Genomic DNA, 48,196 nt, shown 5'->3' with positions numbered 1-48,196 from the left:
GGAACGCGAAAGGAAGTGGATAATATCGAGGTCATTAATTGGATTTCAAGCCAGGCTTCAAAAGCGAAGTATATTGCCTCGGTATGTACTGGTAGTGCTTTACTTGCAAGAGCAGGGGTGCTGGATGGAAAAAAGGCAACCACGAACAAATTTGCATTTTCTTGGGTATCTTCACAGGGGTTAGATACTAAATGGATTGGTAAAGCTCGTTGGGTTCAGGATGGCAATATCTTTTCTTCAGCAGGCGTGTCAGCCGGAATTGATATGTCTTTAGCTTTAATTGAAGAAATTTGGGGTAAACGTCGAGCTGAGTCAATTGCTGATTGGGCAGAATATCAATGGAACTCTAATCCAGACAACGATATTTTTGCAGTGAAGCATGGTCTATAGCAGCCATAACAAGTCAATGGTGTGGGACTGCCTACACGCCGCTTCGCTTTGTTACGGCCGCCCCACATTGAGGCGTTATGAGCCATTATGGAGATATTTAATTTGTACGATCCAAATCCAAATAATAAAGAGCCAATGGAAGGATTTCCTCAAATCGGCTACCTAAAAAACTATATTAAGTCTCCAAATATTGAAGTTGGTGACTATACATACTATGACGATCCTGACGGGCCTGAAAATTTTGAACGGAATGTGCTTTATCACTTCCCTTTTATTGGTGATAAGTTAAGGATTGGAAAGTTTTGTGCTATTGCTAAAGACGTTAAGTTCATTATGAATGGTGCAAACCACAATATGTCAGGTTTTTCAACTTATCCTTTCTTCATTTTTGGTAACGGTTGGGAAGTCTCAATCCCACAAGCTGGAGAGCTTCCTTATAAAGGCGACACAGTAATTGGTAATGATGTTTGGCTGGGTTATGAATCAACCATTATGCCTGGAATAACGATTGGTGATGGTGCCATTGTCGCGAGTAAGTCTGTTGTGACACAAGATGTTCCTGCTTATTACGTTGTTGGTGGTAACCCCGCTAAGATTTTAAAGTATCGTTTTGAGCCAAATGTTGTCGATAAATTGTTAGAAATTGCGTGGTGGAATTGGAGCTCAGAGAAAATAACACTCAACCTGAAAGCAATAACAAACAATGAGTTAGAACTTCTTTTGATGGGAAATGGCTCATAACAAACGCTTCAAGAGGGACAGCCAACGCGTGGCATTTTTAGTATGCGGTGATTTTTGGTGGTGAAGTGGTCTGCGGAAGGTTGGTTTATGCGGCATTCACCCCTTAACGCAGCGTTAGCACTCAAATTTCTTGAGCATTTCAATACATTTAGATGTGATTTCTTTTCCATTTCCAGACAAGTGGGCTGTTACGATGGCACCTTCTTTCATTATGCAAATAGCATCAAGCAACGAACTATCTCCACTTTTGAGATGAGAGCTAATAATTTGTCTAACATGCTCTTTGTGGAGGTTACAGAAACGGAAAATTTCGCTGTTGATATCGCTGAATTCAGCAGATGTATTAATGAAAAAACAACCTCGAAAATCACCTAACATACTTTCTTTGTTTTGAAACCAATTGGCTAGTGCTGAAAATAGTCGATGAATAACCTCTTGGTTTGACTGGGAGCCAGATAGTTTTTGCTCTAACCAAAAAGTGAATATTTCGTGCCGTTTTTGTAAAGCAGCAAGAATTAAGGCTTCTTTACTTTCAAAATGAGAATAGAGAGTTCGTTTTGCAATACCAGAAACACTGATGACCTCATTTATTCCAATAGAATTAATTCCATTTTTATAAAAAAGGTTTAGTGCAGTATCTATCAAAAATTGACGTTTTAGGTTCATTTCATATCTCCTTTAAAGTCATATTGACAATGGTAGACCATTTTGTCTACTCTGATTCTGTAGACAGAGTGGTCTACTTCATGGAGATGTTTATATGCACAGTTTGTTCATGTCGATTTTGGCGGGCATTGGGGCCTGTTTAGCAATAGGGATGCTTTCCTTTCTTGATTCAACAATGGGTAATGTTGTTTTACTTATGGCTCCCTTTGGTGCTACTGCAGTTCTTGTGTTTGGTGTTCCGAATAGTCCTCTTGCTCAGCCTAAAAATGTGATATTCGGACATTTGATAACCGCTTTCATAGGGGTGATTTTTACTCAATATATTGGTGTGTCAGCGATATCATTAGCTGTAGCAACCGGGCTTGCTGTTAGTGCAATGCTGATTACGAAAACGACACACCCACCTGCTGGAGCTAACCCACTATTGATTATGCTTTCTGGGCAAGGTTGGAGTTTTCTTTTCACACCTGTTTTATTAGGTGCAGTTGTTATTGTGTTAGTCGGGAAAAGTATGCAGATGTTAACTCGACAATGGGTTAAAAATTAGAGTGCTAACAAACGCCTCAAGAGGGACTGTCAACGCGTGGCGTTTCCAGTCCCAATGAGCCGCGGTGGTTACAGTTGGTGTGTTTGAGTTTAGTGGTAATGCGTTGTCAGCCCCTTAGGCGGGCGTTAGAAACCAAAGAAACAATGGAGTAATCATCAAGTGCCGATTTTCGACATTACAGGAGATATGCTATCTGCTGTAGAGCAGAAAAACTTTGTGCTAGAAAAAGATTTGCAGTCCCTGATTGAGAAAAATCTCGAAACGGTCTTCAATTGCAGATTCGTTGCTAGTGAGTTTTCAACTGGCGCACAGCATGCAGGTCGTATTGATAGCCTTGCTCTATCAGAAGAAGATAATCCAGTGATTATCGAGTACAAAAAAGTTGAATCATCGGAACTTATTAACCAAAGTCTTTTCTACTTGCACTGGATTCAAGATCACAAAGGTGATTTTGAAATCGCAGTACAAAAGAGGCTGGGAAGTGGCGTAAATGTTGATTGGTCTGACGTAAGAGTTATTTGCCTTGCTCCAAACTATAAGAAATATGATTTGCACGCAGTGCAGGTAATGGGTGCAAATATTGAACTATGGAAATACCGTTTATTTTCCAACAATTCACTTTATCTGGAAGAGGTTTTTCATACTGCCAAATCAGCGGCAGTGTCAACGTCTTCGAACACCGTTGAAAATGGATACAAAAATCCCGTTATGGTTGAGGCTGGCAAAAAAGCTGCGCTAACACGTGCCACAGCAACCTATACATTTGATGAAAGACTTGAAGGAAAAAGCGACGATATCCAAGAGTTAACAGTACTCATACGAGAGTTCATCATTGGTTTAGATGAATCAATTGAAGAAGTGCCCAAAAAATTCTATGTTGCTTACAAAATATCGCAGAACATCGCTTGCATGGAAGTCAAAGGTAAGAACGTCAAGCTGTTCTTAAAGCTCAATCCGTCGGATGTTCCAGAAGGCACCAAAAACTATCGAGATGTAACATCAATAGGTCATTACGGTACTGGTGATGTTGAGTTTACCGTATCTTCGGAAGCGGAGTTTGAACCAGTTAAAGAATTTGTGGCAATCGCATACAACAAGGTCGGTGGCTAATGGTTTCTAACAATCGCAGGCACAGCGAATTACAGGCTTTCGATTTTACATAGTAACCAAAAGATCCATGATTAATTAATGAGGTAGAAATGAAAAGAAGACCAGAAATAGTGCTATCTTCGCTTGATTCAGAAAGATTGTACTCTCTCATAGATTCTTTACCAAAGAATAGTGTGTCCGGTATCGAAGAGTTGGAAGAGGAGCTTAGTCGGGCGAAGATCGTAGAGCCTAAAGAAATACCAGCAAACATCGTTACAATGAATTCTACTGTACGTTTTTTTGTTGAATCCAGTCAGAAAGAATTTGAGTTAACTTTGGTGTATCCGAAAAATGCAGATTCAAATGGAAAAACAATATCCATTTTGGCACCTGTAGGTAGCGCATTATTGGGGCTTTCCGTCGGCGATCAAATTGAGTGGCCTAAGCCCGGAGGTGGTTTTCTAAAAGTGAAGATCACAGAAATTACTTATCAACCAGAAAGAGCTGGCGACTATCAACTGTAAGCCTAACAAGTGGCTCAAGCGGGACGCTTCGTGCTAACGCGCTTGCGCCCCTTTGCCAGTCGTTCAGGCTGTAGAAATACCTCCCGTACTATGCTCTGATCGGGTCTTCAAACGCAGGAAGCGGTGATGACTCGATTCAAGCACTTCTCTCGCTACGCCCCCCTCAATTAACCCTCTGAATAATAAAATCTTACACGACAACTAAAGGTTTCTGTCTGCGAACCTGCTACTATCGTATAAGCTTATTCCTTCTCATAATTTCATTTAAGATCAAACTATTATGCAAACTCGCACCCTTCGCTCTGACCTGATGTTGCTGCTGACTGCTGCTATTTGGGGCTTGGCTTTTGTGGCTCAACGTCTGGGTATGGAGCACGTTGGCCCGTTCACTTTTAACGCTTCGCGCTTTTTCTTAGGGGCGTTGTCTTTATTACCTTTATTGCTGTTTTTTAAGCCTGAAGTGAAAACCATTGATACCACGGCCAAAAAGCCGATTAGCCTTTGGTTAGGCGGTGCAATGGCGGGTATGTTGCTGTTTATGGGCGCAGCACTGCAACAGGTAGGTTTGCAGTACACCACGGCGGGTAAAGCGGGTTTTATTACGGGGCTGTATATTATTTTGGTGCCGATGTTGGCGCTGTTTTGGGGACAAAGAACAGGCCGTAATACTTGGCTAGGGGCGTTACTGGCGGTAGTTGGGCTGTATCTGCTGAGTATTAATGATGATTTCAGTTTGTCTTATGGCGATTTATTACAGCTGATTGGTGCCTTTTTCTGGGCGGGACATGTGTTGATGATTGGTTGGTTGTCACCACAGTTGGATGCGATTCGCTTGTCGATTGTGCAGTTTTTTACCTGTGGTGTGATCAGTTTGATTGCGGCTTTTATCGCGGAAACCCCACAGATTGCCGATATTGCCGCAGGTTGGCAGCCGATTGCTTATGCAGGTTTATTATCGGTTGGTGTCGCTTATACCTTGCAGGTGGTGGCGCAAAAAAGTACACCTGCGTCTCACGCGGCTATTATTTTGAGCTTAGAGGCGGTGTTTGCGGTGATTGGCGGTTATTTGATGTTAAACGAGCTGCTAAGCCTAAAAGCGATGATTGGCTGTGGTTTGATGTTGGCGGGTATGCTGATTTCGCAGATCAATCCCAAACAAAAGCCGATGGTGGAAACCGCACACTGAGCCACTCACCGGCCAGTAGGTGACTTGAGTATCTGTGGCAAACCAGCGGTTACAAAGATCACTTGATCAGCAACCGCTGCGATGCGCTGATGTAAACGTCCAGCTTCATCGACAAAACGACGCGCTAGGGCATTGTCGGGTACGATGCCTTGGCCAACTTCGTTGCTGACCAAGATAAGGTGCCCTGAAACGCCTTGCTGTAGTTGATCAAGAAAGGTCTGTTGATAGGTGATCAAGGCTTGCTCATCTTCCAGCAATAAGAGGTTGGTCAACCAGAGTGTGAGGCAATCCAGTAGCAGGCAGTTTTCAGCTTGTGCTTGGATCACTGGCACAATCTTTAGCGGTTCTTCAATTGTTGGCCATTCGGCAGGGCGAGACTGCTGGTGATGCGCCACACGCTGTCGCATCTCGTCATCCCAAGTCTGTGCGGTGGCTAAGTAATGCACGGCCAATCCTGACTTGCTGGCGATTTTTTCTGCCAGAGCGCTTTTGCCCGAACGTGCGCCCCCTAAGATTAGACTGATCACATTTTGCCTCTTTGTTGATCGAATATTAGCCCTGTGTAACAAAAAAACCGTTTATCAGACTGAGCCAATAAACGGTTTTTGCATACCTGTTGATCACACTTCACGTTTAGATTTTAGCTAATCCACGCGCCAGATCAGCTTTTAGGTCTTCTAATGTTTCAAGCCCCACCGCTATACGGATTAAGCCGTCACGAATGCCTGCTGCATCTCGCTCATCTTGTGTGATACGGGCATGAGTGGTTGTCGCAGGATGCGTGATGGTGCTTTTAACATCGCCCAGATTGGCGGTAATGGAGATCATCTGGGTGCTATCAATCACTGTCCAAGCACTCTCTTTGCCGCCGCGCACTTCAATTGACAGTACCGCACCAAAGGCTTTTTGCTGTGTTTTTGCCAGTTCGTGATCAGGGTGAGAGGCCAATCCTGAGTAGTTGACCTTTTCCACCTGAGGCTGCTGGGCTAACCATTCCGCCAAGGCTAATGCGTTTTCGCTGTGGGCTTTCATACGCAGGTTCAGCGTTTCCAATCCCTTCAGGAATACCCACGCATTAAATGGACTTAAGCTTGGGCCGCAAGTACGCACAAAGCCGACCACTTGCTCCATGTCTTGGTGGTTGCCCACCACGACACCGCCTACGCAGCGACCCTGTCCATCCAAATATTTGGTGGCAGAGTGAATCACAATGTCTGCTCCCATCATCAAAGGACGCTGTAAAGCAGGGGTGCAGAAGCAGTTATCCACAACCAGTTTTGCGCCTTTGCTGTGTGCAATGTCGGCAATTTTCTGAATATCGCCTAATTCACAAATTGGGTTGGAGGGCGTTTCAAGAAAGTAGAGTTTGGTGTTTTCAGTCGCAGCAGAAGACCAAGCTTCGTAATCTTTCAGATCAACGTAGCTGATGCTGACACCAAATTTTTTCAGGTATTTCTCAAATAAGTTGGTGGTTGAACCAAAAATATTGCGAGAGGCCACAATATGATCACCCGCCGCCATTAAGGCCATGCAGGTGCTCAGAATTGCCGCCATACCCGACGCGGTAGCCACGGCTTGCTCGCCACCTTCTAGCGCCGCGATGCGCTGTTCAAACATCCGCACCGTTGGGTTGGTAAAACGAGAATACACATTACCCGGCACGGCACCGGAAAAACGCGCAGCCGCTTCTGCTGCGGAGCCAAACACAAAGCTAGACGTTGGATAGATCGCCTCGCTGTGCTCACCCTCATGCGAGCGGGTTTGGCCCGCACGCACAGCAAGGGTTTCTAAGCCCCAGTCGTCAGCGTTAATATCAAAGTCTGACATAATTAATCACCCGCCACGTCGTTGTGCATGTCGATGACAGCATCAACTTTCACGTCAGAGCCTGCTTTAGCGCTGTCGTTACGTTCTGCTTCAATACGGTCAAGGTAGCGTTGATCAATATCACCAGTGACATACTCACCGTTGAATACAGAGCAATCAAAGCCTTTAATATCGGCATTGCCTTCTACACCACAGGCGATTAGGTCGTCTAAGTCTTGATAGATCAGCCAGTCTGCGCCAATTTTTTCAGCCACTTCAACGTCGGTACGGTTGTGGGCGATCAGCTCATCTGCTGACGGCATATCAATACCGTATACGTTTGGATAACGTACCGCAGGTGCTGCTGAGGCAAAGTAAACATTTTTGGCACCCGCATCACGGGCCATCTGAATAATTTGCTTACAGGTGGTGCCACGTACAATCGAGTCGTCTACCAACAGAACGTTACGGTCTTTAAACTCTAGATCAATGGCGTTCAGCTTTTGGCGTACCGATTTTTTACGCTCTTTTTGGCCTGGCATAATAAAAGTGCGGCCAATATAGCGGTTTTTGATAAAGCCTTCACGGAAGGTCACGCCAAGATGATGTGCTAATTCTAGCGCAGAGGTACGGCTGGTATCTGGGATAGGGATGACCACATCAATACCATGCTCTGGGCGTTCACGCATGATTTTTTCAGCTAACTTCACACCCATACGCATACGCGATTTGTGGATGTGAATGCCATCCATGATCGAGTCAGGGCGCGCCAGATAAACGTGTTCAAAAATACAAGGACGCGGCGTCGCATTATCAGCACACTGCTGGGTAAAAATATTGCCCTCTAAGTCGATAAAAATCGCCTCACCCGGTGCAATATCGCGCTCAAGTTCAAAACCTAATACATCAAGAGCAACACTTTCAGAAGCCACCATGTATTCGGTTTTCTCACCTTCGTTTTCGCGCTTACCAAATACCGCAGGGCGAATGCCGTAAGGATCACGGAAGGCCACCAAGCCCAAACCACTGATCATGGCAATGGCGGCATAACCACCACGGCAGCGACGATGAACGCGGCGAATAGCGTCAAAAATATCACCCGCTTGTAGTTTCAAGCTGTGCTTGCCCAGCTCATGGGCAAATACGTTCAACAACACTTCTGAGTCAGAGTTGGTGTTGATATGACGTAGGTCTGTAGTAAACAGCTCTTCAGCCAAATCTTTAGAGTTAGTCAGGTTGCCGTTATGCGCCAGCGCGATACCGTAAGGCGAGTTCACATAGAATGGCTGTGATTCAGCTTCACTTGAAGAGCCTGCCGTTGGGTAACGCACGTGACCAATACCCACATTGCCATGTAGGCGCTGCATGTGACGGGTACGGAATACATCGCGTACTAAGCCATTGCTTTTACGCAGAAAAAAACGACCATCCTGGCAAGTCATCATACCTGCAGCATCCTGTCCACGGTGTTGAAGGACAGTTAAGGCATCATAAATGGCCTGATTTACGCTGCTATTGGCAACAATGCCGACGATTCCGCACATTGAACATCACCTCTTGGGGGTTAAAACAACAAAGCTGGGTTAACTAATTTGCTGATCAATCAAACCTGCGGCTTGATCTCTTAAATCTTCTAACATAGGCACTAGTTTAGATTCGTGCCAAACAGATTCTTTTGCCAAAGGGGTTAAACTAACAATGGCAACAATAATAACTAAGATAGCCGCGCCACGTAGGGTGCCAAAAATTAAGCCTAGCGCGCGGTCAAAATGGCCTAGCCCAGAGGCACTGACCAAGGTTTTACCTATACGTCCAGCAACTGAGCCGATCACAATAACCATCACCACTGTCAGGGCATAACCTAAGCCCAACCTTAACATCTCATTACTGAGATAAGGGCTTAACATATCAGCAATTTTAGGGCCAAAAGTACGCCCTAAAAGCATAGCCGCTACCCAAGTGGTTAAAGAGATTGCCTCACGCACCATGCCTCGCAGCAATCCCATTAGGGCAGAAACAGCAAGCACTGCAATAATTACCCAGTCTAACCAGATCATTGGGTGATTACCTTTTTATCTCGAACATCGACCATTGGATCGTAACTCATCATTAGCGCACTAATGCCTAGTTCTTTCTTCAGGCGGGCTTTAAGTTGCTCGGCTTTTTGAGGGTCTGCGACAGGGCCTACATAGACAACATAAAATGTTTGTCGATTGCGTACATAAGATTTTAAGCCTACTTTGCGTAATCTATCACGTAGGCTAAGTGCATTGGCTTCATCTTTGAAGGTTGCAGCTTGCAGTGTCCATGCGGCTAGAGTGTTGTTTTCTGTTAAACCTGCTTGCCACTGCTCACGTTCTGGTGTCTTCACTATAGGCGCAGGAGTCGGTATTGGTTCAGGGATTTTAACTTTAATTTCAGGCTTTGGCGGCTGAGCAGGTATTGCAGAGGTCGTTTGCGGCAGAGCGGGACGCTGACCGCCATCAAGTATAATAGGCAAAAAGATCACTGCCAGTGACAGTAAAATAACAGCGCCAATAATACGATGCTTCAAACCATATTTCATGGAGTTAATCGCTCTTTCTCTGCTAAAACCCCTGCCACTGTATAGAAAGAGCCAAAGACCAATACATTGTCATCTTCGCTAGTGTCTTTTAATACGGCGGCTAGTGCTGCACTAACATCGGTAAAACCTTGGCAGTTGTCACAGCCTAGTTGGCTTAACTTTTCTAATACCCTTTGCACAGGAGTTGCTCTAGGGCCTGAAAGCTGTGCGATATACCAAGCATCAAACTCTGGTGCCATAATCTCAAGCACAGACTCGATATCTTTATCGTCTAGCATGCCCAGCAAAGCTACTCGACGACCCGTTTTAGGCTGCTCTTGTAAACGTGCAGCAACATACTGTGCAGCGTGTGGATTATGCGCCACATCAAGTAAAAACCGTCCGATGCGCTGCATACGCCCTGTCAGCGAGGCGTTGGCTAGCCCTTGATAAATCGCTTTAGGTGCCACAGGCTTGTTCAACAGTTGCACGGCTTGAATCACCGTAGCAGCGTTATCTAAAGGTAATGCAGGTTTTGGTAAGGCTTGATAGCAAAGCGTGACTTCACCTTCAGCATTGAGCTGCTGCCATTGCCATTGCTGCTTATTGCTTTCAGGCTGCCAGCGATAATCTTGGCCTATTTGTGCAATACAAGAAGCCCCTAGGGATTGGGCAGTTGCACGTACGCTAGCCGGCATCTCTTGTGCGCCTAGCAAAGCTGGAATATTCGGACGGAAGATACCTGCTTTTTCTCGACCAATCTGTTCTAAATCTGAACCCAGCCAGCTTTCGTGATCTTTGGCGATGGTGGTTACAATGGCAACATCAGGATCAATCAGATTGACGGCATCTAAACGGCCACCTAATCCCACCTCTAAAATGGCAAAATCTGGTTTTTGCTCAGCAAAAATGAGAAAGGCCGCTAAAGTGCCAAACTCGAAATACGTCAGGCTGATCTCTGCACGAGCCTGTTCGATCTGGCAAAACGCTTGGCAGATTAAATCATCACTAACGGGCTTACCTTCTAAGCAGATACGCTCGTTGTAATGCAAAAAATGAGGGGAGGTATAACAACCCACACGATATCCGGCATGACGTAGAACCGAGTCTAACATCGCCACAGTAGAGCCTTTACCGTTAGTGCCTGCCACTGTGATTACGTCACAAGGCAGGGTGGTCACTTGCAGGCGCTCAGCCACTTGGCGTAGACGATCCAGACCTAGGTCAATTTCGCTTGGATGTAGTGCCTCTAAATAAGCCAACCATTGTTGCAGGTTGGCACTTTCAGGGCTAAAAGAGGCCAAGCAGTCTATGCCGGATAAATCGCTCATGGTTTTGACCAATCTCAGTTAGCAGGCATCGCTGTAAGTTTGCGTAGAATTGAAGAGATTCTCTCACGCAGTTCATTGCGGTGCAAAATCATATCAACCGTACCGTGTTCTAACAGGAACTCACTGCGCTGGAAACCTTCTGGTAGTTTCTCACGTACTGTTTGTTCGATAACGCGAGGGCCTGCAAAACCGCATAGCGCAAATGGCTCTGCAATATTCAGATCACCTAGCATTGCCAAACTTGCAGACACGCCACCATAAACAGGGTCAGTCAGTACTGAGATGTAAGGCACACCTGCTTGTTTCAGCTTTTCTAGTGCTGCACTGGTACGCGCCATTTGCATTAAAGAGAACAACGCCTCTTGCATACGTGCGCCACCACTGGCTGAGAAGCAGATGAAGGGTATATTTTCAGCCAGAGCAAGCTCAGCCGCTTTTACAAAGCGCTGGCCTACAACTGAACCCATTGAGCCGCCCATAAAGTTGAACTCAAAAGCACAGGCAATAACAGGTACGCCTTGAACTGTACCTCGAATCACCAGCAATGCATCTTTCTCGTTAGTCTCTTTTTGCGCCGCAGATAAGCGGTCTTTGTATTTCTTAGAGTCTTTAAACTTTAGACGATCGACAGGTTCGATATCAGAAAATAGTTCTGTACGGCCTGTTTCATCCAAAAAGATGCCTAGACGTTTACGTGCAGTTAGGCGCATGTGGTGATCACACTTAGGGCAAACATTGTGTGATTTGTCTAGCTCAGGGCGATATAACACCGCTTCGCACTTTGGACATTTGTGCCACAGGCCTTCTGGAATGTTGTTGCGACGGTTTCGATCAGAACGCACGATCGAGGGAACAATTTTCTCTAACCAACTCATAAATTAAATACTTCTATAAAGTCGTATAACAGCTAGGCCGCCCTAAGGCGGCCAACGTAAATATGTAGAGCCTCGATCGCTTATTATGACAAGTGATCGAGTTAGTCTAAAGTAGAGTCTATCAGGCATCCATCGCTGAGCGCATCTCTTTCAGCACTTCTGTAAGCGCTGGCGCAATTTTCTCAGGTTGCTCACTGAGTTCAGCAATTTTATTCACCAAAACACTGCCAACAATCACGCCATCAGAGACTTTGCTGATAGCCGCTGCAGAGGCGCCATCACGAATACCAAAGCCAACTGCTACAGGAACAGAGGTCAATGCTTGTAACTCTGCAACCTTTTCAGCAACAGCTTCAGTGTCAAGCGCCGCAGACCCTGTTACCCCTTTGATTGAAACATAATAGAGGTAGCCAGATGCGTGGTTGGCTATTTTAGCTGCACGAAGGGCTGTAGTGGTAGGGGCAATTAAGAAAATTGTGTCAATTGCTTCTGCTTTTAGCACCGCAACTAGCTCATCTGCCTCCTCTGGCGGTAGGTCAACGGTTAAAACACCATCAACCCCTGCTTTTTTGGCAGCTGTTGCAAAGTTCTGATATCCCATATATTCAATTGGGTTTAAGTAGCCCATCAATACAACCGGAGTATCAGTATCGGTTTGGCGGAAGGTCTCTACCATTGCCAACACTTTGTTCAACGTAGTGCCTGCAGCTAAAGCGCGCTCACAAGCTTTCTGGATCACAGGGCCGTCAGCCATTGGATCAGAGAAAGGCATGCCAAGTTCGATCATATCTGCACCTGCTGCCACTAAGGCATGCATCAGCTCAACGCTGTACTCAGGTTTAGGATCGCCACCAGTGATGTAAGGGATTAGTGCTTTTTTACCTTGCTCGTTCAGTTGAGCAAACTTTTGTTCAATACGTGACATCGTCAACCTCACACCGTAATGCCATCAATGCCTGCAACCGTCAGGATATCTTTATCACCCCGACCTGACAGGTTGATAATAATATGCTGATCTGGACGCATGCTTTGCGCCAGTTTGCGACCATACGCTAAAGCATGGCTACTTTCTAATGCAGGCATAATACCTTCTGTGCGCGTTAACTCACGGAAAGCAGACAGCACCTCAGTATCATTGGCCGCCACATAGTTTACGCGACCAATATCTTTCAGATATGAATGCTCTGGGCCAACACCTGGATAGTCTAAACCAGCAGAAACTGAGTGAGTTTCAATAATTTGACCATCCTCACTTTGCATCAGATAGGTGCGGTTACCATGCAGCACACCGGGCTTACCCGCACAAAGCGGAGCGGCATGACGGCCTGTTTCAACACCATCACCACCTGCTTCTACACCATACATTTGAACATCGCTGTCCTGTAAAAATGGGTAGAACAAGCCAATGGCGTTAGAACCACCACCCACACAAGCCACTAGCGCATCTGGTAAGCGACCAATCTGCTTGAGAGATTGCTCACGGGCTTCACGGCCTGAAACGGCGTTAAAATCACGCACCAACATTGGGTAAGGGTGCGGGCCTGCTGCCGTACCAATGATATAGAACGTGCTATCAACATTGGTCACCCAATCGCGCAACGCTTCATTCATGGCATCTTTTAGAGTACGAGAGCCAGATTCAACAGGCACAACAGTGGCACCCAGCAACTTCATCCGGTATACGTTCAAAGACTGACGTTTAACATCATCCGCCCCCATATACACCACGCACTCAAGACCTAAGCGCGCCGCAACAGTCGCGGTAGCCACACCATGCTGACCTGCACCTGTTTCAGCAATCACACGAGGCTTGCCCGTGTACTTAGCCAAAAGTGCCTGACCAATGGTATTGTTGATCTTGTGAGCACCCGTGTGATTTAGGTCTTCACGCTTCAGATAAATTTGTGCACCACCCAGTATCCGTGACCATCGTTCTGCGTGATAAAGCGGTGAAGGACGACCCACATAGTGAGCCAGATCTTTGTCAAATTCAGCTTGAAAGGCTGGGTCGGCAGATAACTTTTTATAAGTTGCTTCCAGCTCTTCTAGGGCATAACTCAGTGTTTCAGAGACAAAGCGACCGCCATATGGGCCAAAGTGGCCTTTATCGTCAGGCAGTTGCATTAAGTCAGCATAGGTGTTCGCCTTGGTCACGGATTTGCACCTCTAATAAATGCATCAATTTTAACGGGGTCTTTTACCCCTTTGCGGGCTTCAACGCCACCGGAAACATCAACGCCATAAGGGCGAATCTGTTCTACCGCGGTTTGAATGTTTTCTGGTGTTAAACCACCAGCAAGAATAATAGGCAGGGGACAGTTTTTAGGGATCAACTCCCAGTTGAAAGTTTCACCAGTCCCCCCTGGCACGCCTGCGCGATAGCTGTCTAACAATAGCGCGCGAGCGGTGCTGTATTCGGTTATGGCAGTATGCACGGTTTCAGCATCTTTTACCCGTAATGCTTTAATCCAAGGTCGCTGGAATTGTTGGCAAAACTGAGCAGACTCGCTGCCATGAAACTGTAACAGATCGACCTGTGTTAATAGGCTAATACGAGAAACTTCGCTGGCTGGTTCATCAACAAAAAGTGCTACAGTGGTAATAAATGGCGGTAGCTGCTGAATGATTTCGGCTGCAGCTTCTGGCGTAATATATCTAGGGCTGGGCGGATAAAACACAAAGCCCAAAGCATCTGCGCCAAAAGTGATGGCGTCTAAGGCATCCTCAATACGAGTAATACCGCATATTTTGACTCTGGTACGGGGCATAGGGTCACTTAACAGGTCTGACGCACAAACCCTGTTTGTGCGGTAACGGCATTAAATTAGGTTCAGAAAACTTGGGCCAAGCGGCTCAACGGGCAGCGCAAACTGTTCTGGGTAAATCGCCTCGACAAAATACAGACCATTAGGCGGTGCTGTCACTCCTGCTTTGGTACGATCTCGCACTTGCAGTAACTCTTTTGTCCACTCAACGGGTTTAACCCCTTCACCGATAGGCAGCAATACACCCACGATGTTACGTATCATGTGGTGTAAAAAAGCATTGGCTTTAATCTCCAACACCACTAGCTGTCCCTGCCGAAACACTTTTGCTTCTTGGATCTCTCGCCAAGGGGTATTAGATTGGCAACCTGCGGCCCGAAAGGATGAAAAATCATTTTCACCCAATAAACTTTGCACCGCCTCATGCATTTTATCGGCATCTAGGTACTGATCATGCCAAGTCAGCTGATCATGCATCAACGCAGGACGAATGCGGTTGTTATAAATGACATAGCGATAGCGGCGCGCTGTTGCCGAGTAGCGGGCATGAAAGTCATCAGAGACAGGCTGTGCCCAGCGCACCACTATATCATTAGGCAAATTGGCGTTGCAGCCATATACCCAAGCTTTGCTTGAGCGTATGGCTACAGAGTCAAAGTGAACGATTTGGCTACAACCGTGTACACCAGTGTCGGTACGACCTGAGCACAGCACTCGTATCGGTTCATTCGCAACTTTGCTAATAGCAGCTTCAAGGGTTTCTTGAACACTGCTGACACCGGGTTGCTGGGCTTGCCAGCCGTGGTAGGCGGAGCCGTTATACTCAATAGACATGGCATAACGACCCGGACGACCATTATCATCAGAAATTACAGAGAACAAATTCATATCAGCTTTGCAGTGACTCCATCAGCTTTTGGGCCGACATTTTTTGTATAGAATTACCACGTTCGATCACTTCTTTCAGAGCGTCAATAGCTGAACTGTTATTCCCCATATCAATATAAGCACGCGCTAAGTCAAGCTTAATCTCAGGGTCTTCATTCTCATCCAGAATGTCATCAATGTTCAAACTGCTATCTGAGTCATCGGACAGCAGGTCATCTTCTGTCATGCTGATATCAACAAGATCATCTAGACTACCTAAATCAGATAAGTCACTTAGCTCATCCAAACTTGGCGACAGATCAATCAGCTCATCGTCATTTTGAAGATCTTGATCTACTAAACTTTCAACAGCATCAACGTCGTAAGCATTGCTTGTATCAGTGCTGGATAGCATAGATAGGTCACCCAAGTCTTCTAACAAAGACTCAGTATTGTGCTTCATATCTTGCTGTGTTTTTTCTAGCTCTTGATCAAGCGCGCTATCTAGCTCGTAATCAAACTCATCATCAGAGAAGTTAAGATCAGTCAACTCGAAATCATCGTCATCTAACGGATCAGGCTCACCTAGATCCATTGGTGTCAGATTGATCATCGGCTCATCATCGTCACTATCAGACTCTTCACCCAAGTCCAGATCAACAAGCTCTATATCCATATCTGATAAGTCATCAACAGAAGCACCAGTCGACTCGGCATAACGGCCAAAGTCACGCTCTAATGCATCTAGCTCACTGTTCAGGTCAATGTCTTCATCTACAGACGCTGTATTGACTTCATCAGCATTGAGCTCAAGCAGGTCTAATGGCTGAAAGTCATCATCAGCATCAAGCTCTACCGTAGAGTTTGCATCGCTGCTGTAGAGCTTGCTCTGTAATGCAAGCGCTGCTGTTAAGCTGCTGATGTCACTAGTACTTTGTAGCGCTCTGAGTTCATGATCAAAAGTAGCCTCATCTTTCAGCTCTACCAGAGTTTCCATAAACTTCAAGCGAAGCTCATTACTTTCAGGTACTTCTGAAAGTGTGCGCTGCAATACCGCAGCGGCTTGCACCGTTTCACCTGCTACTAGATAAGCATCTGCCTCAGCAATTGCATCCTTTACCGTCTCAGCATCAGCATCGTCGATAGTTGCATCAGCCTCTTCAACTTCTGTTGCAGGACTCTCATCATCAAAGTCAAAGTCTAGAGGCTCTAATGCGGCTAGCTTATCGTTGCTTTCTAGGGTTTCAGCTTCGGTTTCATCAGTCAGATCAATGATGTCATCTTCACTGTTTGTGTCAGTATCACTTTCCCTGTGATCCAGATCAGTGGCCTCAATATCATCATCTAAAGCGTCAAACTCTAGATCTACCATATCAAAGCCAGAGTCTGTGTTATCGAGATTATCCTGAGCCAACATATTAACCTCATCAGCAGTATCTTCTGCTAATGGGCTTGCTGCCATTGACTCAGCTTGGACGAAAGGGACTTTTAACTCAGCGCCCTCCTCTTCCTCTGATTTCACATCAACTTCTTCATCAAGATCAAAGTCTAGATCGCCTAGATCTAAGTCACCTAAGTCATCATCAATACTATCATCTGAGTTTGATGCTGTAGTGCTGGCATCTGCCGCACCTAAGTCATCCAGCTCAAAATCCATCTCGCCAAAATCATCACTCAGGTCGTCGCTCAGATCATCAGATAGATCAGCTGCACCTAACTCATCATCAAGAGACAAGTTGTCATCAATAGACAGCTCTTCAGCTCCGTCACTCAGCTCTTGGCTATCCAAGCTATCAAACTCTAAGTTATCCAGCTCTGTATCAGCAAAGTCGCTTAGTGTGTCGTTACTGCTGCTATCGGCATCACCTAAATCATCAAGGCTAAGATCACCTAACGCCATATCATCATCGTTAAGATCAGAGCCTAAATCACCATCCAAACTTAGGTCATCATCCAAGCTAAGGTCGTCATCTAGGCTATCTAATGCAGCCGCACCAGCAACCGCAGCGCCAGCCGCAGCAGTAGCACCAATAGCTGTCGCTGCCCCATCACCGACTACGTCAGCCCCTGATTTTGCTACTTTAGGTGCTTGCGCTTTGCGGCGGCGCATCACCATCAGTACTAAAATCAAAGCCAAAATTGCAGCCGCAGCGCCGCCTAGCATCAATGAGTTTTTCTTTAAGGAGTCGACTAAAAAAGTGCTTGGATCAAGGGATTCTTGTTCCTGCTTTTCAATCACAAAAGGTTTAATGGGTTGTGCTACAGGCTCTGCTTTCACAGGCGTTTCTATAGGAGCCGCCTCAGCTTTAACCTCAGTATTAGCTTTATTAGCTTCAGCAGCTAAATCTAAACCAATTGCACCTGCCGCCGCAGGTTGTCCCATTGCAGCAGCGCCAACCATAGCAACTGGGGCAACAGGCACCGCTACATCTGTTGTCGGCGCTTCCGGCTCTACCACATTGCTCATGGAGCTATCAGCAGGTTTCTTACCTGCTAAAAGTTCATTTTGCTTAGCAAGCATGGTTTCCATTGCTGCTAGCTGTTCATCTTTTAGGCGGATTAGCTTTTGTAGTGTGCCAACCTGCTTTTGTAGTTCATCTAAGCGGCTAGACAGTTCAGCATTTTCACGTTGAGACTGATCTAAGCGCTCGTCTTTTAGGGCGATTTTCTGCTCTAACTCAGCGGCTGGAGGCATATCACCAGTCGATGCTTCAGGTTTATCGCTCACTAATGTCAGTTTGTCATTATTTACGGGGGCGGCCTTTGCCTCAACTGCAGCTGGAGCAGGAGGTGCTTTCTTCAATGCCACCCAAGCCTGATTCTGACGCGCTACTTCGCGAATAGCTTCCAGTTCACTACGTTTCAACATCGCCTTTTCACTTGGAATCAACAGGGTACTACCTGTTTCCATGTTATTGATGTTAGCGGTAGGGAATGCATCTGGGTTGGCGTCTTGAATCGCCAGCATCGCTTGTTTAATTGTGATGTTGTTATTAGGGCGGTTTTTACGCGCTAAACTCCACAAGGTGTCAGTTGCCGTTGTTTTTATACGGCTAGCACCTTCTTCAACCAAGTTACCTGCGGCAGGTGCTGCTAAAGGTTGAGCCACACGATTATTACGTGCTAAAGCCGTGCTGGTAGGCGGTGTATAAGATGGAGGATCTAGCAGGAAGGTGTATTCCCGCATTAACTGCCCTTGAGGCCATTCAACTTCTAATAAGAAGTTCAGAAATGGCTCTTTGATAGCCGTTCGACTGCTCAACTCAATATAAGCGCCATTTGCCCCTTGGCGGACATTGAAATTAAGGTTCTGTAAGAAAAATTGGCGATCTAGCCCTGCTTTTGCGAAAGCGCTTTCGCTTGCCAATTTAACACGAATCTCTGAAGCCGAAACCCCTTCGGTTTGAGCCAATTGAATGGTTGCATTCAATGGCTGATTCAGAGAGGACAGCAACTCGGCTTCACCGAGCCCAAGCCCCAACGCGAAGGGACTACTTAACATCCCTAGAGTGGCCAGGGTACCTGCCAGCTTGCGCACCATATTCCTGATTCCTTAACTCTTGTACTGTCCGATGGCAGTACGGCCGACCAATAATAGAGAACAATAACGAGGTCTATTACTAGTAGATACTTTGATGACAGTAACTTTTATCAATAATTATACTGATTGTACACAGCATCAAAGACTCATTCCTAGTATTTCTAGGTTTAGGTCATTCTTTTTGTTGTGCTTTTTATAACCTTTGCAGTCGTAACGCAAGATTTGAGCCAATATTACTACTATTTGAAGTTTGAACTATAGAAGCATTTCAAAATCAAGGTGTTAACTCAGTGGTGACGCTTTGCCACTTTACTGCCTCCTATTTTAAGCAGTGAAAGAAGGCTCTTCCGTTAAAGCCAGTTGGATTATCTAGGCTTATGCTTGCCGCCACAACGGAAAAAGCCTGCCGAAGCAGGCTTTTTAGTCCGTAGCGCTAGAGTTAGTCTTCTAGCAGAATACGCAACATACGACGCAGAGGCTCCGCCGCACCCCATAACAACTGATCACCCACGCTGAAAGCGTTCAGGTATTCATTGCCTAGGTTCATTTTGCGCAGGCGACCAACAGGAATACTTAGCGTGCCAGTCACTTTTGCTGGGGTCAATTCACGGGCTGTAATATCACGCTCGTTAGGAATCACTTTCACCCAGTCATTGGCCGATGCGATCATCGCTTCGATCTCGTCCATCGGTACATCTTTTTTCAGCTTGATGGTAAACGCTTGGCTGTGGCAGCGCATTGCACCAATACGTACACAAGTGCCATCAATCGGGATTGGGCTATCGCTTAGACCTAAAATCTTGTTGGTTTCAGCAAAACCTTTCCACTCTTCACGGCTTTGGCCATTGTCCAGCTTAGTGTCGATCCAAGGAATCAAAGAACCCGCCAATGGCGCACCAAAGTTGTCGATTGGCATTTGGTCGCCACGAATGGTTTCTGCAACCAAACGGTCAACATCTAGAATGGCAGAAGAGTCGTGTAACTGGTCTGCAACTGCACCATGCACAATACCCATCTGCTTGATCAGTTCGCGCATATGACGTGCACCGCCACCTGAAGCCGCTTGGTAAGTCATAGAGGTCATCCACTCTACCAAGTTGTTTTCAAATAGACCGCCTAAGCCCATTAGCATCAAGGATACTGTGCAGTTACCGCCGACATAGGTTTTGATCCCTTTTGCCAGACCATCTTTGATCACATGCATGTTCACCGGATCAAGAATGATGATGGCTTCTTTGTCCATGCGCAGAGACGAGGCCGCATCGATCCAGTAGCCATTCCAACCTGCTGCACGCAGTTTTGGATAAACCTCTTTGGTGTAATCACCACCTTGGCAGGTGATAATAATGTCTAGCGCTTTTAGCTCATCAATATCGGTAGCGTCTTTTAATGCTGGAGCTGCTTTGCCAAAATCAGGCGCAGCTTGACCCGCTTGAGAGGTGGTAAAGAAGATCGGTTCAATGTGAGCGAAGTCACCTTCGTCCTGCATGCGCTGCATCAGTACGGAACCTACCATGCCGCGCCAGCCAACTAGACCTACACGTTTTAGAGCCATTTGTTCACCTATGGATATCTTTAAAAAATCGCCTTTAAGAACAGTGGATAAAAGCACTTAAAGGACAAAAAATCACAAAAGTGCGTGCGAAGTTATGCACGCACTTTCGATTACAGGCGAGGGTTAATTACAATGCTGCAACTACAGCATCGCCCATCGCTTCAGTACCAATCTGAGTGCAACCTGCTGACATAATATCGCCAGTACGCAGACCTTGATCGAGCACTTTTTCTACCGCAGCTTCAATACGTGCCGCTGCCGCTTCTTCGTTCAGTGAATAACGTAACATCATTGCAACAGACAAAATAGTAGCCAATGGGTTAGCTAGGTTTTGACCTGCAATATCAGGCGCTGAACCATGGCAAGGCTCGTACATGCCTTTACCATTTTCGTCCAGAGACGCAGAAGGCAGCATACCGATAGAACCTGTTAACATTGCCGCTTCATCCGACAGGATATCGCCAAACATGTTCCCTGTTACCAGTACGTCGAATTGCTTAGGTGCTTTCACCAATTGCATCGCCGCGTTATCAACCAGCATGTGCGACAGCTCAACATCTGGGTATTCTTTTGCCAGCTCGGTCATCACCTCTTTCCACAGCACTGTCACTTCCAGTACGTTGGATTTGTCGATAGAGCATAGGCGCTTGTTGCGTTTCTGAGCCGCTTCAAAAGCTTGACGACCAATTCGACGAATTTCAGTTTCGTTGTACACATAGGTGTTGAAACCTTCACGATCACCGTTTTCCAGCGTACGGATACCACGAGGTTGACCGAAGTAAATACCGCCAGTCAGCTCACGTACGATCAGAATATCCAGACCCGCCACAATCTCAGGCTTTAAGCTTGAAACCTCTGCCAGTTGTGGATAAAGAATCGCAGGACGCAGGTTGGCAAACAGACCCAGTTTAGAACGAATCGCCAACAAGCCTTTCTCTGGACGTTTCTCCATTGGGTTAGCATCCCACTTAGGGCCGCCCACGGCACCCAATAGAATTGCATCAGCAGCCTGAGCTTTTTCTAGTGTAACAGCAGGTAGAGGCTCGCCCGTGGCGTCCACAGCCGCACCACCGATCAAGGCCGCATCAATTTCGATGTCCAGATTCAGCGCGCCTAATACTTTTACCGCTTCTTTAATGATCTCTGAGCCGATGCCGTCACCCGGTAACACCAATACTTTTTTAGTCATCACACAATCCATCTCATTTACAATCAGTTATCTTCAAAATTCAATGCAGCTTAGCTGAACAACCAAGGCGATTGTGCCTTACGGTTGGCTTCATACGACTTGATCTGTTCCGCATTTTCTAGCGTTAAGCCGATATCATCTAAACCATTCAACAGGCAATGACGACGGAAATCATCGACATCAAATGCGATCTCACGACCTGCTGGCGTGCGAATCACTTTGGCCTCCAGATCAACGGTCAACTGATAACCTTCTGCGGCTTCAGTTTCTTTAAATAAGCTGTCAACAATCGCTTCGTCTAATACGATTGGCAGAATGCCGTTTTTAAAGCAGTTGTTGTAGAAAATATCCGCATAGCTTGGTGCAATCACACAGCGGAAACCAAAATCCAACAACGCCCAAGGCGCGTGCTCACGGGAAGAGCCACAGCCAAAGTTTTGGCGCGCCAGCAACACTGAAGCCCCTTGGTAACGCGCTTGGTTCAAAACGAAATCAGGGTTTAGCGGACGACCTGAGCAGTCTTGATCCGGCTGACCTTCATCTAAATAACGCAGCTCATCAAACAGGTTCGGGCCAAAGCCTGAACGCTTGATCGACTTCAAAAACTGCTTTGGAATGATCATGTCGGTGTCGACATTGGCTCGGTCCATTGGGGCAACCAAACCTTGTAACTGAGTAAACTTATCCATTTCTAGCCTCCGGTTTAGTGAGCAGCGTCAGCGTTTAAAACATCACGAACATCAACAAAGTGGCCTGCGATTGCTGCCGCAGCCGCCATGCCCGGACTCACCAAGTGGGTACGACCACCAAAGCCCTGACGACCTTCAAAGTTACGGTTTGAAGTTGAAGCACAGTGTTCACCTGCACCTAATTTGTCAGCATTCATCGCCAAACACATAGAGCAACCCGGCTCGCGCCACTCAAAACCTGCTGCGATAAAGATTTTATCTAAACCTTCCGCCTCTGCTTGCTGTTTTACCAAGCCAGAACCCGGCACCACCAAAGCCTGCTTCACGTTAGCGGCTACTGTTTTGCCACGCGCTACTGCTGCTGCTTCTCGCAGGTCTTCAATGCGCGAGTTGGTGCAAGAACCGATAAAGACGCGATCTAGCTTGATATCTTTGATCGCTTGGCCTGCGTTTAATCCCATGTACTCTAAGGCGCGGGTGTAGGCTTTCTTCTGATTTTCATCGGTTTGATCAGCTGGACTTGGCACTTGTGCGTTAACCGATACCACCATCTCTGGCGAGTTACCCCAAGTCACTTGTGGTTCAATATCTGCGGCTTCTAACTCAACTACGGCATCAAATACCGCATCGGCATCCGAGTGCAGATCTTGCCACTGAGCAACCGCCATCGCCCACTGATCGCCTTTAGGCGCAAATGGACGACCTTTCACATAGTCGATGGTGTTTTGGTCAACCGCCACTAAACCAACTCGCGCACCCGCTTCAATCGCCATGTTGCAGATGGTCATACGACCTTCCATCGACAGGGCTTGAATCGCTTCACCACCAAACTCAATGGCGTAGCCGTTACCACCTGCTGTACCGATTTTGCCAATCACGGCCAACACGATATCTTTACCCGTAATGCCTTTGCCCAGCTTGCCGTTCACTTTCACCAGCATGTTTTTCATTTTGCGCTGGATTAAGCATTGCGTCGCCAATACGTGCTCAACTTCAGACGTGCCAATACCGTGTGCCAACGCACCAAAAGCACCATGAGTGGCCGTGTGAGAGTCACCACACACAACGGTCATCCCCGGCAAAGTTGCACCTTGCTCTGGGCCAACCACGTGAACAATACCTTGGCGAATGTCGTTGATTTTGAATTCGGTAATGCCAAAGTGATCGCAGTTCTCATCCAGTGTCACCACTTGGATTTTTGACACAGGATCTTCAATACCATCGTTACCTGCTTTACGCTCTTCAAGAGTGGTAGGCACGTTATGATCAGGGGTCGCCAAGTTGGCATCTAAGCGCCAAGGCTTACGATTAGCCAGCTTTAAGCCTTCAAACGCCTGCGGCGAGGTCACTTCATGCAGCAGTTGACGGTCGATATAGATTAACGCCGTGCCATCATCGCGCTCTTGTACCAAGTGGGCATCCCACAACTTGTCATACAGGGTTTTGCCAGCCATTGCTTAGCTCCTCATCATTTAAAATTATTTCACCTCTTACGGGTGTTGCAGCCAGTGTAGGGTTTGAAGTTCGATAACACAAATTCATATTTTTTATTGATTAGATTCCATTTAGTTATCACTCGATCTAAGCTTGTCCTATATCAATAGATGAGATTCGCCTGATGGATACACAGTCTTTACAAGCCTTTATTGCCGTGGCTGAAACACAGTCATTTTCCCGTGCAGCAGAGCGTCTACATCTAACCCAGCCTGCTATCTCAAAACGTATCGCCAATTTAGAGCAGCAGTTAGGCGTACAACTTTTAGACCGAATTGGCCGACAAACCCATCTGACCGAAGCCGGACAAGCCTTAATGCCAAGGGCGCAAAAAGTACTGGTGGAATTGGAGGACACACGCCGGATGCTCAATAACCTGAATGGTGAAATCGCTGGTTCGTTGGTGCTGGGCACCAGTCATCATATTGGCCTACACCGTTTACCGCCGATTTTGAAAAGCTTCACGCAGGACTATCCACAGGTGAAGTTGGATATGCGCTTTTTAGATTCCGAACAGGCTTACGAAGGAATTCAGCAGGGGCGTTTAGAATTGGCGGTGGTGACATTGTCACCCCATCAGCACCCGATGCTGAAAGTGGTGCCGATTTGGGAGGACAAATTGAAGCTAGTCGTGGCAAAAGATCATCCGCTGACCAAGCTTAAAAAAATCAGCCTTGAGACCTTAACCGATTACGATGCGGTTTTGCCGGGCTTTCAAACCTTTACCCGTGGCATTGTGGAAACGGCATTTGCCAAAAAAGGCTTGCAGCTACAAGTGGCGCTGTCGACCAACTATATGGAAACCTTAAAAATGATGGTGTCGATTGGGTTAGGTTGGAGCTTACTGCCTGAAATCCTCACCGATGACAGTATGCAAGTGCTCGAACTACCTGAAGTGCAACTGACCCGCCCTCTAGGTTATCTCTATCACAAAGAACGTACCTTATCGAATGCGGGCAAAGCCTTGATTCAGTTATTGGAGGCATAGGACAGAGTGTGTTCATAGCACTTATCTATGAGTTAGTCATTAAGCTCTAAGAGCCTCTCCTATGCTTAATACTTTCCATCCTAAACTTTTAGCTTTCTCAGTTGCTAAATCGTTAACTGAGATACCTAGCTTATGCTTAGGCCATGCTAAGTCTAGTGTCGTGATATATTCATTTGCAGATGACATAAGATCGTAATGCACTACAGGCATGGCTTTTCCCGCGCTTTCATACTGATATAGCAAGCCTTCAAATGCCTTATCAGCCATTTTGCGTACCTCAGTCCAATTTCGATTATGGATAAGCCCTTGCTCTTTTCTTAGCTTATTGATCTGTAGCATATCGTTATGTTTAACACGCATATATTCATGTTTTGGCTGCTTTCTGTGGCAGTCAATACAAAGCGACATCAAATTATCAGTGCTGTTTTGGCGCTTATTGCCATTGATGTGATGAGTGTGTAACAAGCCTTTATTATTCGTTAGTATTACGAGACAAGACTCACATTGGTAATTTTTCAATCGTCGATAGTTTGCCGATATTTGAGACCAATCATCACTGTAACCTCCCTCATCAATCATTGCGGGGCGGTCAGGCATAGATTTAAACAGAGTGCTATATGTGGATAAAAACTCTGCAATGCTGAACTTACTGAAAACTCTATCTCTGTCTTGTCGATAACCATTGTAGTTCAGATAGTTAAGGCAGTTTTTACACACTGCCAATTCTACTTCAGCGGTACGGTTAGACCCTCCGTAATAAGAGGTTCCAAAAATCTCAAACTTACCACTGGTATTGTAAGTGGCCTTGTAGCGATCAAAGCGATTTTGTCTACGCATTTTGTCAAGAGTAGAGCAGTCCGCAACATGGAACCTATTACCAATATTCTGGCCGCTAATAACAGCCTCAATATTACCGCCATGATCAGGAATAAAGAGTAAAACCTGACGCCCACGAACACTGAGAACACCATTTTGAGTGCTAAGATCATCAAGTGTAATATCAAGACCAGCAGTGCTTGATAGCTCTTGATCCAGCTTTAGGTCAGATGCGCTACTCATATCAATATCGAAGTCTGCTTCATATTCACCCATTTTTTTGACGTTTTGCCATAATGCGGAAAAATCTGCTTTTAACTTCACTTATTCAGCTCCAAAATCTGGCGCATTTGAATATCTGCATTAGTGATGACACGAAAAGTCACTCGTCTTGAACGTGACTTTATCTCTTGTCCATTTTCATCTAGAACAGGTCGAGATGAGGACAAACCAACAGCGGCGAAATGGCGTTTAATCCAACTACTGTAGGGTGAGGCATCACCCAATTGATAGACGTAAGCAAGTACACTTCGTGTACGGCCTTGGGACAATTCCATGTTAAGGAAGTAAGCATCTGTGTCGTTAGAATAGCGATTCCAAATACTGCTGGTGTGCCCTTCAATACGCACTTCATTGATTGAACCAGAAAACTTAGACAGCACCGCCATATAACGAGGGAAAAACTCTGATAACAGCGCTTTATATTTCTGGTTTAAATCTATTTTACCTTGGGCAAATAGTACATCTGGAGATTGAAAGGTGAAGGTTAAAGACTCTTGATCAATTACTGCATCCCAGCGGCTTAGATCTTTTTCAAACTCTTGCATTAGTTGTTCATAAATGGCGACCTGATTTTCTTGATAGGCAACTGCGACCTCTTTAATTTTATCGCGCTCAATAAAAGCACTACGCATGAGCGCAATGGCAATAAATAAGAAAACCATCATCAAACCTGCCATAAGGTCAGAGACGGATAGCCAATGAGACTCCTCTTGCTCTGACTTTTTTGGCCTAAATAAGTGGCTCATAATTAATTATCCCCATGCATACGGGTTACTTTATGCATTGCGGTAATTAGTTTTTGGTAATCATCAGTAAATTTGCCTGTAATGCTTGCTAGTGCTTTACCCATATCATTCATCACCGCATTCAGCTAGTGGTTCAATGCTTCATCTAGCATTCGAACTTGTTTTTGTACCGCTTCAGCGGTGTCTTTTAATGCCTCATCGGCATGTTGGCTTACACCTTTTAATACTCGCTGGTGTTCCAGCATCTGTTGTTCAGCTTGTTCTTTAAAAGCAATCATCATTTCATTACGCATTGCGTCTAGATGTTGCTCAAACTTTAAGCGCACACGGTCTGTTTCAGTTATCAACGCCTGCGACGTTTGACTAAATGTCTCATGCAGCTTTTGATTGTCGGTTGTTAGCTCAAAAACAAGGCTACGGAAAATAGCCGCAATTTCTGCCTGTGATTCGTTGAACATAGTCCTAGTTTTTTGGTTGTTTTCGGCAATCAGATCAGCACTATTAATCAGTTCTTTATTCGCTTTTTCTGAGTTGATAACAAGTTCAGTCGCACTATTTATCACTGCTTTTTCAAGTGATTCTGAACTATCAAGTATACCGATACGCATTTCATTAGCAGCACCTGTGACATCCATCACCATAGATTCGCCAGCAGTTTTAAGGCCATCCGTTAATATTTTGCTACTTTGTCCTACGCTATCGGTCATTGAGGTTGCACTATTGGCAACAGATTCTTGCAGTGACGTGGTACTTTGCAGAATACCCTCAGATAGCGTATTCGCTGCACCAGTGATGCCGACTAAAACAGATTCGCTAGCGGTTTTAAGGCTACTGGTGAGAGTCTGACTTGTATCCGCCATACCTTCTGTGATTGAAACTGTCGCGTGTTTCATCCCCTCAACAGCCAGATCTATTTGTGCTCGTATTTCTGGTACAGCTTCAACCGCTCGATCTCTAATCTCTCGAAAAGCATCAAGGTGTTGTTTAAGAACTTCAATTTGGTGTTGATTGACTTCCATTACCACTTTCAATGCAGCCATGTTTTCAGGAATCGCTTTAGACTCCACACTGATATGGCTTACAGCCTGTTCTGTTTGAGTAATCGCACTCACACCTTGCTGATACTGAACAGACATTTCGGCTAGTTGCTGCTTATAGTTTTCTTGCCATTGCACCAGTTCTAAAACCGCAGCATTAAGCTGTTTGAAGTTCTCGCCGAACTGCTCAATTAGATTGTTATTAAAATCACTGATCACCTCTTTAAGGGCATTAATAACCTGCTCTGTTGCAGATTTTGAAAGCATATCAGCGAAATTTTGTAGGTTGACCCATAGCCGATCTTGGAACTCTGAAAAGTTTTTCTGTTGTGTTTGCGCAGCCTCGTTAATGGCAGTAAGGGCATAAGGAATTGGCTCAATAACGGCAAGGGTGTTTCTATGCTGCGAGGCTATGTCCGACCTGAGCAGGGTTACCTGCCCCTTTAAGCTGTCACCACTATCATCTGTGAGCGTACTGAGTATTGCTTTGTGCTGATCAGTAAGGTCTAAACGTAATTGACGCAGTTGCCCAACTAAACTGGTATCGCTATCACCACCAATGGCTTCCTTAAGACTAACAACATGATCAGACTGTTTTTTTAGCTCAAGTAACAGCTCAAATGCGCCCACCTCCTCTTCATCAATACCACTAGGTGTATCAGGAGAAATCCAACCAGTGGCATCCACTAGCTTGTATAGAATGGATAGTGTCATACCAACAAGGCTGGTAAGGAAGGCCGTTTTTAAACCTTCCAACAAATAGCCAATACTTTGATCAATATGATCAACATCAAAACCAAGCAAACCAGCAATAATGCCCGCAAAAGTACCTAAAATGCCTAAGGTGGTTAGAAATGTTGGAGTATATTGTGTAAATCCATGACACTTATTTGCCTTTCTAAAAATAAGCGCCAATACAAAAGTAATTGCAAGAAAGACTAAAATAATATCGGTCAAGGTAGAGGGCGCAGTGGTACGCAGTATGCTTTCAATCGGCTGGGATAACATTATTCAGTCCATTAAATTTAAGAGTGCAATTACAAAGTAATTTTAGATGATGAAATGGCTTCTTGTAGGGTTATTAATCCCTTAATAACATCACATTAATTTAGTCTATTTTATTAAAACAGATAGATTGAGATAACACCATGTGCAAGCTTAATTTGAGACTATTTTCTCAAACGTTGCCAAATTAATGCCTGCTTTCATATTCATATCTTCTGCACCACTCACCTTTTATTAATTCAAAGGATTGTAAAACCACATCGACAGACTGGCGGCCACCCACATCATCGCACCATAAGGCAAGTTGCTGCGTAACACCTGTTTGGCACTGATAAAGTAGCGCCCGCGCATGGATAAATTCATGCCCGACATGGGGCTACAAGCCGTGCCAATCGCCCAACTGGCTAAGAACAACATGGCTAACAGATCAATCGGTGGCTGAGTGGGCAACAACAAACCGCTTAAACTGGCAATGCTGATAACAGGATGTACGCCCAATAACGAGAGCAACAGCATCACCAGTAACAATAGACTGGTGACAACAGGGGTTAACTCAGGAATAGGCAGTTGATCGGCATATAAAGTGAATACCACTCCAAGACCTGCCGCCATAGTACCCGCGCTTAAAAACAGCGCCAATTCGCCCCCCATTTTAGCGAGACGGTTTTGGCTGTGCTCCAGTAACCTCTGCTTCAATGGTGCTTTATGAATCAGCAAAACCAAAATGGTGATGCTGGGCGCTAAAATACTGATCACCTGAATGATCGAAAGATCAGGCAACAGCCAACGACACAACACCACCGCACTGGCTAAAATAACGGGCAGTATTAAATTGCTCACCTGCATGGGATAACCCACAAACTGATTGGCCTTTGGGCGAATCTCAAAATAGGTGATCAACAACCCTAAGATCGCCATCGGGATACCCGCCTGAATAAGATGCATCAGTTGCGCACCCGGCGCATAGGTCAAAGACACCGCCACCGCTGCAAAAAAAGGTGACCAAAAAGCCGCTGCACAGAACCCCCGTGACAACACTTTCATCTGATCCACTTGAATCTCGGCACCACAAGGGTACGTAACACCAGCACAACAACTATCATTGTTGCTATCAGCAATAGACTCTCGTTTCGCACGGGCAAACCGATCCGCCATGATAAAAACAATCGACATATTAATCACGGCACCAAACAGGTGTACGCCCAATATCGACTGCAACAATGCACTTTTACCACTGGGTAAAGCCTTTTGTGGTTTGTTGCCCGTTAAATCGACCAGTGATAAAAAACTGACCGCCATTAACATCGCCAACAAAGGGGTATTAGCGCTGAGCGCCCGTTCGATAGGCAATGCTTGCTGTTGTAAACCACCCCATAACAAACCTGAAATGCCAATGCCTAAAAGCACACCTGCTTGGCGCTGCGTTGCCTTATTTAACCCCGACCAAGACAAAGCCAATGCACCCCACAAACACAAAGCGGGCATTAATAAAGGTATTGCGGTGATAGGGCGGGTCGCAGTCAGTAACAGCGCAAGGGCCATTAACAAACCCACAATGTTTTTCATGGTAGGGGCCTAGTGTGTTCAACACGCATCAGTCAGCGTAAAAATGAATTAGAGCAGAGCTGAAACAGAATAGCTATGGCACAAACTGAACAGCTGACGAATAATCTTTTGAAGCCTCTGCTGTGATTTGTTTCGCTACATTTGTAGCGCTACGCTACAATTATGGCAGCATTTAAATAAAGGAGCTCATTATGTCGACTGCCAGCATCCGCCTTGATCAAGAACTTGTAGATAAAGCTGCCATCATGGCCAAAGCTCTCAATCGTACCACCCCTAAACAGATTGAACACTGGGCTAAAATTGGGGAAATGATGGAAGACAACCCAGATTTACCTTATGAGTTTGTTCGACAAGCCATTATCGCTAAAGCTGAAAAAGAGGCCGGTAAACTTGAGGCATACAGTTTTGGCTAATATTACACAGGTTCTACAAACCCCTTCATTCAAGAAAAGCGTTAAAAAACTCCACTCAAACCAAAAAGCGGATCTCGACAATGCGGTAAAAGCACTGATCGAGAACCCACGTTTGGGCGAGCAGAAAAAAGGCGATTTGTCTTTTCTGCGTGTTTATAAGTTCAAAATGAGCAAACAGCTCACATTTCTTGGCTATAGCTATCAAGAAGGCACCGTAATACTTGAGTTGATCGCGCTAGGCGTACACGAAAACTTTTATAGGGATATCAAAGGGGTGTGAGTACTAGATAGAACTGTCACTTAACCAAAACACCCAGTTCAATTCGCTTCTTTTTACTTAAACCACTTGCCACAATTTTATACGATTCAGATAAATAGTACTGAAGTTGCTCGTCAAGATGCCCCTCAGTGTCGATTTGTTGAATCCATTTCATACCACGATTTGCAAAGTACGGTGCAGGTTGATAGCCCTCACAATGACTTAGAAAATCAAAATTTACATCTGATACTTTAAACGTGAAAGCCGCTTGTCCCTTCGGGCTCCAGCCACCTATTGCAAACACTTTACCACCAACCTTCCATACATCTGAGTTACCCCATTGAACAACATGGCTTGTAGCCGGAAAAGACGCACAGAACGCATTAAACTCATCATAATTCATATTGTTCATCCTTAAAGCGCATAACGCCGCCAATATGCAACATACTGATAGACTTAGATAAAACCTGAAGAGGTTTTGTCGTTAGCCTAGAGCTTTTTCTATTCGGTGTTTTTATCAACATCCACCACATAGTGACCTTGCAACCAATTTCTGCCTAGTAGCAGACGATAATCCATACGGCTACGGTCATTCAGCGTTACCAAAATGGTTCTGGTCGAGCCATGCCATTTTATAAGCAACGGGACAACGTATCTGCGTTCGGTCTGTTCTGCCGTTCTGACGCTAACAACCGACGCCACACGAGTTTCGATTCTTTTAGACTGCCCCTCTTTGGTGACAAGATCAAACGAGATAGGCTGACCTTGAAGATCACCCGATAGATCCAACTCGATGTTTTCGGCATGAATGCTAGAGGTTTTTGCACCAGTATCCACTCGCGCTTTAAAGCGTAGCTCCGCGTCTGTGACCAAGACCACTTCAGTTGCGCCCACAACCTGTTTTTGTGGCTCAGCCTTAACTGGCATCGAGGCGAAAGACAACACCGCCAGAAGAAAACCCGTGGTAACACATTTCATCTATTGGAACCTAATCACGGCTATCGTTACAAAAAAGGCTGCTTAATCAGCAGCCTTTCCCTAATCACATCAGATGCGACCTAAACAATAAACTTACCAGCCTCTGCTTTTAAGTCTGCTGCCAGTTTGGAGAGCTGATGCACTTGCTGTTCACTTTCCTTGGCATCATCAGCAAGGTCATGAGCAACCGAGCGAATGCTCTGGGTGTTATGGTTGATTTCATTACTGATAGAGGCTTGCTGCTCTGTAGCGGCGGCAATCTGTTCAGACAGTACGCTAATTTGTTGCACTGCGCTGACAATTTGCACCAACATATCTTGCGCGCCACGCGCTTCTTGCACGCTACTCTCGGCTAGGCTTCGGCTTGAATCCATCAAGCTGGTGGCCTCTAGGGCTGAGCGTTGCACAGACTCCATCACGTGTTGAATCTCATTGGTTGAGCTACTGGTACGTTGTGACAGGTTACGTACTTCATCGGCTACCACCGCAAAGCCTCGGCCTGCTTCACCCGCTCGTGCAGCTTCAATAGCGGCATTAAGTGCTAATAAGTTGGTCTGTTCGGCAATTTCTTCGATGGTTGCCAATATGCCGCTAATACCTTGGGCGCTGGTATTAAGTTGTGTCACTACTTCGCTTGCTGTTTGCAGCTGTTCGGCCAAGTCTGTTACAGATTGCTGACTGGTTTCGACCTTTTCAATCCCTTTCTCACCTAGGCGTAAGGTGTTTTTAACTTGGGCTGTTGTGTCTTGCACATGGCTCATAATACTGGTCGTAGAGTCTGCTAGCTGTTGAACTGCGTCTGCTACTTGGTTGGTGCCCGATAACTGCTGATAAATTTTCTGACCATTTTGCTCAGTTTTGTCAGAAATGATATTCGACTGTAAGCCTAGGTCTGTGGCGGTATGTTCTAGTTTAGTAATGATGGTATGCAAAGACTTCACAAAGTGGTTAAAGTCTCGCGCCACTTGCCCAACCTCATCTTGACTGCGGGTTTCAATACGCTTGGTCAGGTCACCTTCACCTTTTGCGATATAGCCTAGCGCACGCCCTACGGTTTTAAGGTCTTGCAATAAAACATTCACTATTGCGGCCACCAGCAGAATCACAATAAAAAATACAGCAACACTGATAGCAATCTCTATACCTAGGGTTTCACTTAACGCGCCCATCTCAGTGGCTTTATCAACTTCAACACCTAGCAACCATGATGAGTTTTTCACTTTAACCAGGCGCACTAGCTTGGTGCCTTGATTAGTTTCAACTTCTAATAGTTGCTGGCTAGCTGCCAGCGTGTTCACTTGGGCGGCTTGGATGCTGCTATAAAGCTCGGTAATGGGCTTTAGCTGATAGTTGGCGTTAGCGTGAGCAATAACCAAACCCTGATCATTAAGTAGAAAAAGCTGGCTGTTTTTACCTGATTCAAAGCCTGTAATTTCAGCAAATAAGCTTTTGAGCTGTAGATCTGCTCCGATAATACCTGTAATTTTGCCCGATTTTTCCAGTGGTCTAGCAATGGTGAAGGTCATCTCTTTGGTTGTACGATCTTCATAAGGACCAATCAATACCATCTGTTTCTCGACCATAGCCTGCTTGTACCAAGGCCGAGAACGTGGATCGTAACCGTTCACAAATAGAGTGTGTCCATTGCTGCCAATACGGGTGCCATCGGTCAGTCCTGCAAAAATTGCAACAAACTCACCCGCTTCTTTGGTCATGCGCAACTGTTCAATAAACTCGACTTGCTCTGCGGGACGACTGGCTAAGGTGTTGAGCTGCTGATATTTAGACGAAAGCCAGCGTTCAACACCAGTACTAACGGCACTACTCACACCATGTACCCGTTGATCAACACCGTTTTTAGTCAAATCAGAAAGGCTATAAATAGAAAAGCTAGTTAACGCTAGCGAGGTAGCCAACACCGCAAAGGTGGCAATCAGGATGATTTTGGCTTTAAGCGAGAGTGCCTTCATGTTCATATTCCTTGGCATTAGCTACGCATAGCTAAGACAGTTAATGTCAAACGCCTACATTTTTAGAAGGGGCAAGAGTAAGTATCTAGCGCTTTTCGAGTCCCTTCTGGCAAGCGATACAGCAATCAGTTAGCGAGATAATATAAAGGCAGCTGCTTTAAAAATCTATCAAACGACTACTTTAATCCCAAAAGCCCACCGAATAATACTGAACAAAATGGATCAAAAATTAGATTTCATGCTAAAGAAAACCATATTTACAGAATAAAAAACCTATCAAACTGTCCTGATACCTTTATTGAAACCCAAATAAGCCATCAAACAACAGACTTAACTGGCGTCAATAAAACTTGAATTGAAAGATAAAAACGTGCAAAAAAAAGCCCAGTTGCGAGCTGGGCTTAATTGCTAAATGAGTGTGGCATCCACTGCCTAAGCGATTGAGTAGAGACTACATTCAGCACTGTAATTCTTACGTGAGCCATCTAGCCTCCCAAGTGGTTATTTTCTGCATTGAGGCGATCCAAAGGTCTAAAATTTCTTCTGAAATAAACATAGCAACATCCTCTCCCTCTGCTTGATATTGTCCCTGCACTCCTCTTTTCAGAACAGGCTGGACTCATCTTCAGTATAGGCAGATTTTTGAAAGTGCAAGTTTTTATTTTCGCCTGAAGACCGCGTCAATAAAGGCGTTGAGGATATTTAACAACAAGAAATAACAACCTAAGCTGAATCAGCAACTTAGCTGTTTTGTGCAGGTAGAAGTAACCTTAAGACCAAGATTTTATACTACGCCAGTCCAAGCCTTGCTCTTGATCAATGGCAACAATTTCTTCTGGATAGCACTTTAGTACATGCGCTAATGCTTGCTGAGCTAACTCAAGTTGATTGTTTTTGTCACTGATATGAGCGGCAATCACATGCTGTAGTTTTGAGTGATATAAATCATGCAATAGATGCTGTGCTTGCAAGTTGCTCAGGTGTCCTAGACTACCGGCAACACGGCGCTTGAGGCTGGGAGGGTAAGCCCCATGTTGTAGCATCATGGCATCATGGTTAGTTTCCAGTATCAAAGCATCGCACTGGGCATAGCAGTGTCGAATATGAGGCGTGATACTGCCTAGGTCGGTCAATACTCCCAAACGCACATCACCATCGCCAATTACATATTGAATCGGCTCTTTGGCATCATGGGGTACAGGAACGGGTTCTATTTCTAAACCACCCACAGCAAAGCGGCGATGGCTGCTGATAGTGCGTAAATCTGGTATATCACCTAAACGACCACTAATAGCAGTGCCTGCACTGCAATACACTGCAACACCACAAGCCCGTGCAATCTTGCCAACACCGCCAATATGATCGCCGTGTTCATGTGTGACTAAAATACCGTCAAGGTCTTCAATTGTTAATCCAAGGCGTGCTAAACGTAGCCGAGTTTCTTTCAGGTTAAAACCACAATCAATTAAAATGCGGGTATCGGCTTTTTCAATTAAGGTGGCGTTACCTCGACTACCGCTGCCAAGGGATGCAAAACGCATGGCGGTCACACTTTTATTCCTGCAACAATATTAATGAATGAACAGAAAAAATGGTGTGACCTAAAAGGTGACACCATTTATAAACTGAGTTAATAAGCTTATTAATTCAGAAGGTTACGCACATCTGTCAAAATCAGGCGCGCCTGCTTTGGATCAATAGGTTGACCATTTTGCAGAACTCGAATTGTCACGGGTTGACTACCGCTCAGTTGCAGCTGGTATTGAAACTCAGCCCCTGGTGAGCGTGCCCAACGAGTCAAAAAGCTACTGCGGTCGGCCTCTGGCACCCAAACAATATTGAAGCTACGTTGTAGAACATCACTAGAGACAAGCTTCTGCTCTTTCTCAATGAAGTTAGATTGCAACAGTTTTTCTAAGCCTATCCAAACTCGATCTGCCTCTAGGCCAAGGCTGAGCACGGGATCCTGACCACCACTGGTATTCAGTTGCAACGCTTTTTCATTACTGATTTTTTGCGCCAACAGCGACACGCTCTGCAAGCCCAAACGCGGCTCACTCAAACCTGTTTTCAATTGGTTTAACAGTGTTTTGGCTTGGTTATCTGTTCGCACTTTTTGCTGCGAATCCAATAGTTCAAGATCACTAAAGCCCCCTCTTATGCCTTGGCGTAAGCGAGCTTGTACTTGAATTGCACTTTTTTGATTATCAGGAATAAAAACCAAGTGACCAAGTGTTGGATCTGCTTCAACAGTTGCCCAGTTTAAACGTTCAAACTGTTGCTGCAATAAAGGCCAAGCCACTGCCGGAGCGTCTGACATTGACAGCCACAAACGTGCTTCAATACCACCTTGCGCGCCGTACTCTTGCAGCTCTGCCGCAGGAAACTCAACATCCACCACAGGTAAAGGATCTGGTCTTGGCGCAACAAAATCACGCTCTATCTTTTCTGCCGACTGAATCGAAGGTAGAGGCATTGCCTCTCGAAAACGCTCATGGTCAGCTTGTGCGGGGAGTTTTAAAGCAGTTGCAGTTTTGGCATCAACATAATCTGTCTTCCGATCATGATAAAAACCTGAACTACTGCAACCAGAAAGCAGTAAACCGGACAGCACAAGGCTGCCGGTTAACCCTTTCAGTAAGTCCTGTTTGGACATTCTGTATTCCTAGCCGATGATACCTGCGTGCTGTAGCGCTTGGCGTACAGTTGCATGATATTGAGGAGATAACACGGTTAACGGTAGGCGGATACCCGTTTCAATCATACCCATCTCATGTAATGCCCATTTCACCGGAATAGGGTTTGACTCTACAAACAGTGAGCGGTGCAAAGACATAACACGTGTGTTGATCTGGTGCGCGGTTGTGGCATCGCCTGACAAGGCCGCTGCACATAACTCAGACATTTGACGCGGTGCAACGTTGGCTGTCACAGAGATATTGCCGTTACCACCCAGCAGAATAAAATCAGCTGCGGTTAGATCATCACCAGAGAACAGCAAGAAGCCTGAACCTTCTAGGCGATCCATCAACTCTTTACCGCGCTCAAGATCACCTGTAGCGTCTTTGATAGCGATGATGTTATCTAGCTTGCTTAGACGTACAACAGTTTCATTGTGCAGATCTACTGCTGTGCGGCCCGGTACATTGTACAGAATCACTGGCAGATCACTGGCCTCGGCCACTGCTTTAAAATGCTGATACAAACCTTCTTGTGTTGGCTTGTTATAGTAGGGTGTTACTGAAAGGCAGTAATCAGCACCTACTTTTTTGGCGTATTTGGTCAGTTCAACCGCTTCAGAGGTTGAGTTTGCCCCTGTACCTGCAATTACAGGAATACGGCCATTTACCTGTTCAACCACCTTTCGGATCACATCAAAGTGCTCGTCAAAAGACATCGTGGTTGGTTCACCTGTGGTGCCCGCCGCAACGATTGCGTCAGTGCCATTTTCCAGGTGGAACTCAACCAGACGATGCAATGCTTCCCAATCGATTTCCCCGCTTGTGGTCATTGGGGTTACCAATGCAACAATGCTGCCTTTGATCATCTGTTGTCTCCGAAAAAAACGAAACCCTAATGGTACTTTTGCCTATGAATTAACACAAGCATTGCAAACTGATTATCGAGCAATCTATCAGACTATTGTTCAGTGAATCTTGTAAACTAACAGTGCAATGTTAGTCAATTTATAAACAAGGCATAATAAAAACACTTTTGAAACATAAGGGCGCATTTAGCACTTTGATGTTATTCACTTTTTCATGGAGTCTCTCATGACCGTCAGCTTAAACACCCCTGTTCCAGAATTCAATGCCCAAGCCACCAGCGACAAAGTTATCAGCCTAAACGAGTTTAAAGGGCAAAATTTGGTGATCTATTTTTACCCTAAAGACAGTACTCCCGGCTGCACAACTGAAGGCCAAGGGTTTAGAGATCAATATGCAGCGTTTAGTGCTGCCAATACCGTTGTTTTTGGTGTTTCCCGTGACAGCCTACGTAGCCATGAGAACTTCAAAGCCAAGCAAGCATTTCCCTTTGAATTAATCAGCGACCCAGAAGAAGCTTTATGTAAGCTATTTGATGTTATCAAATTGAAAAAGAACTACGGCCGAGAGTACATGGGCATTGAACGCAGTACTTTTTTAATCAACGCTGAAGGCGTGCTAGTACAAGAGTGGCGCGGTGTAAAAGTAAAAGGCCATGTTGACGAGGTGTTAACAGCGGTACAAGCACTGTAAAAATCAGCTGAAGGGTTTGAAGCCACCGCCTCAAACCCTAGCTTTTGCCCTATGCAGCTTCTGCGCTATGGGCATCAACAGCCCTTGGCCAAGCATATAAAATGGCTTTAAAGAAGGTTGCCAAAGGAATCGCAAAAAAGATCCCCCAAAAACCCCATACTCCACCAAAAAACAACACCGCTACAATAATGGCAATTGGATGTAGGTTAACGGCCTCAGAAAAGAGCAAGGGCACCAACACGTTACCATCCAACGCTTGAATCACGCCATATACGATCATCAGATATAAGAATGTGTCGCTGAAGCCAAACTGGAACATGGCTATCAAGGTTACAGGCACCGTTACCACCGCCGCACCAATGTAAGGCACTAATACAGACAAACCGACCAACACACCTAACAAAGCAGAATATTGAAGCCCAAATACGACCAAGCCTAAATAAGTCGCCACGCCAACAATTACGATTTCAATGGCTTTACCACGGATATAATTGGCTAACTGTTGATCCATTTCCCGCCAAATACCTGTCATCAACAAGCGTTTTTTCGGTAAATAGCTTTGCATCCAACCAATTAGAAGATCACGGTCTTTCAAGATAAAAAAGACCAATATCGGCACTAATACCAGATAAATAATAATGGCAAAAATATTAGGTAGAGAGCTAAGAGAGGCTGACACTACAGTCTGACCAAACTGGCCGATTTCAACAGCGGCAAAGCTGATCATCTCCTGCATCTGCTCTTCACTGATCATGCTGGGATATTGTTCAGGCAGCAGCAACAATAACTGCTGACCTTTTTCTAACATACCCGGCAACTCATCGGTTAAACGCATTAACTGCCGCCACAGAATAGGCAGCAGTACGAAAATCAATGCCGATAGGGTGCTAATAAACAGAAGAAAGACAGATGCAACTGCCAGCTTAAAAGGTACTTTAAAATCCTCTAGCTTACTGACCAATCCCTCTAATAGATAAGCAATAACCAAGCTTGCCAAAAATGGCGCTAGCATTTTGCCCATAAAAATAACGATACTGAAACCGATGATCAGCAACAGTAAGAAAATCACCGCCTCTTCATCAGAAAAATAGCGCTTTACCCAATAGCGAACAACATCCCTCATGGCCATATTCAGGTCTCCCGACCATCTTTGCGAATGAAATAAATATAGAGACTGTCTTGCTGTTCACGACTCAATAGCTGATGAGAGCTACGACCAATAAAAGCAGCAAAGTCTTCCCAAGACCCTGCATCAGTAGACACTACTTTTAGCACTTGTTGTGACTGCATCTGATTCAAAGCCAACTTCGTCTTTAAAATCGGCATAGGGCAGTTCAGCCCTGAAGTGTCCAACTCTACATCAACAGCAATGCTCATAGATTTGCTCTTTTCGTTTTTGTTCCAGACTTTGGTTTGGTGCAACCCTTTAGTAGGCAAACGATTAAAGGTGATGCAGCGATAAAGTGCAACAAGAAGCCTTAAAGAGATGCAACTTAATATTCAGACAGATAATCAGTCTCTGCACTCCCAGTGCTATCTACACCAACAAAGCAATTCCTGTTATCCTCTGCGGCCTTATTTTTACTGTCTGGCCATTAGCATTTTTATGCGCTTGCAGAGGTTACCCCGTGGCACTACCTGTTGTTGAACCCGAAAAGTATTCCACCCTGTTAGATGAAAAAGCAGAGCGTATTCGCACTCAGTTTGCGGCCTTTAATCCGCCAGAGTTGCAGGTATTTGCCTCACCTGACAGCCACTATCGGATGCGCTCAGAGTTTCGGGTTTGGCACTCAGGTGACGACCTATTCTATGTGATGTTTGACATGGCAGAGAATGACGAAGGTAAAGCTGAACGCAAAGCCGTGCGGATGGATCAGTATCCTATTGCCAGCCAGCAGATTAACACCCTGATGAGTGCCTTGGTGTCTGAGATCCAGTTTGTCTCTGAACTGCGCCGCAAACTGTTCCAAGTGGAGTTTTTAACAACCCTATCGGGCGAAGCCTTGATTACGTTGATCTACCACCGCGCACTCACTGAAGAGTGGGAAACCTTGGCGCGAGCACTGGGTGAAAAGCTAAACGCCCATATTATTGGTCGCAGCCGCAAACAACGTATCGTACTGACACAAGACTTTGTCACTGAAACCCTACAGGTCGGTGAGCGCACGCTACACTACCAGCAAGTTGAAAGCAGCTTCACGCAGCCAAATGCCAAAGTCTGTGAAAAGATGCTGGAGTGGGCGACAAACGCCACACAAAACATTGGCGGCGATCTGGTGGAGCTTTATTGCGGCAATGGCAATTTCACTTTAGCACTGGCAGAGAATTTTGACTCTGTGCTGGCCACAGAGATCTCTAAAACCTCCGTGAAATCTGCGCAATACAATATCCAATTAAACAAGATCAACAATGTGGATGTGGTACGCGTTTCCAGTGAAGAGTTCAGCGATGCACTGGCGGGTAAAACACAGATGCGCCGACTCAGCGACATTGACCTGAACAGCAAAAACTTCACTACAGTTCTGGTTGACCCTCCTCGTGCGGGTCTAGATGACTCAACCGTTGTGCAAGTGGCGAAATACCACAATATTGTGTATATCTCCTGCAACCCTGACACCTTAGCGCAAAACCTAACCGAGTTGTGCAAAACACACCGTATTGAACGCTTTGCACTCTTTGATCAATTCCCTTACACACACCATGTTGAAACAGGCGTGTTTTTGGTCAAAAAGTAAAACACCATAAACCAAAAAGGGCTGAGATCAATCAGCCCTTTTCCTTCATTATTCCTGCTCAGTCTGCGCTCAACTTGCGCTTCGTATAAATATCATAACGGCTGGATTTACCCTCTAAGGTATAACTAGGGGCAGGACCTTGTATAGCAGGGGCTTTACGGGGACGTTTCACCACGACACGATGCGTGGCAACCTCTAACGCTGCGGCCAATAGCTCCGCATCGTCAGTATCCATGCCAACAAGATGATGGAACAAACGCATCTCTTTTTTAACCTGAGCAGTTTTGTCCCGTGAGGGAAACATCGGATCAAGATAGACCACCTGTGGATTAAACCCAGCCTCTGTTACCGCTTGCGCCAAAGAGAGACAAGCATTGCCTTGCACCAACGGCATACGCTGACAGATCTCCGCTGTTTCAGGATCAGCGCTTCCCCGTAGTAAGCCATCTTGCAGTAAAGCGGCGACTACCGGATGGCGCTCCAATAACAACATTGAACAACCCAAGCTGGCCAGTACAAAGGCATCGCCACCTAAACCAGCGGTGGCATCCACTACCGAGGGCGTTACCCCAGAGTTTAACCCTACCGCTTTGGCGATCATTTGGCCTTTACCACCGCCAAATTGACGCCGATGAGCAGCCTTACCTGAAGCAAACTCTACTTTAATTGGGTTAGGGGCTTTCTTGCCTGACTCGCCCAGTTGTAAACCTTGGTCGGTTAACAACAGCAACAAGAGATCCTCTTGCTCGGGTCGAATATCAGCACAACTTAAGCTCAAATGATCCGGCAAGCATCCCTGTAACTGCTGGAACAACTGATCACGGGCTGGCCAATGGCGCGCATGCTCGGCACACAACACCAATTGACGTGGCTGAGCTTTACCATCAAGACTTTGTTCAATATCAATCATTTAAATTACAGCACCAGATAAAGCAGGATCGCGCCCAGTAACAAGCGGTAGATCACAAATGGCAACATGCCGATACGATCTAACAGCTTCAAAAAGAAGTGAATACAGGCCAAAGCGGCCAAAAATGCTATGGCACCGCCCACCAAGGTATGACTGATTTGCGACTCACTGCCCACCTGATACAGCTCTAAGCCCTTCAGCAAACCTGCGGCCAAAATCAGTGGAATTGACAGCAAAAAGCTAAAGCGTGCCGCAGCCTGACGGGTTAATCCCAGCATCAATGCTGCGGTCATGGTGATCCCTGAGCGAGAAGTACCCGGAATCAACGCCAACGCCTGAGATAGACCAATCACAATGGCATCACGAACATTAATATTTGATTCATCACGCTCTTTACGCGCAGAGCTATCAGCCCACCAGAGTAAAACACCAAAGATCAGTGTGCTAATTGCAATCACCAAAGCTGAACGCAGATTAGCCTCAATAAAATCATTCAACACCAAACCCGCAACAGCAGCAGGAATGGTGGCAATAATCACCGCCCAAGCCAAACGGCTATCACTGCTATGTTTGCCCTTAAACACACTGGCAAACCACGCCGTAATCATGAGGCGAAGATCACGCTGAAAATAGAGCATCACCGCTAACAAAGTACCCACATGTACCGCCACATCAAAGGCCAACCCTTGATCTGGCCAACCTAAAACTTGTGAGGGTAAAATCAAATGTGCGGAGCTAGAGATTGGCAAAAACTCAGTTAGCCCTTGTACCAGTGCCAAAACAACTACTTGAAACCAATCCATCTCGCAATCTCGGTATAATGTGTTGTAAGGATCAACGACAGATTAAGCGCCGTGTCCCGCCTCACCTTTTTTATGCGCCACATTGTCGCGCAGATACACAGGCTGTGCTAACTCAGGTGCAACGGCAGCACCTTGTAACCAATACTGCTCACCTAAACGTGCGATATCCCCTGCACGCGGCAACGTATCAGGATAAATTTGCAACAGTTGGCTTTGTAAGACAGGCGAGAACTGGTCAAACAGTTGCCAGCCAGAACCGACACCCACCCAATCGGCCTCTAGATCAGAGGTCAACTCAACGCGGTCAGGCGCGGTCACGGCAGGTTGCATTAAGCAATCAAAACCACTGCCATTCCAATGGTAAGCCGCCCAATACACCTCACCCATACGGGCATCAAGGGCGGAGAGGATATAATGAGAGAAATGTTCACGGTGCTGAGTCAGCGCCATGGTCTCTAATGTTGAAATAGGCACCAAAGGCAAATCCGCACCAAAAGCTAAGCCTTGTGCAACCCCTGTGGTAATGCGTAAGCCCGTAAAAGAGCCGGGGCCATTGGTGAAGGCAATCGCATCAAGCTGCTGCAAAGTTGTACCCGCATCAGCCAAAATTTGTTGAATCATCGGTAGCAACAGTTGGGTATGTTGTCTGGGTAGAAGACGAAAATCTTCGATCACCTCATCACCCAGTTTTAGTGCCACCGAGCAGGCTTCAGTGGAAGTGTCCAGTGCTAATATACGCGCCATGGGATTGTGCCTGTACCGAAAAAAGGCCGATTATACGCGCGCAAAGGCAGCGAAGAAAACAAAGGGATTGGAAATTCCCCAACAGACTAAAAACACTGTCTGATTTTTTCGCTTAACAATAAACCCGCTCGTCCTAATGGCCGATCTAAACGGTTGACCAAAACAGGAGTATAACGGTGACGAGAGCCTCCTAAATAATCCAACTCCACCAGCTCACCACTGTCTAGCAGATGTTGCACCATCACCATCGGCATCCAACCAAAGCCTAACCCCAAGTTGAGTGCTTCTAACTTGGCACGAAAATCACTCAGGTAGAACACCCGCTCACCGCCAAAGGTTTGGCGGCCACCATAGGCTTTGTTATAGCTGGAATCATGTACGGTCAGCTCAATATGATGTTGTAGTTGTGCCAATTCTATCGCTCGCATCTGCGCCAGTGGATGAGTCGCAGCCACCACCAAAACCGTTTTTAAGTCCGCTAAGGCTTGTACCGAAAGCCGGTTATCGGCTTGATACTCCAAAGCCAGCATCAAATCAGCGTTATCTTGCTCGAAACGTTGCTGCACCCCGCCAAGATATTCAACCCGCAGCTGAATATGCGTGGGAATATTCAAATCCGCCATCTCTTTTAAAGCGGCCAATAGTGGCAAGCTAGGCAACATACCATCCACCACCAGTTCTAAACGTGGCTCCCACCCCTCAGAAAACTGATCCACCAAACTACTCAAGTGTTTGGCTTGATTTAGCAGCCGTTGACCTTCAGCCAAGATACGCTCACCCACGGGGGTCAGTTCCGCACGATAAGCAGAGCGGTCAAACACCTCTGTACCCAAGCGCTGTTCTAGCTTTTGAATTTGGTAACTCACCGACGACTGCGTTTTATTTAACTTCTCTGCGGCTTTGGCAAAACTACCCGCACTCACCACTGCGGCCAGCACTTTAATACTTTCTAAATCAACTGGCATGACCACTCTCCACTCTAAATCATCGAATTATTCGATGTTGTACATCATATTATTCCGCTTTTTTCTGATCATCAAAGGTTTTAACTTTAGTCGTAATCATGGCCTGCTCACGAGGCAAGGCTGCTGTCATTTGAATTACGACCTCATAATAACAATTAGGAGTACATCATGAGTCAGAATCCACTAGGTTTGCGCGGTATTGAGTTCACAGAATTTGCGACCCCAGACACCGACTTCATGAATAATGTGTTTGGTGCTTTTGGTTTTTCTAAACTGAAGCGTCATGCTACTAAGAACATCACCTATTACAATCAGCGTGATATTCACTTCCTATTGAATCATGAGCGTGAAGGTTTCTCTGGCAAGTTTGCCAAAAGCCACGGCCCTGCGATCTGCTCTATGGGCTGGCGTGTAGACAATGCCGACCAAGCACAGGCCGAAGCGGTGAAACGTGGTGCCCGTGCAGCCGATCCAATTGATACCGACCTGCCTTACCCAGCCATTTATGGTATCGGTGACAGCCTGATCTACCTGATTGATAAGTTTGGCGACAAAGGCAGCATTTTTGCCGATGACTTTGTTGATTTAGAACAGCAAGACATTGTGCCTGATCTAGGCTTTATTGAAATCGACCACCTGACCAATAACGTTTACAAAGGCACCATGAACCAATGGGCTGATTTTTATAAAAACGTTTTTGGCTTTGAAGAAGTGCGCTACTTCGACATTAAAGGTCAAAAAACTGCGTTATTGTCTTATGCACTACGTTCACCGGATGGCAGCTTCTGCATTCCGATCAACGAAGGTAAAGACGATAACAACAACCAGATTGATGAGTACCTAAAAGAGTACAACGGCCCAGGCGTGCAACACATCGCCTTCCGCACTGATGATCTTTTAGACTCTCTGGATAAACTGGATCATAACGTGATTGATACCCTAGACATTCACGATGACTATTACGAAACTGTTTTTGACCGTGTGAAAGGCGTTACCGAGGATCACGCTCGCATCAAACATCACCAAGTACTGGTAGACGGTGACGATGATGGCTACCTATTACAGATTTTCACCAAGAATCTGTTTGGCCCAATCTTTATCGAGCTGATTCAACGTAAGCAAAACTTAGGCTTTGGCGAAGGCAACTTCCAAGCACTATTTGAATCAATCGAACGTGATCAAGAGCGTCGCGGTGTGATTTAATCCTCGACTTGCACACTCCGCCACCTGTCGCCTTTCAAGCTGCAGGTGGCTTTTTTATGCCCAAAAAATCCCGTATCAATCTTTAGCCACCTCATCAAATCCGCGTGCAGTTTAACCGCTGTCTGCCAACGCTTTATACCTTTTGGCCTATACCGATCAGTATGCCCCCTAGACCGATTTTAAATAAGCTTAGTCCGATTAAAGCCGCCACTATAGACTATGCTTGTTTGAGACTTAAGTATTAAAGCAAACACTTTTGTTGCATGTGCGAAAGAAGCGTTTACTTTTGCCCCAAGCTGAGCGACCCTAAGCTGTGAAACTTTGACCCTGATCAATGCTATGGGGGTGCGGACTGCTCTGAAAGCCCTTTCAGTCCACAGCCCCATATCATTAAAAGGTGTAACACAATGGAAAATATCTTAATTATTGGCGGTGGTGCAGGGGGACTGGAGCTGGCGACCCAGTTAGGTCATCAACTGGGTAAGAAAGGCAAAGCACGTATCACACTGGTTGATCGTAACCGCAGCCATATCTGGAAACCCCTTCTACACGAAGTTGCAACAGGCTCTCTTGATACCAGTACCGATGGCGTGGTGTACCATGCCCACGCCGCCAAACATCACTACCAGTTTCAATTGGGTGAGTTTTGCCACCTAGACCCTGTTGCCAAGGTTGTGACTTTAGCCCCCTCTTTCGACAGTGAAGGTGAGCCTGTCCTACCTAAACGAGAACTTAAATATGACAAGCTAGTACTTGCTATTGGCAGTGTCAGCAATGACTTTGGCACCCCCGGTGTGGCAGATCACTGCTACTTTTTAGACTCGCACCAACAGGCCGAACGCTTTCACTATGGATTGATGAACAACTTTATCCGCATCAACCAAAAAGATACGCCTGATGAGTTACACATCGCCATTGTTGGCGGTGGGGCAACAGGGGTTGAGCTGTCTGCGGAGCTTTATCATGTCACCGATCTGCTAAAATCCTACGGCATGCCTAATATGACCGCTCGCCAGCTTAAAATCAGCTTGATTGAGGCAGGGCCTAGAATTTTACCCGCATTGCCAGATCGTATTTCAGCCTCTGCACGTAAAGAGCTGGTTCGATTGGGTGTACAGGTTCGAGAGTCCGTCAAGGTCGCCTCAGCCAACAAACAAGGCTTTCAAACGGCAGAGGGTGAGCAGATCAACGCCGATCTGATGATCTGGGCAGCGGGTGTAAAAGCGCCTGACTTTATCGGACGTTTGAATGTTTTTGCGACCAATCGCAATAATCAAATTTTGGTTGAACCAACCCTACAAGCCAAAGGCTACTCTGATATTTGGGTGATTGGCGATTGCTGTGCCTGTGAACAACCTGATGGTAGCTGGGTGCCGCCGCGTGCCCAATCTGCACATCAAATGGCAACTCAAGTGAAAAAAAACTTAATTGCAGTGCTGAAAGGCGAAGTACAACAGCCTTACTTATATAAAGACCACGGCTCTTTAGTGAACCTCAGTCGTTATAGCACCGTTGGCAGCTTGATGGGTAACCTCACCAGTAACAGTATGTTTATTGAGGGTCGTATTGCACGAGCGGTATATATTTCGCTATATCGAATGCATCAGGTTGCGATACATGGTTGGCCAAAAGCGATGCTGGTGATTTTGGCAGAAAAAATAGGCAAGGTGGTGCGGCCTAAGATGAAACTGCACTAACCGCGCTCTCGGTATGTAAAAGCGTGTGCTGAGACCTACTCAGCACACACGCGATCTCGCCCTTCATGTTTGGCGCGATACAGTGCCATATCCGCTTGATGGATCAGATCATCTTCTGTGATAACCCGATGTTGAGCCGAGCTACAACCAATACTGACCGTAACCTGTAGCGTTTGCTCTTTATAAATAAATGGCTGCTGGCAGACCGACTGCCTAATACGCTCCGCCACCTGAATCGCACGATTGAGCGGTGTATTGGGTAAAACCAGAATAAACTCTTCACCGCCATAGCGCCCCACAATATCAGTTTGCCGAGCTTGCACACTTAATAAGCGAGCCACCTCTTGCAACACAAAGTCCCCTGCCTGATGGCCATAAGTGTCATTAAAGGTTTTGAAGTGGTCAATATCGATCATCAGTACCGACGTATTTTGTTCAGGGTCTGCTGAATTGACCAAATGCGCACTGAATTGGTTATACAAGTGGTTACGATTTGCCAACCCTGTCAGGGCATCATGATTGGCCAAATGCTGTAACTGATACTCAGATTCTTTTTGTTGCGTAATGTCTTGCTCCAAGCATAGGTAATGGGTGACATGTTGCTCGCGATCCGTGATAGGTGTGAGCAAGACCTGACACCAAAAGACCTCACCATTACGCTTTTTATTCACGAACTGGCCTTGCCAGCTTTCTTTATTATTTAACGTACGCCATAGCTCATGATAGGTTGCCTCTGGCGTGAGTCCTGACCTTAAAAAGTTTGGCTTTTGCCCTTTGATATCGACAAAATCATAACCTGTCAGGGTGGTGAAGTGGGGATTGGTATACACAATACGACCGTTAGGGTCTGTAATAATGACCGCCGACTGACTCTGCTCCACACAAGTCAATGCCAACTTACTCAGCCGCTCCCAACGCTTACGGTCAAACCCTCGAACCGCCCAAAGCCATGCGATGCCGATAATCAACGCCAAAGAGGAGAAAAATACCCATTGATAGAACAGATTACCGAGGTCATAGCCGCCTTTTAGCCGTTTAGGT

At 45.9% G+C, this 48,196-nt stretch carries 47 protein-coding genes (1 of these 47 only partly in view); 13 read left to right on the top strand and 34 right to left on the bottom strand.

Going from position 1 to position 48,196, the window contains the following annotated elements; all coding sequences use genetic code 11:
• A partial coding sequence (locus tag B5D26_RS02615) for a DJ-1/PfpI family protein (RefSeq protein WP_234985156.1) occupies positions 1 to 390 on the top strand: 390 nt, incomplete at its 5' end.
• Positions 391 to 477: 87 nt separating this feature from the next.
• Complete coding sequence (locus B5D26_RS02610; protein ID WP_078744125.1) at positions 478 to 1,131, top strand: Vat family streptogramin A O-acetyltransferase; 654 nt, start codon at positions 478 to 480, stop codon at positions 1,129 to 1,131.
• Between the two features lie 114 nt (positions 1,132 to 1,245).
• On the opposite strand, the gene B5D26_RS02605 is transcribed toward B5D26_RS02610, so the two are convergent.
• Positions 1,246 to 1,797, bottom strand: a complete 552-nt coding sequence (locus B5D26_RS02605; protein ID WP_078744124.1) for a TetR/AcrR family transcriptional regulator — start codon at positions 1,795 to 1,797, stop codon at positions 1,246 to 1,248.
• Positions 1,798 to 1,891: 94 nt separating this feature from the next.
• Between B5D26_RS02605 and B5D26_RS02600 the strand changes: the two genes are divergently transcribed.
• The 4 genes from B5D26_RS02600 to B5D26_RS02585 all read left to right on the top strand — a co-directional run bounded on the left by B5D26_RS02600 (position 1,892) and on the right by B5D26_RS02585 (position 5,143).
• Entirely contained in the window at positions 1,892 to 2,344 is a 453-nt protein-coding gene (locus tag B5D26_RS02600; protein ID WP_055032211.1) for an HPP family protein, read from the top strand.
• Between the two features lie 159 nt (positions 2,345 to 2,503).
• Positions 2,504 to 3,454, top strand: a complete 951-nt coding sequence (locus B5D26_RS02595; RefSeq protein WP_078744123.1) for a DUF5655 domain-containing protein — start codon at positions 2,504 to 2,506, stop codon at positions 3,452 to 3,454.
• An 89-nt stretch (positions 3,455 to 3,543) separates the two neighbouring features.
• Positions 3,544 to 3,957 (top strand): nucleoside diphosphate kinase regulator, encoded by a 414-nt coding sequence (rnk, locus tag B5D26_RS02590; protein ID WP_078744122.1) that lies wholly within the window; start codon positions 3,544 to 3,546, stop codon positions 3,955 to 3,957.
• Positions 3,958 to 4,237: 280 nt separating this feature from the next.
• Entirely contained in the window at positions 4,238 to 5,143 is a 906-nt protein-coding gene (locus B5D26_RS02585; RefSeq protein WP_139776572.1) for a DMT family transporter, read from the top strand.
• A gap of 5 nt (positions 5,144 to 5,148) precedes the next feature.
• Here the strand turns inward: B5D26_RS02585 and cobU are convergent, their stop codons facing one another.
• From cobU to leuC, 16 genes are all read right to left on the bottom strand, one after another.
• Positions 5,149 to 5,670 carry a bifunctional adenosylcobinamide kinase/adenosylcobinamide-phosphate guanylyltransferase gene (gene cobU, locus B5D26_RS02580; protein ID WP_078744121.1) on the bottom strand — a complete coding sequence of 174 codons (522 nt, stop codon included), beginning with the start codon at positions 5,668 to 5,670 and terminating at the stop codon, positions 5,149 to 5,151.
• A 106-nt stretch (positions 5,671 to 5,776) separates the two neighbouring features.
• Entirely contained in the window at positions 5,777 to 6,970 is a 1,194-nt protein-coding gene (locus B5D26_RS02575; RefSeq protein WP_078744120.1) for an O-succinylhomoserine sulfhydrylase, read from the bottom strand.
• A gap of 2 nt (positions 6,971 to 6,972) precedes the next feature.
• The gene (gene purF, locus B5D26_RS02570; RefSeq protein ID WP_078744119.1) at positions 6,973 to 8,493 is read right to left on the bottom strand and encodes an amidophosphoribosyltransferase; all 1,521 of its coding nucleotides are present in this window, start codon (positions 8,491 to 8,493) and stop codon (positions 6,973 to 6,975) included.
• Positions 8,494 to 8,532: 39 nt separating this feature from the next.
• Entirely contained in the window at positions 8,533 to 9,006 is a 474-nt protein-coding gene (locus B5D26_RS02565; RefSeq protein WP_078744118.1) for a CvpA family protein, read from the bottom strand.
• Positions 9,003 to 9,515, bottom strand: coding sequence for an SPOR domain-containing protein (locus B5D26_RS02560; protein WP_078744117.1), 513 nt, complete (start codon positions 9,513 to 9,515; stop codon positions 9,003 to 9,005). The genes B5D26_RS02565 and B5D26_RS02560 overlap by 4 nt, the downstream gene beginning before the upstream one ends.
• Positions 9,512 to 10,825: a bifunctional tetrahydrofolate synthase/dihydrofolate synthase gene (gene folC, locus B5D26_RS02555; protein WP_139776573.1), complete on the bottom strand. Its 1,314-nt coding sequence runs from the start codon at positions 10,823 to 10,825 to the stop codon at positions 9,512 to 9,514. The genes B5D26_RS02560 and folC overlap by 4 nt, the downstream gene beginning before the upstream one ends.
• Before the next feature lie 14 nt (positions 10,826 to 10,839).
• Positions 10,840 to 11,700 (bottom strand): acetyl-CoA carboxylase, carboxyltransferase subunit beta, encoded by an 861-nt coding sequence (gene accD, locus B5D26_RS02550; RefSeq protein WP_078744116.1) that lies wholly within the window; start codon positions 11,698 to 11,700, stop codon positions 10,840 to 10,842.
• Between the two features lie 121 nt (positions 11,701 to 11,821).
• On the bottom strand, positions 11,822 to 12,625 hold the full coding sequence (gene trpA, locus B5D26_RS02545; RefSeq protein WP_078744115.1) for a tryptophan synthase subunit alpha: 804 nt from the start codon (positions 12,623 to 12,625) through the stop codon (positions 11,822 to 11,824).
• Between the two features lie 8 nt (positions 12,626 to 12,633).
• Positions 12,634 to 13,824, bottom strand: coding sequence for a tryptophan synthase subunit beta (gene trpB, locus B5D26_RS02540; protein ID WP_078744139.1), 1,191 nt, complete (start codon positions 13,822 to 13,824; stop codon positions 12,634 to 12,636).
• Between the two features lie 26 nt (positions 13,825 to 13,850).
• Positions 13,851 to 14,468 carry a phosphoribosylanthranilate isomerase gene (locus B5D26_RS02535; RefSeq protein WP_078744114.1) on the bottom strand — a complete coding sequence of 206 codons (618 nt, stop codon included), beginning with the start codon at positions 14,466 to 14,468 and terminating at the stop codon, positions 13,851 to 13,853.
• A 51-nt stretch (positions 14,469 to 14,519) separates the two neighbouring features.
• Entirely contained in the window at positions 14,520 to 15,353 is an 834-nt protein-coding gene (gene truA / locus B5D26_RS02530) for a tRNA pseudouridine(38-40) synthase TruA (protein ID WP_078744113.1), read from the bottom strand.
• Between the two features lies 1 nt (position 15,354).
• Positions 15,355 to 18,873, bottom strand: coding sequence for a FimV/HubP family polar landmark protein (locus B5D26_RS02525; RefSeq protein ID WP_078744112.1), 3,519 nt, complete (start codon positions 18,871 to 18,873; stop codon positions 15,355 to 15,357).
• Between the two features lie 439 nt (positions 18,874 to 19,312).
• Positions 19,313 to 20,428 carry an aspartate-semialdehyde dehydrogenase gene (gene asd / locus B5D26_RS02520; RefSeq protein WP_078744111.1) on the bottom strand — a complete coding sequence of 372 codons (1,116 nt, stop codon included), beginning with the start codon at positions 20,426 to 20,428 and terminating at the stop codon, positions 19,313 to 19,315.
• A gap of 127 nt (positions 20,429 to 20,555) precedes the next feature.
• Positions 20,556 to 21,617, bottom strand: a complete 1,062-nt coding sequence (gene leuB / locus B5D26_RS02515; protein ID WP_078744110.1) for a 3-isopropylmalate dehydrogenase — start codon at positions 21,615 to 21,617, stop codon at positions 20,556 to 20,558.
• 50 nt (positions 21,618 to 21,667) lie between these two features.
• Positions 21,668 to 22,306, bottom strand: coding sequence for a 3-isopropylmalate dehydratase small subunit (leuD, locus tag B5D26_RS02510; protein WP_078744109.1), 639 nt, complete (start codon positions 22,304 to 22,306; stop codon positions 21,668 to 21,670).
• Between the two features lie 14 nt (positions 22,307 to 22,320).
• Entirely contained in the window at positions 22,321 to 23,760 is a 1,440-nt protein-coding gene (leuC, locus tag B5D26_RS02505) for a 3-isopropylmalate dehydratase large subunit (RefSeq protein WP_078744108.1), read from the bottom strand.
• Positions 23,761 to 23,924: 164 nt separating this feature from the next.
• Between leuC and B5D26_RS02500 the strand changes: the two genes are divergently transcribed.
• Positions 23,925 to 24,788: a LysR family transcriptional regulator gene (locus B5D26_RS02500; RefSeq protein WP_078744107.1), complete on the top strand. Its 864-nt coding sequence runs from the start codon at positions 23,925 to 23,927 to the stop codon at positions 24,786 to 24,788.
• A gap of 39 nt (positions 24,789 to 24,827) precedes the next feature.
• Here the strand turns inward: B5D26_RS02500 and B5D26_RS02495 are convergent, their stop codons facing one another.
• The 4 genes from B5D26_RS02495 to B5D26_RS02480 form a co-directional block, all read right to left on the bottom strand.
• The gene (locus B5D26_RS02495; RefSeq protein WP_078744106.1) at positions 24,828 to 25,928 is read right to left on the bottom strand and encodes an HNH endonuclease; all 1,101 of its coding nucleotides are present in this window, start codon (positions 25,926 to 25,928) and stop codon (positions 24,828 to 24,830) included.
• Positions 25,925 to 26,632 (bottom strand): OmpA/MotB family protein, encoded by a 708-nt coding sequence (locus B5D26_RS02490; protein ID WP_078744105.1) that lies wholly within the window; start codon positions 26,630 to 26,632, stop codon positions 25,925 to 25,927. Before B5D26_RS02490 ends, B5D26_RS02495 begins: the two co-directional genes overlap by 4 nt.
• 125 nt (positions 26,633 to 26,757) lie before the next feature.
• A complete protein-coding gene (locus B5D26_RS02485) occupies positions 26,758 to 28,677 on the bottom strand; it encodes a hypothetical protein (protein WP_078744104.1) in 1,920 nt (639 codons plus the stop codon).
• A 231-nt stretch (positions 28,678 to 28,908) separates the two neighbouring features.
• Positions 28,909 to 30,240, bottom strand: a complete 1,332-nt coding sequence (locus B5D26_RS02480) for a hypothetical protein (RefSeq protein WP_078744103.1) — start codon at positions 30,238 to 30,240, stop codon at positions 28,909 to 28,911.
• Between the two features lie 191 nt (positions 30,241 to 30,431).
• On the opposite strand from B5D26_RS02480, the gene B5D26_RS02475 reads away from it, so the two are divergent.
• Both B5D26_RS02475 and B5D26_RS02470 read left to right on the top strand, forming a co-directional pair.
• The gene (locus tag B5D26_RS02475; RefSeq protein ID WP_078744102.1) at positions 30,432 to 30,653 is read left to right on the top strand and encodes a TA system antitoxin ParD family protein; all 222 of its coding nucleotides are present in this window, start codon (positions 30,432 to 30,434) and stop codon (positions 30,651 to 30,653) included.
• Positions 30,646 to 30,933, top strand: coding sequence for a type II toxin-antitoxin system RelE/ParE family toxin (locus B5D26_RS02470; protein WP_078744101.1), 288 nt, complete (start codon positions 30,646 to 30,648; stop codon positions 30,931 to 30,933). Before B5D26_RS02475 ends, B5D26_RS02470 begins: the two co-directional genes overlap by 8 nt.
• Positions 30,934 to 30,949: 16 nt before the next feature.
• Here the strand turns inward: B5D26_RS02470 and B5D26_RS02465 are convergent, their stop codons facing one another.
• From B5D26_RS02465 to dapA, 6 genes are all read right to left on the bottom strand, one after another.
• Positions 30,950 to 31,315: an MmcQ/YjbR family DNA-binding protein gene (locus tag B5D26_RS02465; protein ID WP_078744100.1), complete on the bottom strand. Its 366-nt coding sequence runs from the start codon at positions 31,313 to 31,315 to the stop codon at positions 30,950 to 30,952.
• A gap of 98 nt (positions 31,316 to 31,413) precedes the next feature.
• Entirely contained in the window at positions 31,414 to 31,890 is a 477-nt protein-coding gene (locus tag B5D26_RS02460; protein ID WP_078744099.1) for an ATP-dependent zinc protease family protein, read from the bottom strand.
• Positions 31,891 to 31,970: 80 nt separating this feature from the next.
• On the bottom strand, positions 31,971 to 33,860 hold the full coding sequence (locus B5D26_RS02455) for a methyl-accepting chemotaxis protein (RefSeq protein ID WP_159445567.1): 1,890 nt from the start codon (positions 33,858 to 33,860) through the stop codon (positions 31,971 to 31,973).
• Between the two features lie 770 nt (positions 33,861 to 34,630).
• Positions 34,631 to 35,401, bottom strand: a complete 771-nt coding sequence (locus B5D26_RS02450; RefSeq protein ID WP_078744138.1) for an MBL fold metallo-hydrolase — start codon at positions 35,399 to 35,401, stop codon at positions 34,631 to 34,633.
• A 101-nt stretch (positions 35,402 to 35,502) separates the two neighbouring features.
• Complete coding sequence (locus B5D26_RS02445; RefSeq protein ID WP_078744097.1) at positions 35,503 to 36,516, bottom strand: hypothetical protein; 1,014 nt, start codon at positions 36,514 to 36,516, stop codon at positions 35,503 to 35,505.
• 9 nt (positions 36,517 to 36,525) lie between these two features.
• Positions 36,526 to 37,407: a 4-hydroxy-tetrahydrodipicolinate synthase gene (gene dapA, locus B5D26_RS02440; RefSeq protein ID WP_078744096.1), complete on the bottom strand. Its 882-nt coding sequence runs from the start codon at positions 37,405 to 37,407 to the stop codon at positions 36,526 to 36,528.
• A 226-nt stretch (positions 37,408 to 37,633) separates the two neighbouring features.
• On the opposite strand from dapA, the gene B5D26_RS02435 reads away from it, so the two are divergent.
• On the top strand, positions 37,634 to 38,098 hold the full coding sequence (locus B5D26_RS02435; RefSeq protein ID WP_078744095.1) for a peroxiredoxin: 465 nt from the start codon (positions 37,634 to 37,636) through the stop codon (positions 38,096 to 38,098).
• A gap of 49 nt (positions 38,099 to 38,147) precedes the next feature.
• Here the strand turns inward: B5D26_RS02435 and B5D26_RS02430 are convergent, their stop codons facing one another.
• Positions 38,148 to 39,227, bottom strand: coding sequence for an AI-2E family transporter (locus tag B5D26_RS02430; RefSeq protein WP_200810607.1), 1,080 nt, complete (start codon positions 39,225 to 39,227; stop codon positions 38,148 to 38,150).
• A gap of 2 nt (positions 39,228 to 39,229) precedes the next feature.
• Positions 39,230 to 39,475 carry a sulfurtransferase TusA family protein gene (locus tag B5D26_RS02425; RefSeq protein ID WP_078744094.1) on the bottom strand — a complete coding sequence of 82 codons (246 nt, stop codon included), beginning with the start codon at positions 39,473 to 39,475 and terminating at the stop codon, positions 39,230 to 39,232.
• 251 nt (positions 39,476 to 39,726) lie between these two features.
• Between B5D26_RS02425 and trmA the strand changes: the two genes are divergently transcribed.
• A complete protein-coding gene (trmA, locus tag B5D26_RS02420) occupies positions 39,727 to 40,833 on the top strand; it encodes a tRNA (uridine(54)-C5)-methyltransferase TrmA (RefSeq protein ID WP_078744093.1) in 1,107 nt (368 codons plus the stop codon).
• Positions 40,834 to 40,891: 58 nt separating this feature from the next.
• Here the strand turns inward: trmA and B5D26_RS02415 are convergent, their stop codons facing one another.
• From B5D26_RS02415 to B5D26_RS02400, 4 genes are all read right to left on the bottom strand, one after another.
• On the bottom strand, positions 40,892 to 41,743 hold the full coding sequence (locus tag B5D26_RS02415; RefSeq protein ID WP_078744092.1) for a class I SAM-dependent methyltransferase: 852 nt from the start codon (positions 41,741 to 41,743) through the stop codon (positions 40,892 to 40,894).
• A 5-nt stretch (positions 41,744 to 41,748) separates the two neighbouring features.
• Complete coding sequence (locus tag B5D26_RS02410; RefSeq protein WP_078744091.1) at positions 41,749 to 42,546, bottom strand: undecaprenyl-diphosphate phosphatase; 798 nt, start codon at positions 42,544 to 42,546, stop codon at positions 41,749 to 41,751.
• 42 nt (positions 42,547 to 42,588) lie between these two features.
• On the bottom strand, positions 42,589 to 43,290 hold the full coding sequence (tsaB, locus tag B5D26_RS02405) for a tRNA (adenosine(37)-N6)-threonylcarbamoyltransferase complex dimerization subunit type 1 TsaB (RefSeq protein ID WP_078744090.1): 702 nt from the start codon (positions 43,288 to 43,290) through the stop codon (positions 42,589 to 42,591).
• An 86-nt stretch (positions 43,291 to 43,376) separates the two neighbouring features.
• The gene (locus B5D26_RS02400) at positions 43,377 to 44,255 is read right to left on the bottom strand and encodes a LysR family transcriptional regulator (RefSeq protein ID WP_078744089.1); all 879 of its coding nucleotides are present in this window, start codon (positions 44,253 to 44,255) and stop codon (positions 43,377 to 43,379) included.
• A gap of 168 nt (positions 44,256 to 44,423) precedes the next feature.
• Here B5D26_RS02400 and hppD point away from each other — a divergent pair, with 168 nt between their 5' ends.
• Both hppD and B5D26_RS02385 read left to right on the top strand, forming a co-directional pair.
• Positions 44,424 to 45,458 (top strand): 4-hydroxyphenylpyruvate dioxygenase, encoded by a 1,035-nt coding sequence (hppD, locus tag B5D26_RS02395; protein ID WP_078744088.1) that lies wholly within the window; start codon positions 44,424 to 44,426, stop codon positions 45,456 to 45,458.
• 407 nt (positions 45,459 to 45,865) lie between these two features.
• A complete protein-coding gene (locus B5D26_RS02385; protein WP_078744086.1) occupies positions 45,866 to 47,155 on the top strand; it encodes an NAD(P)/FAD-dependent oxidoreductase in 1,290 nt (429 codons plus the stop codon).
• Between the two features lie 35 nt (positions 47,156 to 47,190).
• Here B5D26_RS02385 and B5D26_RS02380 read toward each other — a convergent pair whose 3' ends face one another.
• A protein-coding gene (locus B5D26_RS02380) for a sensor domain-containing diguanylate cyclase (protein ID WP_078744085.1) crosses the window boundary here: on the bottom strand, positions 47,191 to 48,196 show its 3' portion. The gene runs 962 nt beyond the window's last position; the window shows 1,006 of its 1,968 coding nt (coding positions 963-1,968); its start codon lies off the right edge, out of view; its stop codon occupies positions 47,191 to 47,193.

Source organism: Oceanospirillum multiglobuliferum (assembly GCF_900167095.1).
GTDB lineage: Bacteria > Pseudomonadota > Gammaproteobacteria > Pseudomonadales > Halomonadaceae > Oceanospirillum > Oceanospirillum multiglobuliferum.
The sequence above is the reverse complement of the archived record's forward strand: the minus strand, read 5'-3'. Positions and strand labels throughout refer to the sequence as shown.

Bases quoted from the DNA above. Each gene is read 5' to 3' on its own strand.
- B5D26_RS02610 (WP_078744125.1), top strand. From the start codon at position 478: ATGGAGATATTTAATTTGTACGATCCAAATCCAAATAATAAAGAGCCA.
- B5D26_RS02605 (WP_078744124.1), bottom strand. From the start codon at position 1,797: ATGAACCTAAAACGTCAATTTTTGATAGATACTGCACTAAACCTTTTT.
- B5D26_RS02600 (WP_055032211.1), top strand. From the start codon at position 1,892: ATGCACAGTTTGTTCATGTCGATTTTGGCGGGCATTGGGGCCTGTTTA.
- rnk (WP_078744122.1), top strand. From the start codon at position 3,544: ATGAAAAGAAGACCAGAAATAGTGCTATCTTCGCTTGATTCAGAAAGA.
- B5D26_RS02585 (WP_139776572.1), top strand. From the start codon at position 4,238: ATGCAAACTCGCACCCTTCGCTCTGACCTGATGTTGCTGCTGACTGCT.
- B5D26_RS02575 (WP_078744120.1), bottom strand. From the start codon at position 6,970: ATGTCAGACTTTGATATTAACGCTGACGACTGGGGCTTAGAAACCCTT.
- purF (WP_078744119.1), bottom strand. From the start codon at position 8,493: ATGTGCGGAATCGTCGGCATTGTTGCCAATAGCAGCGTAAATCAGGCC.
- B5D26_RS02565 (WP_078744118.1), bottom strand. From the start codon at position 9,006: ATGATCTGGTTAGACTGGGTAATTATTGCAGTGCTTGCTGTTTCTGCC.
- B5D26_RS02560 (WP_078744117.1), bottom strand. From the start codon at position 9,515: ATGAAATATGGTTTGAAGCATCGTATTATTGGCGCTGTTATTTTACTG.
- folC (WP_139776573.1), bottom strand. From the start codon at position 10,825: ATGAGCGATTTATCCGGCATAGACTGCTTGGCCTCTTTTAGCCCTGAA.
- accD (WP_078744116.1), bottom strand. From the start codon at position 11,700: ATGAGTTGGTTAGAGAAAATTGTTCCCTCGATCGTGCGTTCTGATCGA.
- trpA (WP_078744115.1), bottom strand. From the start codon at position 12,625: ATGTCACGTATTGAACAAAAGTTTGCTCAACTGAACGAGCAAGGTAAA.
- trpB (WP_078744139.1), bottom strand. From the start codon at position 13,824: ATGCAACTGCCTGACGATAAAGGCCACTTTGGCCCATATGGCGGTCGC.
- B5D26_RS02535 (WP_078744114.1), bottom strand. From the start codon at position 14,468: ATGCCCCGTACCAGAGTCAAAATATGCGGTATTACTCGTATTGAGGAT.
- truA (WP_078744113.1), bottom strand. From the start codon at position 15,353: ATGAATTTGTTCTCTGTAATTTCTGATGATAATGGTCGTCCGGGTCGT.
- B5D26_RS02525 (WP_078744112.1), bottom strand. From the start codon at position 18,873: ATGGTGCGCAAGCTGGCAGGTACCCTGGCCACTCTAGGGATGTTAAGT.
- asd (WP_078744111.1), bottom strand. From the start codon at position 20,428: ATGGCTCTAAAACGTGTAGGTCTAGTTGGCTGGCGCGGCATGGTAGGT.
- leuB (WP_078744110.1), bottom strand. From the start codon at position 21,617: ATGACTAAAAAAGTATTGGTGTTACCGGGTGACGGCATCGGCTCAGAG.
- leuD (WP_078744109.1), bottom strand. From the start codon at position 22,306: ATGGATAAGTTTACTCAGTTACAAGGTTTGGTTGCCCCAATGGACCGA.
- leuC (WP_078744108.1), bottom strand. From the start codon at position 23,760: ATGGCTGGCAAAACCCTGTATGACAAGTTGTGGGATGCCCACTTGGTA.
- B5D26_RS02500 (WP_078744107.1), top strand. From the start codon at position 23,925: ATGGATACACAGTCTTTACAAGCCTTTATTGCCGTGGCTGAAACACAG.
- B5D26_RS02490 (WP_078744105.1), bottom strand. From the start codon at position 26,632: ATGAGCCACTTATTTAGGCCAAAAAAGTCAGAGCAAGAGGAGTCTCAT.
- B5D26_RS02485 (WP_078744104.1), bottom strand. From the start codon at position 28,677: ATGTTATCCCAGCCGATTGAAAGCATACTGCGTACCACTGCGCCCTCT.
- B5D26_RS02480 (WP_078744103.1), bottom strand. From the start codon at position 30,240: ATGAAAAACATTGTGGGTTTGTTAATGGCCCTTGCGCTGTTACTGACT.
- B5D26_RS02475 (WP_078744102.1), top strand. From the start codon at position 30,432: ATGTCGACTGCCAGCATCCGCCTTGATCAAGAACTTGTAGATAAAGCT.
- B5D26_RS02465 (WP_078744100.1), bottom strand. From the start codon at position 31,315: ATGAATTATGATGAGTTTAATGCGTTCTGTGCGTCTTTTCCGGCTACA.
- B5D26_RS02460 (WP_078744099.1), bottom strand. From the start codon at position 31,890: ATGAAATGTGTTACCACGGGTTTTCTTCTGGCGGTGTTGTCTTTCGCC.
- B5D26_RS02455 (WP_159445567.1), bottom strand. From the start codon at position 33,860: ATGAAGGCACTCTCGCTTAAAGCCAAAATCATCCTGATTGCCACCTTT.
- B5D26_RS02450 (WP_078744138.1), bottom strand. From the start codon at position 35,401: ATGCGTTTTGCATCCCTTGGCAGCGGTAGTCGAGGTAACGCCACCTTA.
- B5D26_RS02445 (WP_078744097.1), bottom strand. From the start codon at position 36,516: ATGTCCAAACAGGACTTACTGAAAGGGTTAACCGGCAGCCTTGTGCTG.
- dapA (WP_078744096.1), bottom strand. From the start codon at position 37,407: ATGATCAAAGGCAGCATTGTTGCATTGGTAACCCCAATGACCACAAGC.
- B5D26_RS02435 (WP_078744095.1), top strand. From the start codon at position 37,634: ATGACCGTCAGCTTAAACACCCCTGTTCCAGAATTCAATGCCCAAGCC.
- B5D26_RS02430 (WP_200810607.1), bottom strand. From the start codon at position 39,227: ATGGCCATGAGGGATGTTGTTCGCTATTGGGTAAAGCGCTATTTTTCT.
- B5D26_RS02425 (WP_078744094.1), bottom strand. From the start codon at position 39,475: ATGAGCATTGCTGTTGATGTAGAGTTGGACACTTCAGGGCTGAACTGC.
- B5D26_RS02415 (WP_078744092.1), bottom strand. From the start codon at position 41,743: ATGATTGATATTGAACAAAGTCTTGATGGTAAAGCTCAGCCACGTCAA.
- B5D26_RS02410 (WP_078744091.1), bottom strand. From the start codon at position 42,546: ATGGATTGGTTTCAAGTAGTTGTTTTGGCACTGGTACAAGGGCTAACT.
- tsaB (WP_078744090.1), bottom strand. From the start codon at position 43,290: ATGGCGCGTATATTAGCACTGGACACTTCCACTGAAGCCTGCTCGGTG.
- B5D26_RS02400 (WP_078744089.1), bottom strand. From the start codon at position 44,255: ATGCCAGTTGATTTAGAAAGTATTAAAGTGCTGGCCGCAGTGGTGAGT.
- hppD (WP_078744088.1), top strand. From the start codon at position 44,424: ATGAGTCAGAATCCACTAGGTTTGCGCGGTATTGAGTTCACAGAATTT.
- B5D26_RS02385 (WP_078744086.1), top strand. From the start codon at position 45,866: ATGGAAAATATCTTAATTATTGGCGGTGGTGCAGGGGGACTGGAGCTG.